The sequence below is a fragment of the Nonomuraea sp. NPDC000554 genome (assembly GCF_040300065.1).
In the GTDB taxonomy this organism is placed as follows: Bacteria; Actinomycetota; Actinomycetes; order Streptosporangiales; family Streptosporangiaceae; genus Nonomuraea.
Window position 1 is genome coordinate 55,817 of record NZ_JBEPDC010000037.1, and the last position, 52,501, is coordinate 108,317.

The window sequence follows — 52,501 nt, forward strand, 5'->3', positions numbered from 1 at the left end:
TCGGCCGCCGCCAGGTCGCCGGCGGTCATCGCGCCGTTCCTGCGCAGGTGCCCCAGGAGCGAGAGCGCGAGCCTTCCCAGGCCCTCCGCCGGGCGCTCGTCCCGCAGCCGCCTGGCCAGCCCCACGGCGGCGCGCCGCAGCGAGGCGGCCGTTTCGTGTAGCTCCTCGTCGTTCACGATTATTACGCTAGCACTTACTAAGTCAACGGTGAACATCGGGACTATGCCCTAAATCTGGTACGCATAGCGTAATGATTGGAGTAGGCTCCAGACGTCCAGCGGTGCGGGGCATCGGGAGGTGCCGATGGGGGTGTCGAGGGAGCTGTCGCGGATGGCGGCCGCCGCGCTCGGGCTCGGCGGGCCGGTCGCGCTGGGGGTCGTCACGGGGCGTCCGGCGCTCGGGATGCTGGCCGCGGTCGGCGCGCTGGCCGCGGCCGGCGTCTCCCCGCCGCCCGGCCTGCGCGCCACCCTGACCCGAAGCGCCTGCACCACGGCGGTGGTGGCCGCCGCCGGGTTCGCGGGCGCCGCCGTCGCCGGGCGCGGCTGGGTCACGGCTCTGGCCGTCGTCCTCCTGGCGGGGGCGGCGGCGGTGGTGGGCGGGCTGAGCCGCCCCGTGGCCGAGCTCACCACCCGGTTCATCACCTTCATGGTCATCATGACCGGCGCGGCCAAGGGCGCCGACCCGATCGCCGTGGCCGTCCTGCTCGCTGAGGGCGCCGCCTGGGGCCTCCTCCTCGCCGCACTCCTGAGCCGGGTGACGAGCCCCGAAGGCGGCTCTGGCGCGGACGACCCCGCCCGGGCGGTCGCGGCCCACGCGGACGACCCAGCTCAGGAGGTCGCGGCTCATGCGAAGGAGCCTGCTCGGGCGGTGGTGGTCCATCCGGAGAAGTCCGTCCGCGCGCCGTCGCCGGGAGCGCTCGTGCGGCGCTGGTGGCGGACGTTACGCACCGCCCGCGGGTGGCGGTACCCCGCCCGGCTGACCGCCTGCCTGGCCGCGGCCCAGGTCATCGGCCTGGTCTGGACGCAGCCGACGGCGTCGTGGATCTCCGTCACCGTGGTGATCGTCGTCAGGCGGCGGTTCGACGGGGCCCCGCGGCGGGCCGTCGAGCGGGCCGCGGGAACCGCAGCCGGAGTGCTGGCGGGGGCGGCCGTGCTGCTGTGGGTGCCGCCGTCGTGGCTGTTCGTGCTGGTCGTGGGCGTGCTGGCCGCGCTGCGCCCGATGCTCAAGGACCGCAACGGCACCCTGTACGCCGCCGTGATGACGCCTCTCGTCCTGCTGCTCATGGACGGTGTGTCGGCCGCGACGATCGGCTACCGGCTCGCCGACACGGCCGTGGGCTGCGCGCTGGCGCTCGGCCTCGGCTACCTGCCCTGGGCGGCGCGCAGCCGCGGAGACAACGTGAGGAGCGCCCGTGCCGTCGTGGAGTGACCACGCGATCCTGTGGCAGGTCTACCCGCTGGGCTTCACCGGGGCACCGGCCGTCGCCCCGCCGCCGGGCGTGTCGGTCCGGCACCGGCTGCGGCAGTTGGAGGGGTGGCTGGACTACGCCGTCGAGCTGGGCTGCTCCGGCCTCCTGCTCGGCCCGATCTTCGCGTCCGAGACGCACGGCTACGACACCGTCGACCACTTCCGCATCGACCCGCGGCTCGGCGACGACGGCGACTTCGACTCCCTCGTGGCCCGGGCGGGCGAGCGCGGGCTGCGCATCGTGCTCGACGGCGTGTTCAACCACGTCGGCAGGTCCTTCGCGGCGGACTCGCGGTGGTTCAGGAAACGTCCGGGCTCGACCGGCTACGACACCTTCGAAGGCCACGACCGGCTGGTGGCGCTGGACCACGCGGAACCGGCCGTGCGCGAGCACGTCGCCGCCGTGCTCGACCACTGGCTCGGACGCGGCGCCGCGGGCTGGCGGCTCGACGCCGCCTACGCCGTCCCGGCCGATTTCTGGCGGGACGTCCTGCCGGGCGTGCGCGCGCGGCACCCGCGGGCGTGGTTCGCCGGCGAGATGATCCACGGCGACTACGCCGGATACGTCACGCGGTCCGGGCTCGACTCGGTCACCCAGTACGAGCTGTGGAAGGCCGTCTGGAGCTCGCTCAACGACCGCAACCTCTTCGAGCTGGCCTGGGCCCTCGACCGGCACAACAGCCTGCTCGACACCTTCGTCCCCCTCACCTTCGTCGGCAACCACGACGTCACCAGGCTCGCCACCCGGCTGCGGGACGAGCGGCACCTCGGCCACGCCCTCGCGGTGCTGCTCACCGTCGGCGGGGTGCCGAGCCTGTACTACGGCGACGAGCAGGCGTTCCGGGGGCTGAAGGAGGAGCGGGAGGGCGGCGACGACGCGATCAGGCCCGCCTTCCCCGCGGCCCCCGGCGAGCTCGCCCCGCACGGCCGGCCGGTCTACCGGCTGCACCAGGACCTCATCGGGCTGCGCAGGCGCCATCCCTGGCTGGTGCGGGCGCGTACGACCGTCGAGCACCTGACGAACAGGGCGGCCGCGATCAGGTCGAGCGCCGACGGCGAAGGCGTCCTCACCCTGCTCAACCTCGACGACCGGGCGTACCGGTTCCCGATCGACACCTCGCGCGTCAGGCTCGCCGCGCCCGAAGGCGGTGCGCAGGACCTCGCGGTCGTCGGGCCGCACGCGTGGAAGATCCTGGTCGAGAAGGACGAGTGACGTATATCACCAAGGATGTCGGGAATATCGGGAAGTAAAGGGACTGTTAGCACGGGCGTGGACGAGGCATACGCGAACGAGCTGAGCGCCCCCGCAGGCGCCCCGTGTTTCCGCATGCGTCGTTTCGGCAGGCGTCAGGGGCGAATGTGCGTCATGGCGTGTAACGCCCGCTAGTCGAGACCCGTCCGCACTCCCTCGGAAGTTCACCGATGATCGCACCCAGTTTCGTGCTGCGCAGGCTGAGCCACCTGCCGTTCCCTCCTGGCACGCGCTGATCCGCACCCGTCCGTTGGTGCTCGTCTCCGCGGCCCTCCAGGTGGCCGCTCTCACTCGTGGGGATTTTTCGTGATTCAGGCTTCAGGCCTGCGCAAGCTGTACGGCAACACCGTCGCCCTCGACGGCGTGGACCTGCACGTGCGCGAGGGCGAGATCTACGGCGTGCTCGGCCAGAGCGGCGCCGGCAAGAGCACGCTCCTGCGCTGCGTCAACCTGCTCGAACGGCCCACGGCGGGCACGGTCACCGTCGCCGGCCAGGACCTGACCGCCCTGCCCGGCAAGGAGCTCAACCGCGCCAGGCAGCGCATCGGCATGATCCACCAGCACTTCGCGCTGCTCTCCTCGCGCACGGTCGCGGGCAACGTGGCGTTCCCGCTGGAGGTCATGGGCGTGCCCAGGGCCGAACGGGAGCGGCGGGTGGCCGAGCTGCTCGACCTCGTCGGGCTCGCCGGACGCGGCAAGGACCATCCGGCCCGCCTGTCCGGCGGGCAGAAGCAGCGCGTCGGCATCGCCAGGGCGCTCGCGGGCAACCCCGCCGTGCTGCTCTCGGACGAGGCCACCTCGGCGCTCGACCCCGCCACCACCGAGTCGATCCTCGCCCTGCTGAAGCGGCTCAACGCCGAGCTGGGCCTGACGATCCTGCTGATCACGCACGAGATGCACGTCGTCAAGCGCGTCTGCGACTCGGTCGCCATCATGGCGGACGGCCGCGTCGAGGAGTCCGGCACCATCGCCGACCTCATCAGGACCCCGGGCTCCCGCCTGACCAGGGAGATCTTCCCCCTTCCCGAGCCCGCGCCGGCGGGCTCGGTCACGCTCACCTTCACGGGCGACCCGCAGCAGCCGGTCGTGTCCGAGGTGGTGCGCACATTCAACGTGGACGTCAGCATCCTGGGCGGCTCGATCGAGGACCTCGCGGGCGGGTCCGTCGGACGCCTGCGTGTCTCCCTGACCGGTGACACCGCCCCCGCGCTGGACCACCTGCGCTCGCGCGGGCTGCTCGTGGAGGAGGCCTCGTGAGGCGTTCGTCCGGAACGAAGGGTGTGGAGGGCTCATGACCTGGGACGAGATGGCGCCGCTGCTGTGGGCGGCCACCGGGGAGACCGCGCAGATGGTCGGCTGGTCGACCCTTTTCACCGTGCTGTTCGGGCTGCCCCTGGGAGTGGCGCTGGTCGTGTTCGACCGGGGCGGGTTGCGGCCCCTTCCGGCGGTCAGGTCCGTGCTGGGCTTCGTCGTCAACGTCGGGCGGTCGCTGCCGTTCATCGTGCTGATGATCGCCATCATCCCGTTCACCCGCCTGCTCGTCGGCGTCTCCATCGGGACGGCCGCCGTGGTCGTGCCGCTCACCGTGGGCGCGGTGCCGTTCTTCGCGCGGCTCGTCGAGACGGCGCTGCGCGAGGTCAGCCGGGACGTGATCCAGGCCGCCCAGGCCATGGGGGCCGGTCGCATGGCCATCGTGCGCAAGGTGCTCCTGCCTGAGGCGCTGCCGGGGCTGGTCGCAGGGCTGACGGTGACCGTCGTCGCGCTCATCGGGTACTCGGCCATGGCGGGGACCATCGGCGGGGGAGGGCTGGGCGACCTGGCCGTCAGGTACGGCTACCAGCGGTTCGAGACCCTGCTCATGATCGTGACCGTCGTGCTGCTCGTCGTGATCGTGCAGCTGATCCAGAGCCTGGGCGACGTGGTCGCTCGGCGTCTATCGCATAAGTAGAGGAAAAATCATGAAAGTTCGCCGCATTGTGGGTGCTGTCGCCCTGTCGTTGTTGCTCGCCGCATGTGGAACGTCGCAGTCCGCTACGACGGAGAAGGCCGAGTCGGCCGACAGCGTGCTGAAGGTGGGCGCCAGCCCCGTGCCGCACGCGGAGATCCTGAACTTCGTCAAGCAGAACCTGGCGCCCGCCGCCGGGCTGAAGCTGGAGGTCGTCGAGTTCACCGACTACGTGCAGCCGAACGTGCAGCTCGACGAGGGCCAGCTCGCCGCCAACTTCTTCCAGCACAAGCCGTACCTGGACGACTTCAACGCCTCCAAGGGCACCAAGCTGAGCTTCGTCACGCCGGTGCACCTGGAGCCGCTCGGCCTGTACTCCAAGAAGCTGACCAGCCTGGCCGCGCTGCCCGGCGGGGCCGCCGTGGCCGTCCCGAACGACGCCACCAACCTGGGCCGGGCGCTCAAGCTGCTCGCCGACAACGGCCTGGTCAAGCTCAAGGACGGCGTCGGCACCACCGCCACCGAGCGGGACGTGACCGACAACCCGAAGAAGCTGGTCTTCAAGCCGGTGGAGGCCGCGCAGCTGCCGCGTACCCTGGACGACGTCGACGCCGCGGTGATCAACGGCAACTACGCCATCCAGGCCGGGCTCAAGCCCGCGTCGCAGGCTCTGGCGCTGGAGAAGACCGAGGGCAACCCGTACGTCAACGGCCTCGTGGTGCGCGCGGGGCACGAGAAGGACGCCAACATCGTCACTCTCGGCAAGCTCCTGCAGGACCAGAAGGTCAAGGACTTCATCCAGCAGAAGTACCAGGGCTCGGTCATCCCCGCGCAGTGACGGCGGGTTCCGCCGCCTGACCCGGTTCGCCGCGGTCCCGTCGAGGGGCCGCGGCTGCGCCGTGCCCGGGAGGATGCTGGCGCGACGCGCGTCCAGCCGAATACTGTTCGGTCATGTATCCGGGAGCCATCGCAGCCGTCACCCCTGACAAGCCCGCTGTGATCATGGCGGGCTCCGGACAGATCATCACCTACCGCCGGCTCGACGAGGAGTCGAACAGGCTCGCCCACCTCTTCCGCGCCGCCGGCCTGCGCCCCGGCGACCACGTCGCGTTCATGCTCGCCAACCACCCGCTCTTCCTGGCCATCGCCTGGGCCGCGCACCGGTCGGGGCTGTACTACACGGCGATCAGCTCCCGCCTGCAGACGGACGAGCTCGCCTACATCGTGGACAACTGCGGCGCCCGGGTCTTCATCTCCAGCGCCGACCTGGCCGAGGTGGCCACGTCCATCGCCGCCGAGACTCCCGGCGTCGAGCTGCGGCTCATGCTGGACGGCACCGCCGAGGGCTTCTCCTCCTACGAGGAGGCGGTGGCCGCCCACCCGGTCACGCCGATCGAGGACGAGGTCCAGGGCGCGGACATGCTCTACTCCTCCGGCACCACCGGCAGGCCCAAGGGTGTCAAGCCCGCCCTGCCGGAGGCCCCGCTCGACGCGCCCGGCACGCTGCTCAGGCTGGTACAGGGCCTATTCGCACCGACGTCCGACAGCGTGTACCTGTCGCCGGCGCCGCTCTACCACGCCGCCCCGCTGCGCTACTGCCTGACCTTCCAGCGGCTGGGCGCGACGGTCGTGGTGATGGAGCGCTTCGACCCGGAACGGTACCTGGAGCTGGTCGAGAGGTACGGCGTGACGCACACGCAACTCGTGCCGACGATGTTCATCAAGCTGCTCAAGCTGCCCGAAGAAACCCGGAAAAAGTATGATCTGTCCTCTCTGCAGTGCGCCGTCCACGCCGCCGCCCCCTGCCCCGTCCCGGTCAAGGAGCAGATGATCGACTGGTGGGGGCCGATCGTCCACGAGTACTACGCGGGCACCGAGGGCAACGGCTTCCTCTACGCGAGCCCGCAGGACTGGCTCCAGCACCGCGGCACCGTCGGCCGCTCGCTGCTCGGCACCGTCCGCATCTGCGACGACGACGGCGCCGAGCTGCCGGTGGGGGAGCGCGGCACGGTCTTCTTCGACAGCCGCGCCCGCTTCGAGTACCACGGCGACCCCGACAAGACCCGCTCCGTCCAGGACCCCCAGGGCAGGGGGTGGACGACGCTGGGCGACATCGGCTACCTCGACGCCGACGGCTTCCTCTACCTGACGGACCGCCGCTCGTACATGATCATCTCTGGCGGGGTCAACATCTACCCGCAGGAGGCCGAGAACGTCCTGTCGATCCACCCCAAGGTCGCGGACGTGGCGGTCTTCGGCATCCCGGACGAGGAGATGGGCGAGCAGGTCAAGGCCGTGGTGCAACCCGCGTCGATGGACGAGGCGGGCCCGGCGCTGGAGGCCGAGCTCATCGCGTACTGCCGCGCCCACCTGGCGCACTACAAGTGCCCCAGGTCCGTGGACTTCCGCGAGGAACTGCCCCGCCACCCCACCGGCAAACTGTACAAACGCCTCCTCAGGGACGAGTACCTGCGGCACGGGTGAGAACCTCGTCACCCACCTTGACCTGCTCCTGAGACCGACGAACTGGGCGGTTATGCGGGAAGAACACCCAGACAGGGGCACTGCCCGGTTTGCTAGGGTGATCTTCGTTCTGTGCCGATGCGCCGAGGAGATCGCATGATGACGGAAAGCACTCCGAACATCCCGCTCGGTGCACCCACCGCCGCGCGCATGTACGACGAAGCGCTGGGCGGCAAGGATCACTTCGAGGTCGACAGGGCGGCCAACGCGAAGCTGTACGAGGTGATCGGCGAAGACCGGGTGCGCTCCACCGCCATGGAGAATCGCCGGTTCCTCGGGCGCGCGGTGCGATACCTGTCGAGGGAGTGCGGCATCCGCCAGTTCCTCGATGTCGGCTCCGGGCTGCCGACCGCCCGTAACACCCACCAGATCGCCAAGGAGGCCGACCCCGGTTCCCGGGTCGTCTACGTCGACATCGATCCGATCGTCGCCGTGCACGGCAGGGCGTTGCTGGCCGACGACTCCACCCGGATCGTCACCGCGGACATGCGCCGGCCCGAGACCATCCTGGACGACGCCGAGGTCAACGAGTTCCTCGACTTCAGCCAGCCGATCGCGGTGCTGTTCGTCGCGGTGTTCCACTTCGTCACCCCGGCCGAGGACCCCGCCAGGATCGTGGCGGCCTTCCGCGAACGGCAGTCCCCGGGTTCGTACGTGGCGATCTCCCACCTGACCACCGATGGGATGTCGGAGAAGGAGCAGGAGGGATGGTATGCCGGGTTCGCCGGTGCGACTGTGCCTCTCGCGCTCAGGAGCGAAAAGGAAATCCGCCGCCTTTTCGATGGCTATGACCTCGTCGAACCCGGCCTGGTGCGCCCCTACGACTGGCACCCGGACGATGACGACTCGCCCCGAACCAACTCCCTGTTCGGCGGCGTCGGCCGAGTCGCGCATCCCTCCTGAATCCCGGAGGCCACGTCGGCCCAGATGCACGAGTGGCCGAGGTAGGCGGGCCTGTCCCTGCCCAGGTGCGGGACCCGGCGGCAGGGGTACCGCGCCCCGGGGGCAGCCCTGCCGCGACGAAACGGCAGCGCAGCATCTGGCTGATTAAACCGTCCTTGACCTGCGTAGTTGCCGTCCGAAGAAAAAAATTTCGGGCCGAAATCACCCAGGAAACCCGTGGACCTGCGGTGATAAGAATCGTGTCAGACGTCTCACGACACGTGGATCAATGGCTTAACCAGCGTTTACAGACCAGTCACCTGTGGACCCCGAGTCCACGCAGGACCGCCCGAACCTGTATGCCGAATAATTAAACCGCCAAAATGCGTCGTCGAGCAGGCGCTGATAGTAGAGGTCGGTCATGTTGCGAGGGTAGTCCTGGGCGGTCGGGGCACGTGTGCATCTAGCGAGTTGACCAGGTTTTGCACCTTGTGGGATCGCTGAGCGTGGGCAGTGAGGTCGGCGCGGAGATCGGCCATCAGTGATAGGCAGCGGGCTGAGGTCACCATGGGCAGCCGTTCCAGCGCAAGATGACCGATCTGCACGGCCTGGTCGAGGTCGCCAGCTCGGACATAGGCAAGGCTGAGATAGACGCCGTGGCGTAGCGCCGACCGGCGGTGATCCTCGGCCTGGCACAGGGCGCGCTCACGCAGCAGCGTTTCCGCCTCATGTATCAGGAGGTTCCGCCGGTGTCCAGGGACGTCGCGCGTGAGCATGACAAGAGCCCGCCCGGCGATGGCGTCCAACTCCGTCGCCGTCACGTAGCTGGCCCACGTCGGCCGTCCATCGGCATTGCTGATCAGCTCAGCGGCGCGGTCACGGGCACGCTCGACGCCTGCGAGATCGCCCGCGCCAGCGTGCGCCAGAGCACTGCGGGCGGCGATCAGCGCCTGGACGGAGGCGGGAGTCTGAGCCGCGGCCTCCGCAGCGGCGGCGGCGAGTTGGAGTGCCTCGCGATGCTTCCCGAGCGTGGTCGCACCTCAACGGCGACCCGGCTCCACTACGCCGGCTGGCCCGGCTGACCCCCAAAACCATCCCGCCGTTCAACCCTCCGTGGCTTGCGGGGCATGTGGCCTTTCGTTGTGGCGACGGCTCCTTCCCCTTCGACCGGCTGGCATCGGCGGCCGAGCGTCAAGCGCAGGCCGAGCGGTACTACGAGCGGGAACGCCCGATGGCGCCCTATCAGCCCACCGATATCTTCCCCACCGAGGCGGTCGCCAGCCAGGAGTGGTGTATCAACTGGCCGACCCCGCGACACAGCCCGCCGCGCCCGCCCGGACAGGCGCTGCCCAACGTACCCATCCTGGTCGTGGCAGGGGACTTCGACGTCAACCGCCCCGCAGAGGTGGCGCGTTCGCTTCGGGTCTTCCCGAACGCTACCGTCATCCGGATTCCGTTCGGGATTCACGCGCAGTCCTTTCTCCCATCGCCGATGGGTGACTGCGTACGCGGCATGCTGCGCACCTTCCTGACCACCAAGCGGGTGGTCGACCAGAAATGCACCGGCGAGAACTACAGCGCCGTCGGCGCATTCCCGCAAGAACTCAGGGACATGGCGCCGCACCCGGCCGGCAAGCTCAGCCCCGGCCAGCGGCGGATCCTCGCGGCCACCTTCGCCACCGCCGCCGACGCCACCGCCCGCCGCAATCCGCACGCCTTCTACTACTTCGGGCGGCCGAACGAGCCGGGGCTGCGCGGCGGCCAGGTTACCTTCGGCCAGGACATCACGCTCGACAGCGTGCGGTTCGTACGCGACCTGCGGGTCAGCGGCCCCATCAAGCTCATCCCAGGCGGCCGCGCCACCGCCACGCTCCGTGCCGAGACCGGCGGGCGCACCTACGAGGTGACGCTGACCTGGACGGCGTTTGGAACTCGCCCGTCCCTGTCCGGCACCTTCGACGGCATCCCCTTCGCCTAGAGACCATATGCCGAGGATCCCCATGAGACGGCCAATGACCTTGGCGCCTGTGAACTCTCACGTGGTGGGCGGGTGGAACGGGACGACGTTGTCAGAGGGCGGAGGGGTGGGCTTTGTTGCCGGCCCCTGCTCTAGGGTGAGGACGGCGCTGGCGAGCGTGAGGTGTGTGACCAGCTGGCGGAGTTCTTCGCTCTCGGCTCTCTGGTTCGCGATCGTCTGTTTGAGTGGTGACGGTTTCGCGGAGCTGTTTCTCGGTTTCCGGGATTTGCTTCGTTTCGGTGCGGACCCGTTCGTAGAATTCGTTCTTCATCAGCGTGCCGTTTGAGGAGAGCCATGCGGTGAACGCCGGCCTCGACGGCGAGAGCGGCGACGGTGAGGCTGCCGTTTGAGACGGTGGCCTTTCCCGCCAGGAGCCGGTCCATGGCCTGGTGGATGCGAGCGCGCTCGTCCTGGTGCTGCTGGGTCATGTCAGGGCCTCGGCGGTCTGGGCGGTGGCGTTGTGGGTGTCGGCGATCTTGCGGAGCCGGTCAGCGTTGGCTCTCAGGCGCCTGCTGAGCGGCCCTGGTGTGCGGGCGGCCAGCTTGTCGATCTCGTCAGCCCGCTCCCGCCTGACGGGCATGGGTGTCGGTGCGGACCGCGTTGCCGCAGCCGGGCCGGCAGTCGTGCTGCCTCGGTGCCGTCGCATCCGGCTCGGGCTCGCAGAGTGCGTTATCCCGCTTGAACGCGCAGATCAGGAACGCGTCGGGGTTGTCATAGAGCACGATGCCGTCCCGGGCGAGGAACGCGGTGGCCTTCTTCGCGAAGGTGCGGGGCACGATGCGACCCGCGAACCGCGGAGTGTGGGCGGCTCCGATGACCGTCACCGCCCCCCCTCGCCCACATCGCCGCCCAGCTGCAGGGCCCCGCGGCCTCCACCGCCCTCGCCCCGGGCCCGCGGCTGGCGGTCGGTCTGCGGCTGGACTGCTCCATCAGTCTCCCTCCCCGCGTGATCGCCGAGGTCGAGACAGCCGCCGCGATCCTGGTCCGGCTCGCCCCGAGCGGCTCACATGGCGGGCCTATCACAGCGCCTTCGTCGACCGGTACGGTCCGGGAGCTGTCGTGCCCGTCCGGGAGCTCCTGGACCCCGACCGAGGTCTCGGATACCCCGCCGGGTTCCGAGGCTCGCTCTTCACCGAAGATCCCGCGCCGACACGCAGAGACGTCACGTTAGCGGCTCTGGCCTACAACGCCACCGTGGACGGGTCTGTCGAGCTGGCCCTCACCGACGACCTCGTGACCGAGCTGGAGACCGGCGGGGGCGCAGCGCCGATCGCCCCGCACACCGAGGTGCGAGCCAGCCTCAACGCCCGCACGCCGGCCGACTTGGACGCCGGAAACTTCACCCTCACCGTGGTAGCCGCGTCGCGGCACGCCGGCACCTCAGTGGGCCGGTTCCTGCATCTCCTCCACGCCCAAGACCGGGACCGGATCACCGACGCCTATCGCCGCCTCCCAACCAGCACGGCCGGCGCACTGGCCGTACAGCTGTCAGCGCCTCCACTGACCGCCCGCACGGACGGCCTGGCCCGAACCCCGGAGGTCCTGCCGGTCCTGTCGCTAGGGAACACCGGCACACGGAAGACTCAGCTGTCGCCCTCGACGACCTGGCGGTCACCGCCGACGCCCGCCGCCTGGTCCTGGTGTCCCTCACGCGCGGGTGCGCGGTGGAGCCGCGGATGCTGAACGCGATCAACCTGCGGCACGTCCACCCCCTGGTGCGGTTCCTATGCGAAGTGTCCACCGCAGCCTCGGCATCCTGTAACACCTTCGTGTGGGGTCGCGTGGCCGACCAGTTCGCGTTCGTTCCGCGCGTCCGCTACGGCCGGACCATCCTCAGCCCCGCGCGGTGGAGCCTCACCGCCACCGAGCTGCCCGCGGCGGCCGTCGCCACCAGGAAATGGATCGAGGGGTTCCATGAGCACCGGCAGGCCCGCCATATCCCGGACGTGGTGCGGTTTGGCGACGATGATGTCCTGATCCGGCTGGACCTCACCCAGAGCGCTCACCTGGCGCTGTTGCGCCGCCATCTGGACCGCGCCGGCACGGCCCGGCTGATCGAAGACACAAGCGACGACGCCTGGATCGCCGGCCGTCCCCATGAGATCGTCATCCTCTCGCCTCCACCACCCCGCCCCGCCCTCTGGCGCGGCCCGTGCGGCGCGAGCGGACCTACCATGGTCCCGGCCACCTGCCCGGAAACTCACCCTGGCTGTACGCGAAACTATTCAGCCACCCAGCACGACAATCCGACCTGCTTACGACCTATCTGCCGGACCTGCTCGCCGACTGGGAGCACGGCGGGCGCGACGACTGGTGGTTCATCCGCTACGACACCCCTACACCGCACCTGCGGCTCCGGCTGCGCCTGCACGATGGCGACTGCTACGGTCCCGCCGCCCAGGCACTCGGACGGTGGGCAACTCAGCCGCGGCATCCGTCACGTCCTGACACACGTGGTGATCCTCCACTGGAATCGTCTCGGCCTCTCCGCAACCACGCAGGCCATCCTCAGCCGCGCGGCGCGCGAGGCCCTGCTACCTTCCGGGAGTTGACCGATGGCTGCCCTGGATCTCACTGGCGGTGGCGACGCGCCTGAGGCCGTACAACGCGAAGAAGCGCCCACTCTCCCGAAGGAGAGTGGGCGCCATCTTTGTAGCGGGGGCGGGATTTGAACCCACGACCTCTGGGTTATGAGCCCAGCGAGCTACCGAACTGCTCCACCCCGCGTTGCAGACGAAAGACTATCGGATCATCAACGTGCTCAAGCCATGATGGTCATGCAGCTGAGCTCTCGGCCGGATTCGAACCGGGAGAAGGTCGTGCGCTCGCCGTCGGGGATGATCCAGGCGAACCACACGTCGCCAGCGCGCTTCCGCTCGTGATCCAGGAACATGCGAACCTCCTCGGCCGTGACGGTCTCGGCGTCGTCCGGAGGCCCCTCGGCCTGGAGGAAGTCGACGAACCGTCGGGCCACCCGCAGGTACAGCGTGCGCGTGGTAGGAGCCTTGTTGGCTAATGCGAGCTCCCACGAGCTGATGAGCGCGGCCAGGAGAGTGCCGCGGGGAACGACCGTTTTGCGCCGGCGGGCTTGGCGGCGCGCGCGGGGGGTGAACGCGACGACGTTGTTTTCGGACATGGCTGGGCCTCCCGGTGCGGGATCGGAGCCGACTCCACTTAAGCGATGGGGAGCCGATTAAACCGTCCTTGACCTGCGTGGTTGCCGTCCGAAGAAAAAATTTTCGGGTCGAGATCACTCGGGAAACCGGCCGTGGACCTGCGGTGATAAGAATCGTGTCAGACGTCTCACGACACGTGGATCAATGGCTTAACCAGCGTTTACACCGCTCTTGGCACCCTTGAGTCATCGGGACTTGAGGAGAAGAGATGAACGCGAACGAGCCTCGCGAGCAGGGTACCGGCGGCTGGAGCCAGTTCGGCGCCACGCCGCCCTCCGCCGGGGGCTTCCCCCGGCGGGACACCGTGGTCATGGAGCAGCCGCCGCCCCCGCCCACCAGCACCAAGAAGCCGAACCTCTCGGTCGGGAAGAAGGCCGTAGCCGGGCTCGCGCTCGCGGCCATGGCGGTCGGCGGCGGCGTCGTGGGGGCCGTCGTCGCCACCTCCTTCCAGCCCGAGCGCGTCGTCAGCGCGCCGAGCCCGGTCTTCAAGCAGGCGTCGAACCAGCTCACGGTCGCCGAGGTCGCCGCGAAGGTGCAGCCCTCGGTCGTGATGATCCAGGGCAACAGCGGCGAGGGGTCGGGGGTGGTCCTCTCCGACGACGGTCTCATCCTCACCAACAACCACGTGGTCGTCGGCGCGGGCCAGGGCGGCGGCCAGATGACGGTCAAGTTCAGCGACGGCAAGACCGCCAAGGCGACGGTCGTCGGCACCGACCCGGCCACCGACCTCGCGGTCATCAGGGCCGACGGCGTCTCGGGGCTGACCAAGATCGCGCTCGGTGACAGCGACCAGCTCAAGGTCGGCGACGCCGTCCTGGCCATCGGCAGCCCGCTCGGCCTCGAGGGGTCCGTCACCGCCGGCATCGTCAGCGCGCTCGACCGCACGGTCAGCGCCGGCGGCGAGCAGCAGCAGCAGGTCCCGCCCGGTTGGGGGCAGCAGCAGCAACAGCAGGAGAGCTCCACCACCACGATCGGCGGCGCCATCCAGACCGACGCCGCGATCAACCCCGGCAACTCGGGTGGCGCGCTGGTGAACGCCGCCGGTCAGCTGGTCGGCATCAACACCGCGATCGCCACGGGCGGCGGCACGGGCAACATCGGCGTCGGCTTCGCGATTCCGGTCAACACCGCCAAGCAGGTCTCCGAGCAGCTCATCAGCAGCGGCAAGGTCAGCCACGCCTTCCTCGGCGTCAGCGTCACCGACGCCACCGGCGACGTCCCCGGAGCGCTGGTGCGCCAGGTCACCGACGGCAGCCCCGCGCAGAAGGCCGGACTCCAGCAGGGAGACCTGATCACCAAGCTCGGTAACGTTGCGGTTGACGGGGGAGATACTGTACTTGGGCAGGTCAGAGGTTTCAAACCGGGCCAACAGGTCAAGCTCACATACGTGAGGGACGGCAAGACCCACGACGTCACCGTCACCCTCCAAGAGAAGAAATAACCCAGGACCCCCTCATGGACGGGTGTGTCGTCGAGATCGCTGCGGACTCGGCGACACACCCCCCATTGTCACGGCCCCGGCGACATGCGCCCATCGTCACGGCCCCGGCGACACGCCCGTATCGTCAGGCGAACCTGCGCCCCTCGTCTCGCCGGTAGGCCCAGCCGGAGGCGAGCGCCGCGACGACGGTCCACGCCGCCAGCATCACCAGCGCCACCGGGCTCGGCGCCTCGCCCGTCGTCGCCGCCCAGACCAGCTCCCCTGCGCCCCTGCTCGGCACGTACGGCGACAGCGTCTGCACGAAGCCGGGCATGAACTGCGCGGGCAGCATCAGCCCGCCGAGGATCGCCAGCGGGAAGAACAGCACCTGTGACACCCCGATGGCCGCCTTCGAGGGCAGCAGGAAGCCCAGGAACAGCCCGATCAGCATGAACGGGACCGACCCGGCGAACAGCGCGAGCAACCCCAGGGCCAGCTTCGGCGGGGTGATGGCCGCCTCGGTGAACAGGCCCGCGATCACCAGCACCGGCACGACCGAGACCAGCATCACCGCCATGGTCGACAGGATCCGCCCCGCGAAGCGGGGGAGCGGCCCCGCGGGCAGCGTGCGCAGGTACGGGTTCCACGGCTGCTCGCGGTCCTGGGCGACCTGGATGCTGAGCCCGATCAGCGCGGCCGACATCGCGCCGACCAGCATCATCGACCCTGTCGAGCGGGTGGCCGCGACGGGGTCGTCGGAGGCGAACGGCACCACGAACGCCAGCATCGAGGCGGCGGGGAAGAACGAACTCGCGATCAGGCCGATCGGCACCCGGATCTGTTCCAGGAGCTGGTAGCGGGTGTGCGCGAGGACCAGGCTAGGCATGCGCGGTCTCCTTCGAGGTGATGGCGAGGAAGGCTTCCTCCAGGGACGTGGGCCTGATCTCCAGGCCGGAGAACGGCGTGCCGCTGCGCACCAGCTCGACGACGAGCCGGTCGGGGTCGGTGGTGACGAGGTGGATCCGGCCGTCCTCGCGTTCGCTGCTGAGCACGCCCGGCAGCTCCGGCAGGTCGCCGGCGGCCAGCGAGACGCGCCGCACGCCTACCATGTCGCGGACGGCCCGCACGGTGTCGTCGGCGAGCACCCGGCCGTGGCCGACCACGACGACCCGCTGCGCGAGCGCCTCGATCTCCTCCAGGTAGTGGCTGGTGAGCAGGACGGTGCCGCCGCCGTCGTGGAAGGAGGTGATGCCGTCCCACAGCGCCCGCCTGGCCTCGACGTCCAGCCCGGTGGTGGGCTCGTCCAGGAAGACCAGCCGCGGCTCGCCCGCGAACGCCAGCGCCACGGCCAGCCGCCGCTTCTGCCCGCCGGACAGCCCGCCGATCTGGCGTCGGACCAGGTCGGCCAGCCCGAAGCGGTCCAGCAGCTCCCCCTTGTCGGTCTTCTTCGGGAAGTGCGCGGAGACGAAGTCGACGATCTCTCCGACCCTGAGCGCCTCGGGCAGGCCCGTCTCCTGCGGCGTCACGCCGATGCCGCGCCGTATCGCGGGGTCCTGGGGAGAGCCGCCGAGCAGCTCGACCGTCCCGCTCGACGCCCTGCGCAGGCCGACGAACAGGTTGATCAGCGTGGACTTGCCCGCGCCGTTGGGGCCGAGCAGGCCCACCAGCTCGCCCGCGCGGATGTCCAGGGAGAGGCGGTCGAGCGCGAGGACGTCGCCGTAGCGGCGGGTGACCTCGACGGCCCTGGCGAGCACGGTCGAGGGATCGGCGGACGCGGTCATGGCGTGCCTCCTGCGGTGTCGAGCAGGGCGCGGATCGCCCTGGTGTAGTCGTCGAAGGCCAGCCGTCCGCGCCTGGTGAGCGCGACGTAGGTGACGGGGGTGCGGCCCTTGTGCGTCTTGGTGATGTGGACGTATCCCGCCTCCTCAAGCTTGCTGAGGTGGACGGAGAGGTTGCCCGCGGTCATGCCGAGCAGGTCCTTCAACGCGGGGAAGGACATCTCGTTGCCCTCGGCCAGGGTGTTGAGCGAGGCCACCACCCGCAGCCTGGCCTGTGCGTGGATCACCGGGTCGAGCTCCGGCAGCTCGGCCGTCACCCGCGCCACCTGAGCCACAGGCTCACCGCGATGAAGCCACCGCCCAGCAGCACGGCGACGAGCAGCGCGTGCCACGCGGGCCCCAGCAGCACCCCGAGCCCGTCGACGGCCACGACCCAGGTGCCGACGAAGAATGTCGGCCAGTCGAGCCAGATCGCCCCTCCGGCCATGTAGAGGACGCCCACCACCAGCAGGGACACCGAGGCCCAGAGCAGCCCGGACTCGTCGGGAGGCAGGAGCGGGGAGAGCCGGATCGCGATGAGGATCATCAGCGCCATCCCGGCGAACCACGCGTATCCGTACATCGCTCCCCGGGCCGTGCTCTGGCCGCGGACCAGGGCGCTGGCCTTGGTGATCCCGTACGCGACCACGGCTCCCGCGACCACCTGCGCCAACATCAGCACGCCCACCGCCTGCATCTGCGTGATCGGCGCGAGCGGCCGGCCGTCGGGCCCGTAGTGCAGGAAGAGCGCGGTGAACCCGAGCAGCCAGGCGACCCCCCACGGCAGGTACTGGGTCAGCGGGTCGCCCTTCAGTCGCCTCACGGTGGCGGCGTGCTGTTCCTCGATGAGCCGCAGCGTCTCCTCGGGGCTGGGGGCCTGCTCGTCGTCTGTCATCGCAACCTCTCTCACCATCAAACTGGTTTGTATTATAAACCATATTGCGCCGCCAACTGGAAGCCCTGATTCCGTCCGGGTAGGGAGGCGGTCGCCGTGTCTCGTCTGCGCGGGTGCGTCCAGGTGCGGCGGCACCTGGCGGGTGCGGGCTTCCCCTGCCCGGCCCCGCTGACCGAGCCCGTGCCGCTCGGTCCGACGTCGGCCGGTGGGGACGAGGGGGTGCCGGCGGCCGGTTGGACCGTCGCCGGAAGGCGCGCGGGTCCTCCGTCAGCTGGAGCGCGAGGCGGAACCCCGGCTGCGGCTCGCCAACGCCTGACCGCCCGCCAGCACCTCCGACTCCCACAGGTCGCGGTAGTAGCCGTCGGCCCGGACGAGCTCGTCATGGTGCCCCCGCTGGACGACCTGCCCGCCCTCCAGCACGATGATCTCGTCCACCTGCTCCAGGCCCTTGAGGCGGTGCGTGACGAGCAGCGTGGTGCGCTCGTGCGTGACGTCGAGCAGGTCGGCCATCAGCGAGTCGGCGGTCTCCTCGTCGAGCGCCTCCGCCGGCTCGTCGAGCAGGAGCACGGGCGGGTCGTAGAGCAGCGCGCGGGCCAGGGCCAGGCGTTGCAGCTGGCCGCCCGAGACGGTCCGGCCGTCCTCGCCCAGGTGGGCGTCCCAGCTGACCCGCTCGACCCACTGGTCGAGCCGCGCGTCGCGGACGGCCCGCAGCAGCCGCGCGTCGTCGGCCTCCGGCCCGGCGAGGCGCAGGTTGTCGCGCAGCGTGGTCTGGAAGACGTAGGGGTCCTGGGTGAGGCCGGTCATCACCGTCCGGACCGCGTCGGAGTCCAGCCGGGTGATGTCCACGCCGTTGACCCTGACCGTGCCCGACTCCGGCTCGACCAGCCGCATCAGCGCGGCGAGCAGGCTGCTCTTGCCCGCTCCGCTCGGGCCCACCAGGGCCACCCGTTTCCCGGGCGTCAGCGTCAGCGAGACGCGGTCGACGGCCGGCGCCGCCTGGTCGGCGGAGTGCCGGACCACCAGGTCCTCGACCTCGACGGTGAAGGGCCCTGAGGGGAGCGGGGCGGGGGGCGCGGGTTCGGTGATCGCGGCGGGCGCGGTGCGGACGTCCCTGAGGCGCCGGAGTGCCGCGGTGATGCCGGCGAGGCGTTCGCCCGCCGCCGCCAGCGGAAGGACCGGCTCGAAGGCGACCAGGGAGGTCAGGGCCAGCACCGCGGTGGCGACCGTGCCGGCGCCGGCCGACTGGGCGAGCAGGACGACGGCCGCCACCGTCAGGCCCTGCACCAGGGTGCCGCCTGCCAGGGCGGCGGCGTGCACCCTGGCCTGGTGGACCTCCAGCGCGGCCAGGGCGGCGTCCGCCTCCCTGGCCTGGGCCAGGGCCTGCTCGCCCGCGCCGTACGCGGACAGGTCGGCCGAGCCGTGCACCAGGTCGGCGACGCGTCCCGCCAGGGCCGCCCGCGCCGGGGCGATCCTGGCCGACCAGCGGCGGGCGGCGGCGGCCGTGCCGGCCGGGAGCAGGACGCCGGCCACCACCAGGCCGGCCAGCAGCACCAGCGCCGCGACCGGCAGCACGACGAGGCCGATCACCACGGCCGCCAGACCGGCCGCCGCGGCGGCCGCGGCGGGGAGCAGACAGCGGACCAGCAGGTCCTGGACGGCGTCGGTGTCGTCGACCATCCGGCTGAGCAGGTCCGCGCCGCCGTGCCTGGGCTGCCGCGGGGGGATGAGCGCCTGGTAGAGGCGTTCCCGGGTGCCCGCCTGGGCGCGCAGGGCGACGTCGTGGCCGGTGAGCCGCTCCGCGTACCGGAAGACGCCCTTGCCGGTGGCGAACGCCCGCGTGGCCACGATCGCCACGCTCAGCGCGGCCAGCGGCGGCTGCTCGGCGGCCCGCGTGATCAGCCAGGCGGCGGCGGCGATCAGCCCCAGCCCTGCCAGGTCGGCGGCGGCTCCCGCGAGCACCGCCCACGCGAGCCGCATCCCCATCCGCCGTGTCACGCGTCCCTCCTCAGCCCGGACCCGCCATCGACTCCACCCCGCCTGACGGCCCCGTCACGCTCCGCGTCGCGTGTGGCAGCGCTCCTCCGAGCGGCGCCATCCGGCTGGACAGGCGGGGGGTCCGTCGCGCCGCGGTCCGCTTCGTGGCGCCCCGGCGTATCGACGGCGTCCGGGATGCCGGCCCGATGGATTCCCGGCGCGTCGCCGTTGGAGGGACGGGTGTCGGAGAGCACCCGGCCCTCGTGGATGCGGATGACGCGGTCGGCGAGGTCGATCATGGCCGGACGGTGGGCGACGATGATCGCCGTGCGGTTTCGCGCGAGGGCCGCCGTCGCCGCGACCACGGCGGCCTCGCTGCGGCCGTCGAGGCGGGCGGTGGGCTCGTCCAGCAGCAGCACCGCGGCTTGGGGGCGGCGGAAGGCGCGGGCGAGGGCGATGCGCTGGCGCTGCCCCGCCGACAGGTTCGTGCCGCGCTCGCCCACGACCGTGTCGTAGCCGTGCGGGAGGGCGTGCACGAACTCGTCCGCCTGGGCGGCCGTGGCCGCCTGGCGCACCTCGTCCAGGGACGATCCGGGCGCGCCGAGGCGGATGTTGTCGGCCACCGACGTCGCGAACAGGTGCGGGCGCTGGGGGACGAAGGCGAGGCGGGCGCGCCAGCTGTCGAGGTCCAGCTCGCGCAGGTCGGTGCCGTCGACGAGGACCGCGCCCTCGGACGGGTCGACGAAGCCGAGGATCAGGTTGAGCAGGGTGCTCTTGCCGCCGCCGCTCTCGCCCACCAGCGCGACCCGCTCGCCGGGCCTGATGGTGAGGGAGACGCCGGTGAGGGCCGGGTCGGCACGGCCGGGGTAGTGGACGGTGACATCCTCCAACCGGATCTCCGGCGCGCCGCTCAACGGGCTCGGGGCGACGTCCGCGCCGTCGACCGGCAGCTCCACGGCGTCAGCCGGAGGCCGTTCGCGGGATCGCCGCGACGCTCGGTCAGGCGAGGGCCGGTCTCCGGAAGGCGCGGGGTCGTCGAGGACGGCGAAGGCGGCGTCGGCCGCCGCCACGCCCTCCATGGAGGCGTGGAACCGGGTGCCCATCATGCGCAGCGGCAGGTACGCCTCCGGCGCCAGCAGCAGCACCAGCAGCGCCGTCGTCAGGTCGAGCGAGCCGCCCAGCAGCCGCAGGCCGATCGGCACCGCCACCAGCGCCAGCGACAGCGACGCGCACAGCTCGAGCACCAGCGACGACAGGAACGCCACCCGCAGCGTCCGCATGGTGGCGGCGCGGTGGGCGTCGGCCACCTGCTGGATGACGGTCGCCTGGTAGCGGGCGCGGCCGAAGGCACGCAGGGTGGGCAGGCCGCGCACGACGTCCAGGAAGTGGCCCCCGAGCCGCGACAGCGCGTGGAACTGCCGCTCGGTGACCGCCTTGGTGGTCATGCCGACCAGCGCCCCGAACACCGGGATCAGCGGCAGCGTCACCAGCACGATGACGGCGCTGCCCAGGTCGGCGGCGAACAGCCGGATCAGCACCGCCAGCGGCACCACCCCGGCCACCGCGATCGACGGCAGGTAGCCGGTCAGGTAGGCGTCGAGGCCGTCGAGGCCGCGTCCGGTGAGCGTGACGAGCTCGCCGGAACGGTGGCCCGCCAGCCTGGCGGGCCCGAGCTCCTGCAGCCGGGACAGCAGGCGGCTCCGCAGAGCCGACTTGACCCCGGTGGCGGTGCGGCCGGCGAAGACCCCCTGAGTCCAGGCGAGCAGCGCGCGCAGCGCCACCACCCCGGCCAGCGCCGCGAGCGCCGCGGCGGTGAACCGCCCTGACAGCACTCCGGCGAGCAGTTCCGCCTGCGCGAGCACGAGCAACCCGGCCAGCACCGCCGCGACCAGCGTGACGGCCAGGTGACGGCGCACCGACTGCTCGGCCCGCATGAGCCGCAGGAGATCTTTATGCACGTGTCCTCAGAAGAACGACAGGATCCGGACGGCGTCCCTGCCCGGCCGGAAGGTGCGCCACACCCATACTTGCGCCACCACCACGATGGGTGCGAACGGCAGCACCATGAGACTGAGCACACTCAGCGTGGCCGGTGGCGCACTGCTGTCCAGAAGGTATCGCATGCTCCCCACGGTCACCCCGACGGCCGGTAGCGCGGCGACGAGCCCCGACACGAGCACCGCCCTGCCCGACCGGGACGCCCCCGCGAACCCCGGTGCCCGCCAGCCGAGGAAGGTCCACCCGTGGTAGGCGAACAGCAGGGTCGTCACCACGCCCAGCATCAGCCCGAGCGGATGCAGCAGTGACGAGCCGAACCCGGTGGCGGCGGCGTACAGCGCGACTCCCCAGCCGAACGAGAGCCCCAGCGAGCCGGCCGCGACCATCAGGTCCCAGAAGCGCCGCCAGGCGGGGCCGTCGATCCTGCGCCGGAACCACAGCCCGGCGTCCCGCACGACCCACGCCAGCAGCATGACCACGACCAGCGGGTACAGCCCGAACAGCACCTCGCCTTCGAGCGCCGGGTAGACGCCGAACAGCGCCCCGGCTACGGCCACCAGCCACACCTCGTTGGCCAGCACGAACGGCGCCATGGCGGCGACCATGTGGTCACGGCCCTGCTGCCCCTTGCCGAGCACCGGCAGCAGCAGGCCGACTCCCAGGTCGAAGCCCTCGAAGGCGAAGTAGCCGGCCAGCAGCACGGCGAACAGCGCGAACCAGATCAGTTCCATCTCAGCGACTCCTAGTAGCTCAGCGCGGGGGAGCGCTGCTCGCCGGCGGCGCGCAGGGCCGGATCGGGCGGGCCGCGGCGGACCACCCTGGCGATCAGGACGTAGTCGACGAGGGCCAGCAGCCCCAGCACGCCCGCGAAGCCCACCAGCGAGAACGTGATCATGCCCGGGGTCAGGCCGGGCGTCATGGCGTCGGCGACGGTCAGCTTCTCCCAGATCATCCACGGCTGGCGGCCGATCTCCCTGGCCAGCCAGCCGAGGATCGCCACCACGAACGGCACCGGCGTCATCGCGACGAGGAGGGGGTGCGTCCACCGCCAGCGCGGTAGGAAGTAGATGAGCGGGAGCATCAGGAAGAGCACGACGAACATGAGCAGGTCGCCTATCAGCATCATGGAGGCGAGCGGCGCGCCCGCGGCGGCGGCGGAGGCGTCCTTGAACTTGCCGTCCTGGAGGCCGCCGAACTGGGCGTAGCCGAAGCCGACCGTCAGGAAGATGCCGAGGGTGGCGAACAGCACGCCCGTGCGCAGCGACTTGGTGAAGAACTGCACCTGGCCGGTACGGCGGCGCAGGTTGTAGGCGCTCGCCCCGACCAGCACCATCGCGCCGGTGAACAGGCCGGCTCCGACCACGTGCGGGAAGGCGAAGACCAGGGTCTTGTTCGTGAACAGCGCTCCGGCGTCGACCAGTTCCAGATGGTCGCCCCTGGCGACGGCGCCCGCCGGGTTCTGCAGGAACGAGTTGGCCGCCATGATGAAGAACGCGCTGGCGTAGGCCGTCAGCGTGACGATCCAGATGCACGCCACGTGCAGCGCCTTCGGCAGCCGCCCCCAGCCGAAGATCCACAGCCCCAGGAACGTGGACTCCAGGAAGAAGGCGACCAGGGTCTCCATGGCGAGCGGCGCGCCGAAGACGTCCCCCGCGTAGTGCGACAGCCCGCTCCATGAGAGCCCGAACTGGAACTCCATCACCAGCCCGGTGACGATGCCCAGCGCGTAGTTGATGACGTAGATCTGCCCCCAGAACCGGGTCATCCCCTCGCGCAGCGGCTTGCCGGACAGCGCCCACTGGGTGTGCATGATCGCCACCAGCGGTGCGAGGCCCAGCGTGAGCACGACGAACAGGAAGTGCAGGCTTCCTGTCACCGCGAACTGCAGGCGGGCCAGGTCGAGTACGTCCATCGCGTCAACTCCGTTACTATGTCTGTCTACATGTAGAGAGCCTACATGTAGACTGGCTACATCGCGAACGGAGACCTAGGATCTGTGGCATGAATCCCGACGCGCTCCGCGGTCACATGGACGCCCTGCTGCTCTCCGTGCTGGAGCGCGAGCCGCTGCACGGCTACGCCATCATCGAGGCGCTGCAGGAGCGGAGCGGGGGCGCGCTCAGCGTGCCGACGGGCACCGTCTATCCGGCCCTGCGCAGGCTGGAGCGCATCGGCCACCTGGTCAGCGAGTGGGCCACGGTCGGAGGCCGCAAGCGGCGCACCTACCGGCTGACCGACTCGGGCAGGAAGCAGCTCGAAGGCGAGCGGTCGGCCTGGCGGGAGTTCGCCAGCGTGATCGGCAGTGTGATGCAGACGGACGTCAGATCGTCCGGGTGACCCTCAGGCAGCGTGCCGCGCCGTAGAGCTGCACCCCCCACAGGGCCGAGGTCACCGCGTTGGCCAGGACCGAGGGCAGGTAGACGGGGACGCTGTCGGGCACCCCCGAGTCGTACGACAGCAGCAGGCTCAGGACGCCCGTCGCCGGCAGCATCGCCCACACCAGGACCCCCAGCGCCCTCGTCACCAGGCGCGGCCTGCGGATCCAGCGGGTGCCCCGGCCGAGCGCGAACAGCGCCAGCCCGCCGAGCAGGCCGGTGGCGAGTTGCAGGGCGTCGAGCAGGCGGGAGACGAACAGGAACCAGCCAGGCTTGTGCGCCCACGCGTTCGCGTCGACCGGGTAGAAACGCCAGATCACCGACCACATGAGCACGGTCATCGGGACGCTGATGAACAGCAGCCGGCCGAGCCGCCTGCCCGCCACCGCGGTCAGCTCCGCCTGGTAGCCGGGTGCGATCTCGGAGATCTCCCCGAACTCCGCCACGGCCCGCCGCTCGGCCTCGGCCCGGTCGAGCCCCTCGGCCTCCAGGGCGTCGGCGGTGTCGGACAGGCTGTCGCGGGCCTCGACGACCAGGTCGCGCTTGGGGCCCGATGGCCCGGCCAGGGCCCGTCCCAGGTCGGACACGAAGTCGTCGATCAACATGACCCCCATTTTACGAACGGCGGCCCGCAGGGGTAAGCCGGGGATTTCCCTGAATTCCTCGCCGGGGTTGATGTGTAGGATTTTTCCTACATATAGTGGCCGGCATGAACATCTCCACTATCGCCACCGTGACCGTGCCCGTCTCCGACCAGGAACGGGCCCTCGCCTTCTACACCGGCGCGCTGGGCTTCGAGCTCCGCACCGACAACCCGTTCCCGATGGGCCGCTGGCTGACCGTCGCCCCGAAGGGCGCCGAGAGCACGCTGCTGCTCGCGTCCTGGTTCCCCGACATGGCGCCGATCGGTGGCATGGTGCTCATCTCGCGCGATCTCGACGAGCTCGCCGCCACCCTGGGCGCGCACGGCGTGGCCGTCGAGGGGCCGAGCGACGAGCCGTGGGGCCGCCAGCTCCTGTTCAACGACCCCTTCGGCAACGGGTACGCGGTCATCCAGGCATGACGGCCGACCACGTGTTCGCCGCGCTGGCCAGCCCCGCCCGCCGCGAGCTGCTGCGCCTGCTGCGCGAGGAGGGCGCGCAGCCCGCCGGGCGGCTGGCCGAGCGCTTCGACATGAGCAGGCCGAGCGTCTCCGAACACCTCAAGGTGCTCAAGGACGCCGGGCTGGTCGCCGAGAGCCGCAGAGGCAGGGAGCGGCACTACCGGTTGGAGGCCGAGCCGCTGATGGAGATCCGCGACTGGCTCACACCGTACGAGCGCTTCTGGAGAGCGAAGCTCGCCGACCTCAGCACGCTGCTCGACGAGATGGAAGACGATGACTGAAGACACCCGCGCGATCAGGGTCGACCAGTACCTCGCGCACCCGCCCGCGAAGGTGTGGCGGGCGATCACCGAGCCGGAGCTGATGGCCCGCTGGCTCATGCCCAACGACTTCAGGCTGGAGGTCGGCCACCGCTTCACCTTCACCACCGAACCCAGGAAGGCGGTCGGCTTCGACGGGATCGTCTCCTGCGAGGTGCTGGAGTTCGAGACGGAGAAGCTGCTGAGGATCAGCTGGACCGACGGCACGGACGCCGACTGGACCGTCACCTGGCGCCTCGAACCCGAGGGCCGGGGCACCAGGCTCTTCCTCGACCACGAGGGCTTCGACCCCGACGACCCGAGACAGCAGCTCTCCCGCAAGATCATGGGCAGCGGCTGGCGCACCTCCCACTTCCGGGCGATCGAACGCGTCGCCGCGGAACTCTGACGGCCGAGCGGGAGGCGCCACCACCGCCGCCTCCCGCTCGGCCCTCGCTCTGCGCAACAGAGCGTCGGCCGGGTGCTGCTGGTTCATCGGTCTTGAAGAGCGGCCAGCGTGCGGGCTGCGGGCATGAGTACGGCGGCCAGGCGTTGGCGGTCGGGCTCGGACAGGCCGCCCAGGTCGTCATCGAGGTCGGAGAGCAGGTCGGTCACCACCTCGGCGGCCAGTTCGGCGGTGTCAGCGGCTGGGCCGAGCTTGCTGCGTGCGGCGTCCACTCGCGGCGGGGTGAGCCGCTCTACTGCGGCAGCCAACAGCCAGGCCGGCACTCCCGTCACTCCGCCGGGCGGCGGCACGAACGGCCGGGCGCCGTTGTAGCGGGCATCCTCGGCGAAGTCGGGATGCTTGACCTTCAGTACCGGCCGCGGTCCCCGTTCCGTTGTCTCCCAGGATCCGGCGGGCTTGAGGACGTAGCCTTCGGCGCGGTTGTCGGGTAGTTCTGGAAGGCCCAGCATGCCGGGCACCATCGTCGGGAAGTCGACTGTAAGCTCGCCCAGCCTCTGCCGACGGCCTTGGCCCACGAGTGGCACGCACTGCAAGCCCACACCGTCCATCAGTTCCGACAGCTCGGCGCGGCTCATCCAGCGTGGTCCCGACGGTGCGGCGACGGCGCCGTCGAACGCCAGCCATACCAGATCAGGGCTGTACCATACGCCGGTCTGCACCGGGCCGATATCCTCGACCGGCGGTACCTGGGGGTGCGGGTAGCCTCCGCCGGCCAGTTCCCCGTACAAGACCACGTCCTGTCCGGCCGCCCGAGCCGCTGCCGCCGCCGCTGTCGCCAGTACCGGCCACAGCCGCGTCACTCCGAAGAATGTCTCAAGCCGATCCTCGTCCAACAGCCCGCGCCGCCCGGCGGCCCGCGCCGTACGGCCATCGCTGACCAGCGCGAGATGCGCACCGTGCACCTTCTCCTCGGCCACCCAGTTCCCGCCGGGTAACGGTCCGTCATCGAACCGCTGCGGGATTTTCGGGTACCACACGGCTCCGACCTCCGCCCCGCGCCCGCACGGCCTGCTGCCCGGCCGCGACGCTCCGGCAGACAGCCTCTCTGACGCCCACCTGAAGATCAACTCATTTTGAGCCCGGCAGGAGACCACGACTGCAACGGCCGTGCGGGATGGTCGACGTTCAGCTCGATGAGCAGCCGCCGGCGTCCGGCTGATTCCGGGCACCGGCCAGTCACCGCCGACCATCCCGCAACCCGCCGATCTCCAGCTTCATCTTCCTGTCCACGAGACCACCGCTGAAGATCACCCAGGTGCGGAATCCGGGGCTAGTGATGGTGGACGGCGGGATTCGGGATGGAGGCTCGGCGTTCCGCGTCCGAGGTGGACGTCCAGAACACCGCCCCGGCCATGAGGGCGGCCAGGAGCGCGAACCAGGCCGCCGCCCGGCCCATCCGCATGCCGTACCCGCACAGCAGCCAGTACGCCGACAGCCACCAGCGGTGCGACGCCTGGCGGCGCATCTCCATGGCGGCGAAGGCGAAGTCGGCGGAGGTGCCGTGGTCGTCCACCTGGCTCTGTAACCCGGCGTACAGCGTCGCGAGCCGGTCGGCGGTGGTCGTGCCGTCGGCGGCGGCGGCCCAGCCGCGCAGCGTGTGCTCGTCGGCCAGCGCCCGCCGGCGGGAGATCCAGCGCAGCATCGGCCAGCGCAGGCTCACCCGCACGCCGCGCGGCGTCAGCGCGAACGTGCAGTCCTGTAACCGGACGCCCCCCGGATGGACCAGCCCGGCGAACCTGCACGACGACAGGTCGAGGCCGGACAGGGCCAGGTCGGCCGCGTCCACCTGGCGCAGCGAGGTCAGCGAGGCCCTGCCCCGGCCTCTGACGGCGGCGGGTCTGCGCAGGACCGCGCCCTCCAGATCGGCGTGCGAGTCGGTCAGCCTGAGCACGGTGGTACCGGCGACCTCCACCCGCCGCAGGTCCACGCGGCAGCCCGTGACCGCCACGTCCAGCGCTCCGTCGGCGCGGGCGCGGGAGGCGGAGAACCTGCCGCTGGCCGACAGGTAGGCGTCGGCGGCGAAGTGCGCGGCGTCGAACCCGGCGCCGCCCGTGACCTTGCGGAACGACAGCGTCCGGCCGAACCTGGCGCCGCGGAAGCTCGCGCCTTCGCCGAGCCTGGCGCCGTCGAAGGTGGCGTACCCGTCGAACCTGGCCCGCTCGCACGACAGCCCGTTCCCGAACGCGGTCTGGCTGAACAGCGCGTCGCGGGACATCACCGCCCTGTCGAGCGAGAGGTGGCCGCGCACCCTGACGCCGTGGAACGACAGCTCGCGGGCGAACCTGGCTCCGGCCATCGACACGTTGCCCTCGAACCGGGCGCCGAAGAAGGACGCGAGCCGGTCGAACCTGGCGCCGTCGAGCGACACGTCGCCCGCGAACGTCACTCCGGCTAACCGGACGTCTCCGGTGAACCTGGCTGCGTCCAGCCTGGCCCGGCCCGGCCTGCCGAGGACCGCCTCGACCACCAGGCCGAGGAGATCGCCGGTCACGGTGGTCCCGCGCAGGTCGAGCAGGCGTCCGGGAACCATCGCGGCCAGCTCGGACGCGAGGTCCTCCGGGGACAGGTGCGCTAAGCAGAGCCCGTACGGAGGCCGAGCGATTCCCGTGCAGGCAGGGGAATGCGAGCAGGTGAGCCAGTCCATACCCTGCTCATACCCGCGTCGGCCCATGTCAAGGTTCGATAATTTAATGCTCTATCCATATTTATCTATAAATATGGATCCTAAAGGACCGGTAAGTGTCCGGCATGCGTGCTTTGCCCGGGGCGTCTTTTGCAGCGCTGTCACACCTCTCGTCCCCGCGCAGGCGACCGGCGTCGGGGCCGTTCGCGCCCCCTCACGGGCGGCGCGAACGGCTCTCATCCGTGGGAACGGTCAGCCGCAGTGCACCTTCGTCAGGTCGCGGTGGGTCTTGCCGATCCACCCCGACACGTTGATGCACTTGTTGCGGGCCGAGGTGTACACCGGGCCCGCGTACTGCGCGAACTGGCCGTAGTCATGGTCGGCCTGGGTGCCGCTCGACACTCCGATGGTCACCGACTTGTAGGTCTTCTTGCCGGCGGTGGAGCCGTAGCCGTAGGCGAGGGCGCAGTTCTTCCCGGTCCCGGAGTTGTAGTACACCTCCAGGGTGCCCGTCCTGGGGCCGGACTTGGGGATGGCGTAGACACCGACCCGGTTGTAACCGCTTCCGCACGGGCCGGCCATAGCGGTAGAGGTCGCGCCCGCCGGGGCGGCGGAGGCCACCAGCCAACCGGAGACCATCACCGCACTGGCCAGGACCGCGAGCTTGCTGCGGGTGTGCATGCAAATCCTTTCGTCGTACGTCACCGTCCCCGCCGAGGTTTGTGGCCCGGCGAGGGCGAGAAATCGTGATCATACGGGCACTGCTCGTGAGGTGCGCGCGCGGGGGTCCCCCGAGATGGATCAAGCTCGGGGGCATGGAATGCGGGAGACGGGTACCTGGTTGACTGGGGTGAAACTTCAGCGACCATTTGAGGAGCCACTTGTGGCGACCATCGAAGTAACCGAGCAGAACTTCAACGACATCGCCGACAAGGGGATCGTCCTGCTTGATTTCTGGGCGACCTGGTGCCCGCCGTGCCGGATGTTCGGGCCGATCTTCGAGAAGGCGTCCGACAAGCACGGCGACATCACCTTCGGCAAGATCGACACGGATGCCCAGCAGAACCTCGCCCAGGGCTTCGAGATCACGTCCATTCCCACGCTGATGGCCATCCGCGACGGCATCGTGGTGTTCGCCCAGCCCGGAGCCATCCCCGAGCCGACCCTCGAGGACCTCATCAAGCAGGTCCGCGCGCTCGACATGGACGCGATCAGGGCCGAGCTCAGCGAAGAGCTGAAGAACGCCGAGATGAACAGCTCCGAGCAGCAGTGACCGCCCAGGCCCGCCCTGATCGGCGGGCCTGACGCCTGTTCAGCCCTTCCTGCCGACTCCGGCGTAGCCGACGGAGGGCTTGCCGCCCTCCGGCCGCGGCCACGAGTCCGGACGCCAGTCCTTCGGGAAGGTCAGGCCGGGCTCGACCAGCTCGTAGCCGTCGAAGAAGCGGCTGATCTGCGCGTGCGTCCTGAGGCTGAGCCCCGCCGTGGCCTGGTTGTAGACCTCCAGCGCCTGCGGCGTCAGCTCCGGCTTGGCGTCGATGGCGTGGCTGATGACCAGATGGCTGCCCGGCGCTCCGGCGTCGCGCAGCCGGGTGACCGACTCGTACGCCTGCTCGTCCGGGAGGAAGTGCAGGACGGCCAGCAGCAGGAAGGCCACCGGACGCTCGAAGTCGACCAGCTCGGCGAGGCCGTCGAGCAGGGCCCCGGCGTCGCGGACGTCAGCCTGGAGGATGTCCACGTTCGACCCCGTGGCCAGCAGCGCCCGCCCGTGGGCGCACACGACCGGGTCGTAGTCCACGTACACGACCCTCGCCTCGGGGGCGATCTCGTGCGTGTTGCCCTGGGTGGGCAGCCCAGCGCCCAGGTCCACGATCTGGCGCACCCCCGCGTCGACCAGGTGGCGCACGGCCCGGCGCAGGAAGGCGCGGTTCTCCAGGGCGGAGTCGCGGGTGTCGGGGAACAGCCGGAGGATCCGCTGGGCCGCCTCCCGGTCGGCCGCGAAGTTGTCCCTGCCGCCCAGGTAGTAGTCGTACATCCTGGCGACGTTCGGCACGCTGGGGTCGACGCCCTCCGGGCTACTTTCCACGACATCTCCCGAAATTTCGGCCTATGTGGGCCTGATCATAGGAGAACCGGGACCGCGTACCCGCCCCAAACGGCGAACGCGGGCACGGCGGTATGCCGCGCCCGCGTTCGCAGGACGTGATCGGGATCAGCCCCGGTACAGCTCCGCCACGCGGAAGGCCAGGTCAAGGGACTGGCCGCGGTTCAGGCGCGGGTCGCAGGCCGTCTCGTAGCGGGTCGCCAGGTCGCCCTCGGCGATCTCGTGTCCGCCGCCGACGCACTCGGTCACGTCGTCGCCGGTGAACTCGATGTGGATGCCGCCCGGGTGGGTGCCGAGCGCGCGGTGCACCTCGAAGAAGCCCGCCACTTCGTCGAGCACGGCGTCGAGCCGCCGCGTCTTGTGGCCGCTCGGCGCCTCGAAGGTGTTGCCGTGCATCGGGTCGCACACCCAGGCGACCTGCGCGCCCGTGGCCGTGACCTCCTTGACCAGCGTCGGCAGCAGCTCGCGGACCTTGGACGCGCCCATCCGGGTGATGAACGTCAGCCGGCCGGGCTCGTTGTCGGGGTTGAGCCGCTCGATCAGCGACAGGGCCGTCTCGGGGCTGGTGGTGGGCCCGAGCTTGACGCCGATCGGGTTGCGGATGCGGGAGAAGAAGTCGACGTGCGCGCCGTCGAGCTGGCGGGTCCGCTCGCCGATCCAGACCATGTGCGCCGACACGTCGTACGGCTGCCCGGTACGCGAGTCGATGCGGGTCAGCGCCCGGTCGTAGTCGAGGATCAGCGCCTCGTGCGAGGAGTAGAACTCGACCGTGTGGAACTCCTCGGGGTCGGCCCCGCAGGCGTGCATGAACGCGAGCGCCTGGTCGATCTCGCGGGCAAGCTGCTCGTAGCGGCGGCCCGCCGGCGACTCGCCCACGAAGTCCTGGTTCCAGGCGTGCACCTGGCGCAGGTCGGCGTAGCCGCCCTTGGCGAACGCCCGCGCGAGGTTCAGCGTCACGGCCGAGGAGTGGTACGCCTTGAGCAGCCGCCACGGGTCGGGCGTGCGGGCCTCGGGGGTGAAGTCGAAGCCGTTGACCATGTCGCCCCGGTAGGCCGGCAGCTCGACGCCGTCGCGGGTCTCGGTGCCCTTGGAGCGCGGCTTGGCGAACTGCCCCGCCACCCGGCCGATCTTCACCACCGGCACCTTGGCCGCGTAGGTGAGCACGATCGCCATCTGCAGCAGCGTCTTGAGCTTGTTGCGGACGTTGTCGGCGGTGGCCCCCGCGAAGGTCTCGGCGCAGTCGCCGCCCTGCAGGACGAAGGCCTCACCCCTGACGACGGCGGCCAGCTGCTCCTTGAGCTGGTCGCATTCGCCGGCGAAGACGAGAGGGGGCAGGCCGCCGAGCTCGGCGACGACCTTGTCGAGCTCGCCGCGGTCGGGCCAGTCAGGCTGCTGGGCCGCGGGGAGGGCTCGCCAGGAATCGAGTTCCGCAGGATTGCTCTGTGCGCTCACGACATATGAGGGTATTCCACTGGCCCGGCACGGCTGACCCTGATGTCCACGTAGTGAGAACGGACTTTCCTCGCACGGGGGCCCGCTATTGCGAGAACGGACATTCGCCCACCGGACCACCCTCTTGCCGGGCCGGACTTTACCCACTCCTGGCCACAAAGTTGCCAGGACACCTCAGGTCGGCTCGCGCGCCGGCGCCGTGACGTGTTCCGGACGGACGCCCAGCCCGATGAAGCGGCGCGTCACCCGGTTGATCAGCGGCACCCGCGCCAGGTCGCGCGGCAGCCGCGGCGTGCCCTGCCTGCTGTCGAGGGCGGGCCCGATCAGCCGGTTCTGGACGAATCGCTGCGCCGCCTGCGTCACCACGGTGGGCGGCATCCGCCGCCGCTGGATCCGGTGCAGCACCTGCTCGGAGACGTGCATGCCCGCCTGGAGCGGACCCGCCAGCAGGTTCGCCGCGGCGACCGCGTCCTGCACGGCCAGGTTGATCCCCACGCCGAACACCGGCGACATGGCGTGCGAGGCGTCCCCGATGGCCAGGAAGCCGGGCCGGTGCCAGCGGCGCAGCCGGTTGAGCACGACCGTCAGCATGCTGACGTCGTCGTAGCTCTCGATCAGCCCGGCCCGGTCCCGCAGGAACGGCAGCAGCCGGGCGACCGGCTCGCGGAGCGCCTCGATGCCCTGGCCCGCCAGGCGGTCGAACCCGCCCTTGGGGATGACGAAGGCGAGCTGCCAGTAGGTCTCCCGGTTGATCGCCACCATGAGGTGCCCGCTCGACAGCCGCAGGAACGGCTGCTCCGGGTCGCCCTCCTGGCGGGGCAGGCGGAACCACAGGACGTCCATCGGCGCGCCGAACTCGCGTGGGACCAGCCGCGCGGCGGCGCGCAGCGTCGAGTCGCGGCCGTCGGCGCCGACGGTCAGCTCCGCCCGCAGCTCGTGCTCTCCCGATCCGTCGCGGTAGCGGACGCCGCGCACCGTGTCGCCTTCGCGGATCAGGCCGGTCGCCTCGGCGCTCATCAGCAGCCGGAAGTTCGGGTGGCGCTGCGCGGTCGAGGTGATGAGCGTGAGGAAGTCCCACTGCGGGACGAAGGCGATGTAGTCGTAGTCGCCCGGCAGGCCGCGCAGGTCCGTCACCCTGACCTCGCCGTCGTCGGTCACGATGCCGAACCCGTGCGCCTTGTGGTGGGGCAGCTTCAGGAACTCGCCGACCAGGCCGATCTCGTCCAGCACCTGCAGGGTGGACGGGTGGATCGTGTCGCCCCTGAAGTCGCGCAGGAAGTCGGCGTGCTTCTCCAGCAGCGTCACCTCGACGCCGGCCCTGGCCAGCAACAGGGCGAGGACCGCGCCTGCCGGGCCGCCGCCCGCGATCACACAACTCATGGCCGCGTCCTCCGTTGAGATCGGCTCACGTTCGGGAAAAGAGCGACTCTCCCTGCCATCCGACATGCCCAAGGAGGCGAAGTACAGACATGGGCGACATACGGGCGTGACGGCACGGGAGTGGAGCGATGGACGACGACCGACCCCACACCCTCTCGGGCGCCTACGCCGTGCACGCGCTCCCGGCGGCCGAGAGGGCGCTGTTCGAGAGGCACCTGGCGTGGTGCGCGTCCTGCGTGTCGGAGGTGCGCGCCCTTCGCGAAGCCGCGGCCAGGCTCGCCGGGGTCGCGGCGGTCCCGCCGCCCGCCGCCCTGCGCGCCCGCGTCCTCACCGCGGCCGCGATCGGGCCTCCGCCCCTCGACAACCCGGCCGGGCGGTCCGCGCAGGCATCCACCGGGACGACGGGGACGAGGGCCGCACCCGGGACTCCCGGCGCGGAAGTCACGCGCGAGGCCGGGCCTGCGTCACCGGGGAAGGCCGGTGAGGCTGTGCCGTCGGCGTCGCGGGGGGAGACCGGTGGGATTGTGGCGCGGGCGTCGCGGTGGAGGGACGGCGAGGTTGTGGCGCGGGCGTCGCGGTGGAGGGACGGCGAGGTTGTGGCGTCGGCGTCCGAGAACGGCGAGAGAGGCGGGACGACGGCGCGGTGGCGGGCCAGGGTGATGGCGGGCGTGGCGGCGGCGTCGGTGGCCGCCGCGGTCGCCTTCGGGGTCGTCGCCTGGGACGCCCGACGCGATCTCCGCGAGCTGCGGGCGCGCGACGGGGAGGTGATGGCCGTGCTGTCCGCTCCCGACGCCCGGACGGTGCGGCGCCCGGTCACCTCGGGCGGCACCGCCACGGTGGTGCTGTCGCGGGCCCGCGGACGCCTGGTCTTCACCCCGTCAGGGCTGCCCCCGCTGCCCCGCGCGAAGGTCTACGAGCTGTGGCTGATGGGCCGCGACGGCGTCCGCCCCGCCGGGCTGCTGGACGGCGCCGGACGGCCGAGCCCGGTGCTCGCCCGCACGGAGAGCGGCGACGAGCGCATCGGCCTCACGGTCGAGCCGTCGGGCGGCTCCGGACACCCGACGACCGCGCCGGTCCTGCTCGCCGACCTGCCCTCAGCCTGATCCGGCCTCTGCCTGATCCGGCCTCTGCCTGATCCGGCCCGAGTCCGGCTCCCCTTCGCCTGACCTTCGGGAAACCGGACGGAGGAAAGTACACGGGGCATGGTGCGCGGGCCCGTTCGGGCGCACGGCGGAACTGGTGCGCGTGGGTTGAGCTTGGCGGTTCAGGTCAGGAGGTGCTCGGTGGCCAGGGCGAGGACCTCGGCGCGGCTGTGTGTGCTGTGGTCGGCGGCCAGTGACTGGTTGGCGATGGCGAGGGAGAAGACGAGCATGCTGCGAGCCTCGGCATCGCCTGGGTCGGGGCAGAAGGAGCTGAACAGCGTGCGGAGGTAGCCCATGCGCCGGTTGTCGACGCGGCGGAGGCGTTCGGCGACCGCTGGGTCCCGGCGGGCCCAGTCGCGGATTGCCAGGTCGACGGGCATCAGCGGAGAGAGGGGGACCACGGTGCCCAGCAGTCGTACTTTGTCCCGGGCGTCTGTGCCTTCGGCCTCGATGCGCGCGATGATCTGGTCGGCGCCTTTCTGCTCCCAGGTGTCCAGCAGCGCCTCCAGGAGCGCTTCCCGGTTCTTGAAGTGCCAGTAGAAGCTGCCTCGGGTGGCTCCGAGCGTCTTGGCCAGCACGTCGACCCGGACGGCGTCCGGGCCACCTGCGGCAAGGGCGCGCAGCCCCTCCTCGATCCAGGTGTCGCGTGGGGTGCGGGCTGTGGCCGCCATCGATTTCTCCTGTCGGTGTGATCTGCGACACGGCATCTTGTCTTCGCCGTCTCGTGACCTCTAGCCTCTATCCATACAGTACACCACTGTATGGATAGTTGAAGGAGAGCACGATGCGACTCCCAAACGCCGCGTACACCGCCCGTCCCTGGCGGATCCACGAGATCGCCCCCGATTTCACGCTCGAGGACGTCTGGGAACTGCCGACACCCGGCGGCCCCGACGACCTGCAGAGACTGGTGCAACAGATGGCCTCTGGCAGCAACGACGAGCACTCCTCCCGGCTGTATGACCTGCTGTTCGAGGTCCGCTGGAAGCTGGGCGGCCTGCTGGGCTGGGACGAGAGTGACCAAGGCGTCGGCGAGCGGGTGCGGTCGCTACGCAATCGGCTGCCGGCGGACCTGCGCGACGGGCCGCGCGGCCCGGACTTTCGCGGGGTGCCGTTCACCGCGGTGTATCTGACGGACACAGAGTTCGTCGCCGAGTCCGCCAACCGGACCGTGCACGCGCTGATGCACCTGGGCTGGGTGCCTGATCAGGCCGGCGGCTATCGAGGCCAGATGGCCACGCTGGTCAAGCCCAACGGCCTGCTCGGCAAGGCCTACCTGGCCGGGATCACGCCGGTTCGCAGGCTGGTGGTGTCCCCGGCACTGACCCGGAAGATCGGCCGCGGCTGGCAGTCGCAGGGCGGCAACCCCACCACTGGCATTCCCACGATAGGAGCGTGATCCACATGATCAAATGGGCTGGCCGCATCCTCGCCGTCATCGGCGGCGGACACCTCACCCTCGGGTTGTGGTTCAGCCGGGCCTCCTTTGGGGACTGGCTGTCGTTGCGGCTGTGGGGCCACTGGCGGGACGACACACCGGCGGTCCATGACTTCTGGGGCAACCCGGCCGGTTTCGGCCTGCCGTTGCTACTCGTCGGCCTGCTCGTGCTATGGATGGACCGACGCGGCCTAACCCCGCCCGCCTTCCTTGCCTGGACGGTGCTGGCCTGGGCCGTCGTGTGCGCCGTCATCGCCGAGCCGACCCCGGCGCCGCTGCTGGTGGCCGCCGCCGTCCTGCTGTTGTGCGGAATCCGTCGCGCCGCCACACCCACCATGCCCGCACCCGAACTCAACGGAGTGTGAGCACCTCGGCGGCCCACATCAACACTGAGCGCGCATCCGCGCACGCACGGAAACGACCAGGCGCGTATTCGGTTGTGATCAAGAGATGGGTACGGGCCGAACCCGCCGATACGCGCCCTAGCGCAGCCGGTCGAGCGCCTCTGACAGGCCCGCGGTGGCGAGGGTGCGGTAGCGGGCGTACTCCGACTCCGGGTACTGCCGCGGCCCGTTCTCGACCAGCAGGATCAGGTACAGGTAGGCCCGGTACAGGTCCAGGCGCGTGCGCGCGGCGGCGGTGAGGTCGAGCGGGGTGACCTCCCGGTACCCGGCCAGCAGCGGATCCTCCTCGCGCAGCTCGCCGAAGATGGTCGGCGTGGCGAACTCGGCCAGCGGGTCGCCCCAGAAGGCCCGCTCGTGGTCGATGATGGCCTGGATGCGCGGCGGCCCCGTCAGGTCGAGGAAGACGTTGCCCTGCCAGACGTCGAAGTGGACCAGATGCGGCGTGGTCACCTCGTCCAGGACGGGCGACGCGGTGGTGACGACCGCCATGATCTCCGCCGCCGGCAGCGGGAGCGGGGTCGGGTAGCGCTCGGTGTCGCCGAGCAGCGCCCCCACCATCGCCAGGTACGCCTCCCGCCAGGTCGAGCCGGTGATCCCGGCGTGCGGGTAGCCGAACACCTCGCCGGTGATCCCGTTCAGCGCGGCCAGGTGGCGGCCCAGCTCGCGGCGGAGGTCGTCCTCGCCGTCTGGGCGCGCCCGGTTCCACGGGACGCCGTCGAGCGCGCCGAGCAGCAGGTAGTCGCCGCCCAGCACCGGGTCGTCGAAGCCCGCGCGCAGCAGGGCCGCCACCGGCACGCCCGCCTCGGCGGCCAGTTCGCAGACCGCGGCCTCCATGCGCAGCAGGTTGCGTTCGTAGCTGAGCTGGTCGAGCTCGGGCGGCGGGGCCAGCTTGAGCACCACCTCGCGCCCGTCGTCGAGGGTGAGCCGCCACACGGCGTTGGCGAAGCCGTCGGTCAGTTCGGTGACCCGTGTGACGCCGAGGCCGAGCGCGCGCCGGGCCAGGGAGTCGAGATCGCCGGGGGATAAGCGGCGTTTCGTCCTGCTGTCCACGGGACCTGATTGTGGAGTCAGACGGCGCTGATCGTCCAGCTCGCCTCGTGCTCGTCGCCCGGCTTGAGCACCACCAGGTCAGTGCCGGAGTTGAACGCGTCGGGCGGGCAGGTCATCGGCTCGACCGCCACCCCTTCGTAGTCGAGCTGGCGGCCGGTGCACACCTGCACCCACGGCAGCACGGCGGGATCCCAGGTGACGCGGACGCCGCCGACCCGCGCCTCGCCCGCCGACAGGCCGGTGAAGGCGTGGTCGAGGACCGTGCCGTCGAGCGGGCGGGCCTCGCGGAAGTCGTACGGCGTGGCCGCCACGTCGGCCAGGCTCTCGGGCAGCAGGGCCGGGCCGGTGAGCAGCACCTTGGACGCGGGCAGGTGCAGCTCGTCGCCGCCGACCAGCCAGGGGTGCGGGCCGCAGCCGTAGGGGGCCGGCCGCTCGCCCGCGTTGCGCGCGGTGACCGTGGTGGTCAGGCCGTGGGAGTCGAGGCGGTGGACGACCTGGAGGCGCAGCGTGAACGGGTAACCGGGCGTGGGCGTGATCGTGTGCGCCAGCCGGACGAACGCGTGCTCGTCCTCGACCGACAGCAGCTCCACGACCTGCCAGTCGACGTCGGCCACCAGCCCGTGCAGGGCGTGGCCGCGCTCCGGCTCGGTCACCGGCAGCTCGTGGCTCTCGCCGCCGAAGGCGTAGCGGGCGCCGCCCACCCGGTTCGGCCAGGGGGCCAGGATCGTGCCCGCGAAGTACGGCACGGGCCCGTCGGCGGGCCAGGAGGTGATCAGGTCGCGCCCGCCGTGCCTGAGCGTTCTGAGCGCGGCGCCGCGCGGACTGACCTGCGCGGTGTAACCGCCACCGGCGAGCTGGGGCACGGGGGGTATCCTTTCGTCATCGTCAAGAGCAGGATATCTCCTGGTCAAGCCGACTCTCGCCGCACCAGATGGGTGTCGAGGACGACCACGGGCTGGTGCAGCTCCTCGCCGTTGATGCGGGCCACCAGCAGGTGCGCCATCTGACGGCCCATCACCTCCGTCGGCTGGTGGACGGTGGTCAGCGGCGGATCGGTGTGCATGGCCGCCTTGGAATCCTCGAAGCCGACGACCGCGACGTCCGCGGGGATGGCCCTGCCCTCGGCCTTGAGCACCCGCATCGCGCCCACCGCCATCAGGTCGGAGGCGGCGAACACCGCGTCGAGCCGCGGATGCTCCGCCAGCAGCTCGCGCATCGCCGACGCGCCGCTCTCCTCGGAGAAGTCGCCGTAGGCCACCAGCTCGCGCAGCCCGCGCGGGAGCAGCGCGTCGCGGTAGCCCGCCAGGCGGTCGACGCCCACGCCCATGTCCTGGGGGCCGGCGATGGTGGCGATCTCGGCGCGGCCGAGGCCCAGCAGGTGCTTGACCGCCTGACGGGCCCCTGCCCGGTTGTCCATGTCCACGTAGCTGTGCGGGGCGGGGCCGACCGGCCTGCCGCCCAGCACGGTCGGCACGCCCATCGCCTCCAGCCGGCCCGGCAGCGGGTCGGCGCCGTGCAGCGACAGCAGCAGCACGCCGTCGACGTGCTGCCCCGTCAGGTAGGTCTCCAGCCGCTCGTGCTCCTCCCGCGACTGCGCCATCGCCAGGATGAGCTGGAGGCCCGTCTCGGACAGCGCCGAGCCGATGCCGCGGATGGTGCCCGCGAAGTACGGCTCGTCGAACACGCGCAGCTCCGACTCCGACACGACCAGCGCCACGGTGTCGGTGCGCCGCGTGACCAGCGCCCGCGCCGCCCGGTTGGGCACGTAGCCCAGCTCCTGGATCGCCTGCTGGACGGCCTCGCGCGCTTTCTCGCTCACGTTCGGCGAGCCGTTGATGACTCTGGACACCGTGCCCCGGCCTACCCCGGCTCGGGCCGCGACTGCCTCAAGAGTCGGTCGGTTCATGACGCCTATTCTGCCGGATGATCTGGGCATACCCGAGCGCGCTGTCCTTGAGCACGCGCTGCTGGGTGTCGAAGTCCACGTGCACCAGACCGAACCGCTTGCCGTACCCCCAGGCCCACTCGAAGTTGTCCATCAGCGACCAGGCGAAGTAGCCCTGGAGCGGCACGCCCGCCTCGATCGCCTGGCCGCAGGCGCGCAGGTGCGCCTCCAGGTAGCCGAGCCGGTCGGCGTCGTGCACCCGGCCGTCCTCCAGCACGTCGTCGAACGCTGAGCCGTTCTCCGAGACGACCATCGCGATCGGCGGGTAGTCGCGCGCCACCCTGGTGAGGATCTCCACCAGGCCGCTCTCGTCGATCTCCCAGCCCATCGCGGTGACCGGGTGGCCGCCGCTGACGAACGACACGTGCCGGCTGCCCACCCACGGCGAGGCCGTGTCCGTCGGCGCGGCGGCGGCGGACGCCCTGCCGCCGGGCGCGCCCGAGACGGTGAAGCGGCTGTAGTAGTTGACCAGCAGCACGTCGATCGGGGCGCTGATGGTCTTCATGTCGCCCGGCTGGATGAACGCGGTGCCCGCCCCCAGGTCCTCCAGGACGTCCTCGGGGTAGCGGCCCGTCAGCAGCGCGTCGAGGAAGAAGCGGTTCTGCAGGCCGTCGATGCGGCGCGCCGCGTCCAGGTCGGCCTCGGCGGACGTGGCGGGCGTGACCGCGTACAGGTTCACGCAGCCGCCGACCCGCCTGGCGTTCATCGCCTGGACGGCCAGCCCGTGCGCCAGGTTCAGGTGGTGCGCCGCCCTGACCGCGTTCGCCGGCTCGCGCCGCCCCGGCGCGTGCTCGCCGGAGGCGTAGCCGAGGAACGCCGCGCACCACGGCTCGTTGACCGTGCTGAACGTGTGGACGTGGTCCTTCAGCGCCTCGTGCACGGCGGCGGCGTAGTCGGCGAACCGGTACGCCGTGTCGCGGTTCGGCCAGCCGCCCCGGTCCTCAAGGGGCTGGGGGAGGTCCCAGTGGTAGAGGGTCAGCCACGGGTCGACGCCGTGGCCGCGCAACTCGTCGGCGAGCCGCCGGTAGAAGTCCAGGCCCTTCTGGTTGATGGCCCCGGCCCCGTCCGGCTGGACGCGCGGCCACGACACCGAGAACCGATAGGCGGTCAGGCCGAGGTCCGCCATGATCGCGACGTCGTCGCGGTACCGGTGGTAGTGGTCGATCGCCACGTCCGCGTGGTGGCCGCCGAGCACGCGGCCCGGCGTCCTGGTGAAGGTGTCCCAGATGGACGCCCCGCGCCCGTCCTCGGCCACCGCGCCCTCGATCTGGTAGGCGGAGGTCGCCGCGCCGAACGAGAAACCGGCAGGGAAGCGCAGCTCGGAGCGGGTCTGCTCCTCCTGTGTCGTCACGCCTTGACCGCACCTTCCATGAGGCCGCCGACGATCTGGCGGCCGAACGCCACGAAGACAGCAATGAGCGGAATGATGGACAGCGCCGTCCCCGCGAAGATCAACGTGTAGTTGGTCGAGTACCGGGCGTTGAGCGAGGTGATCGCGATCTGCACGGTGGGGTTGTCCGGGGTCAGCACGATCAGCGGCCACATGAAGTCGTTCCACAGCAGCATGAACGTGTTGATGCCGAGCACCGCCATGCCCGGGCGCACCGCCGGCAGCACCACGTTCCACCAGATGCGCAGCGTGGCGGCGCCGTCGACCCTGGCCGCCTCCACCAGCTCGTGCGGGACGGCCTGCCGGGTGTACTGGGTCATCAGGAACACGCCGAACCCGTTGAGCAGGAACGGCAGGATGACCGCCTTGAGGGTGCCCGTCCAGCCCAGCGTCACCATCAGCCGGTAGAGCGGCACCACGCCCATCTGCTGCAGCGGCACCGCCATCGTCAGCAGCACGGCCAGCAGCAGCACGTTCCTGCCCCTGAACGACAGGCTGGCGAAGGAGAACCCGGCGAGCGTGGAGATGACCACCACGGAGACCGTCACGACGGTCGCCACGATGACGGAGTTGGTCAGGCCGAGCAGGAAGTGCGCGTCCTCGTTGCGCAGGACGCCGAGGATGTTCTCGCCCAGGTTCCCGCCGGGCAGGAACGGCGGCGGCACCGCCACCGCGTCGGCGTTGGTGCGCGAGGCGATGACGAGCATCCAGTAGAGGGGGAAGGCCGACAGCAGGACGGCCACTCCCAGCATGACCCTGGTGATGAGGGTCGGCGACCATGAGGTCACGTCGTGCCCCCGATCCGGCGCACGAGCAGGAAGTTGATCAGCGCGCCTATGAGGATGAGCAGGAACAGCAGCCAGGCGGCCGCCGCGGCGTAGCCGTAGTCGAACTCCCGGAAGCCCTGCTTGACGATGAACATCGCGACCGTCTGGAACTGGCCCTGCGACCCGCCGTCGACGTTGCCGTTGGAGAAGGTCGTCGGCTCGGAGAACAGCGTGAGCCCGCCGATCGTGGAGTTGAGCACGACGAAGACCATGGTCGGGCGGAGCATCGGCAGGGTGATCTGCCAGAACTGGCGCCGCCGCGACGCGCCGTCGATCGCCGCCGCCTCGTACAGGTCGCGCGGGATCGTCTGCATCCCGGCCAGGAAGATGATCGCGTTGTAGCCGGTCCAGCGCCAGTCGACCATCGTGGCGATGGCGATCCAGGACGGGAACCGCTCGGCCCGCCAGTTGACGTGGTCGACGCCGAACCAGCCGAGGACCCAGTTGACCAGCCCCCAGTCGCGGGCGTAGAGCTGGGTGAACACCACCGCTACCGCGACCACCGAGGTGACCAGCGGTAACAGCACGCTCATCCGGATCGCCAGGCGCAGCTTGAACCGCTTGTTGAGCGCGTTGGCCAGCAGCAGGGCCAGCAGCAGCTGCGGGATGGTGGCCAGCAGGAAGATGCCGACCGTGTTGGCGACGGCGTTCCAGAAGTTCTCGTCGGTCAGCAGCTTGGCGTAGTTGCCCAGGCCGGTCCACTCGACGGTGCCGGCCAGGTCGTAGTCGTAGAGCGAGTACCAGAGCGTGAAGGCCAGCGGGAACAGCCCGAAGGCGGTGAACAGCAGGAAATACGGCGACACCAGGGCGTACGGCATCGCCTTGACGTCCAAGGTGGATCGCCAGGGACGGCCGGGACGGAGGCGGCGATCGCGCCGCTGCGTCCGCGGGAGGGTGTCGAGGCTCATAACAGACCTTTCGCCGGCAGTGGGCCCGGCCCGCCCCCGTGGCGGGCCGGGCGCGGAGATCAGCCCGCGGCCTTGACCGCGTCGTCCACCAGTTGCTGCCAGGCCTTGGCGTAGGCGACGGAGCCGTCGTCCATGCCCTGGATCACCGACTCGATGGCGTTCTTGACCTGGGCGTGCTTGACGCCGAGGAAGACGGGCTGGAGGGTCGCCGCCGACTTGGCGAAGATCTCACCGATGGGCGCCTCGTTGAAGAACGCGTTCTTGGCGCTCTGCACGGCGGAGTCCTGCTGCGCCTTGGTGTTGCTCGGCATGTTGCCGAAGTCGGTGAAGATGCTCGCCTCGGTCTGCGCCTGGGTCAGGTAGTCGGCGACCGCCGCGGCCTCCTTCGGGTGCTTGCTCTGCTTGGGCACCGCGAGCCAGGAGCCGCCCCAGTTGCCGCCCCCGCCGGGCACCGCGGCCACGTCCCACTTGCCCTTGCCGCCGTCGCCGGCGTTGCCGCTGACCACGCCGAGCATCCAGGACGGGCAGCCGACCGTGGCGAACGCGCCCTTCTGGGTGCCCGCCGCCCACTCGTCGGTGAAGTTGCGCAGCTTGGCGGTCAGGCCGAGCCGGCTCATCTTCGTGGCGAAGTCGAAGGCCGTCTTCACTGCCGGGTTCTTGTCGACGATGAGGTTGTTGTCCTTGTCGAAGTAGGAGACGTTGCCGTTCTTGGCCGCCTCCTGGTACAGGACGACCTGGTAGAGGGTGTTGGTTCCGTCGGCGAACCTGGTGTCCTTGACCTTGGCCTGGAACTGCTGGCCGACCTTGATGAAGTCGTCCCAGCCGGTCCACAGGGCGCTGACCTTGTCCCGTTCCGTGGGCAGGCCGGCCTTCTTGAACAGGTCCGTGCGGTAGCACAGGCTCATGCCGCCGATGTCGGTGCCCAGGCCGAACACCTTGCCGTCGGGCGTGACGCCGTTCTCCCACTTCCAGGCGGGGAAGTCGGCCTTGCGGGAGTCCAGGCCGTACTCCTTCAGGTCGGCCCACCACTCGGGGTGCGCCTTGGCCAGGCCCATGCCGCCCTCGTCGATGCCGACCACGTCGCCCGCGCCGTTGCCCGCCTGCAGCCACTGGATCATCTGCGGCCAGTACTGCTGCTCGAACTGGTCGGTGAGGTGCTCTTCCCTGATCTGGACGTCCTTGTGCTCGGCGTTCCACTTGGCGATCGCGTTCTTGTAGCCGAAGTTCGTGCCGCCGCCGAAGGTCTGCACCCTGATCGTGACCGGTTGCGCCGCCGCGGAGGGGGCGGGAGGGCTTCCGCTGGAGCCGCAGGAGGTGACGGCCAGCGCCGTCGCGGCCAGCGCGGAGGCCGCGGTCAGGCCGCCGCGCCGCTTGCTGATCATCATGGGGGGACCCCTCTCGGGTGGATGTGGGAGGTGCGGGGCGGCCCGGTGCTGCCGGCCGCGAGGGGATGTTTTGGGAGCGCTCCCACAAAGGGTGCCCGTGCCGCACGACCTCGTCAATCCGCCGCAACGCAACCGTTACCGATCGTGCGAACCGTCGCGGTTGAATCGGATTTCGCGCCGCAGACGCCCCAAACGGCCATATGGGAGCGCTCCCATTGTTCGTGACGCCTGCCAGGTGGTGGAGAGAGCGCGCTCAGCAGGCGGCGGCGCGCTCCAGGAGAAGCGCGCGCTCACGCTCGTTGCGCGTCAGCGCCGCCGCGCGCTCGAACTCCGCGCGGGCCTCGGCCGTCCTGCCCAGCTTGGCCAGCAGGTCGCCGCGGACGCTCGGCAGCAGGTGGTACCCCTTGAGCGCGGGCTCGGAGACGAGCTGGTCCGCCAGTTCGAGCCCCACGGCCGGGCCGTACGCCATCGCGAGCGCGACCGCCCGGTTCAGCTCGACGACGGGCGACCGGGAGAGCCTGGCCAGCGCCTCGTAGAGCGTGGCGATGCGCCTCCAGTCGGTCTCCTCGGGGGTGAGGGCCCTGGCGTGGCAGGCGGCGATGGCGGCCTGCAGGGCGTACGGGCCGAGCGTGCCGCCGAGCTCTTCGGCCCGTTCCAGCGCGGCCAGGCCGCGGCCGATGAGCAGTCTGTCCCAGCGCGCCCTGTTCTGCTCCAGCAGCAGGATCGGCTCGCCGGACGGCCCGACCCGCGCGCCGGCCCGCGAGGCCTGGATCTCCATCAGCGCGACGAGGCCGTGCACCTCGGGCTCCTTGGGCATCAGCCCGGCCAGCACCCGCCCCAGCCGGAGGGCGTCCTCGCACAGGCCGGGACGCATCCAGTCGTCGCCCGCCGTGGCCGAGTACCCCTCATTGAAGATCAGGTAGATGACCTCCAGGACGGACGACAGCCGCCCCGCCAGTTCCTCTCCCTGTGGCACCTCGAACGGGACCCGCTTGTCGGCCAGGGTCCGCTTGGCCCGGACGATCCGCTGGGCCACCGTCGGCTCGGCGACGAGGAACGCCCGGGCGATCTCGTCGGTGGTCAGCCCTCCGAGCACCCGGAGCGTCATCGCCACCCGGGCCTCGGTCGACAGCACCGGATGGCAGGCCGTGAACACCAGCCGCAGCAGGTCGTCCTCGATCTCGTCGGGGTCGGGCGGCGGCTCCTCGTCCTCCAGTTCCCGCCCGAGCTCGACGAGCTTGCGCTCGAACCGCTCGTTCCGCCGCACCATGTCGACGGCCCGGCGCTTGGCGACGGTCATCAGCCACGCGCCGGGGTTGCGCGGCACGCCCGACGCGGGCCACTGCTCCAGCGCCGCGACCAGCGCGTCCTGGGCGAGTTCCTCGGCGACTCCGACGTCGCGCATCATCCGGGCCAGCCCGGCTATCAGCCGGGCGGCCTCGATCCGCCAGACCGCCTCGATCGCGCGGTGTGTGTCAGAACCCGTCACCCGCATATCAGAGCAGTCCGCGACCGAGCGCCGCAACGGCCGGAGGTCAGAACTCGCGCTTGTCCCTCAGGAGTTCGCGCAGGTCCGCCTCCCGCTGGGCGGCCTCGGGGGTCATCGACTCCTCCGGCAGGTCGGACGGGTCGAACACCTGCCAGACGTCCAGCCCGATGCCGTTGCCGCCGGGCGGGACGGGCAGCCGCAGCGCCCACTCCAGGGCCTCCTCGCGCGACTTCACCTGGATCAGCCAGAAGCCGGCGATGAGCTCCTTGGCCTCGGCGAACGGGCCGTCGATCACGGTGGCCTTGCCGTCGCTGTAGGAGATCTGCGCGCCGTGCGAGCTCGGGTAGAGGCCCTCGGCGGCCAGCAGGACTCCCGCCTTGGCCAGGGCCTCGTTGTACTCGATCATCTTGTCGACGTACTCCTGGCTGGGCAGCACCCCGGCCTCGGTCTGCTCGTTCGCCTTGCCCACGATCATGAACTTCACTTCGCGTCTCCTTCGGTCGAGGGTGCGGCCTCGTAGCAGCGTCGAACGCGCGTGGCGCGCATCGACAGCGGAGTCGAAGTCTTGCCGAGACCTTTCGGTCCGGGCAACCGTGAGAGCCCGCGAAGCGCGCGCCCGAGGGGAGTGGGCGCGCGCTTCGCGGGCAGGGGGATGGGGAGAGTGGGGGGATGGTGGGGGAGGGGGCTCAGGCCGCGTAGTCGGGGTAGCCGTAGCCGACGACCTGAGACGTGGGACGGACCCGCTGCTCGACGACGCCGTTGCCGGTGTTGCCCTCGATGGTGGAGATCGTGCCGTCACCGTTGGCCTTGACGACGAAGCCGACGTGGTTGATGTCGTCCAGGCTCTTGCTGCCGCTCCAGGCGAAGAAGACGACGGCGCCGGGCTTGGGCGCGGTGCCCCAGTGGTCGTTGTGCTTGAACCACTTGGCGTGCTCGACGGTGTAGGCGTCGGAGCCGATGGAGGCGCCGAGGCCCGTCTTGTCGCCGATCCAGGAGACGAACATCGAGCACCAGGCGGCGTTGATGTAGTCGGCCCTGGTGCCGCCGTCGCGCTGGATGGTCTCGGCGGCGCGCGCCGAGGCGGCGTACCACTTCTGGAACTTGGTGCCGCCGCCCATGGCGTTCTCGGAGGTGCCGATCTGCGCCTTGGCGAGGGAGAGCACCTGCGCGGCCGTGACCTTGACCTTGCCGCTCCGCTCGTGGTCGGCCGGGCGCACCTGCGAGTGCTGGTGGGTCAGCGCGGCGGAGGGGGTGGTCTGGGCGTTGGCGGCCGTGGGTGCGGCGATCGCGGCGGCGATGACGGTCGCGCCGAGAGCGGCGCGGGCGTAGCTGAACTTCGGGGCACGAGCAAGTCGGTGCATGGCCATCGTTCGGGGATACTCCTTGCTTCCATGCCGCTTACCGGGTTAGCTGACGGGTTCGGACGTGGAAGCTGTCCTACGGCACTGACGTGCCGATTCACCCCAAGGAACGTGGGTCCCCGGTTCCGCGCGAGGCGGATTCAGCGGTCACAGGGGGTCCTGTGATGTGTCTTGCGATGGGCAGGCGACGAACCGGACAAACCGGACGTTACGCCTCGAATGCCCTAGAAGGTAATACATGGGGCAAGCAGATTACAAGTGCATAAATGCCCAGCTAGGAGAGTTGCCGCCTAGCGTCCGCCAGAAGCCCCATCATGGCAAGGGAATCGTCAAGGGTTATGACTTGGCTCTCAGTGCGTCCCTCTGCTAGCGCCGCCCGCACCTCGCGCAGCTCACCGACGTAGCCGCTCTCGCCCGGCTCCAGGACGTGGACCTCGTCCTCCATCGACGGCCCCGACAGCACCACCCGGCGCGGCGCCCAGAACGGCGCGTCGATCTGCGCCCGCATCCCGGTGCCCACGACGTAGGCCGCGTTCGGATACGACCCCAGTAACGACGCCTCCACCAGCGCCCGCCTGCCGCCCGGATACAACAGCACCCCGCCGACCTCCGCGTCGACGCCCGAAGGCGCCAGCGAGCCCGTCACCTGCAGCTCCGACGGCATCCCCAGCAGCAGCTGGGCCAGCCCGAACGGGTAGATCCCCAGGTCGAGCAGCGCACCCCCGCCCAGCTCGGGCGCCCACAGCCGGTGCGCCCGGTCGTAGGGCAAGACGAACCCGAACGACGCCTGCACCGACCGGATCTCGCCGAACCGGGGGTCGCCGGCGATCCGCTGGATGAGCGGGTTGAACCGCATCCACATCGCTTCCATCAGGAAGACCCCGGCCTCCCGGGCCAGCCGCACCATCCGCTCGGCGTCGGCGACGGTGGCCGCGAGCGGCTTCTCGCACAGCACCGCCTTGCCCGCCGCGATCGCGGCCTCGGCCACCTCCAGGTGCTGGGCGTGCGGCGTGGCCACGTACACGGCGTCGACGGCCGGGTCGGCGCACAGCTCCGCGTACGACCCGTAGGCCGACTCGGCGCCCAGCGTGGACGCCAGCGCCGCCGCCCTGTCGAGGTCACGCGAGCCGACGGCCGCCACCCGCATCCCCGGCTCCGCCGCGATGACCGCGCCCACGGTCCGCGCGATGCCACCGGTGGCGGCGATACCCCAGGCGAGATCTCTCATGGAGAGAGAGCGTAAAGGATCTACCAAGTTGCGGGCCAGCGCTCCGGCCTTCACTTCAGGCCGGAGAGGAGGTCAACCGAGAAAGTTGAAGGTGTCCGGATCCGGCCCGATCCGGAGACGGCGGTTCATCGCGCCGATGGCGGCCATGTCCTCGACGTCCAGGGTGAAGTCGAACACCTGGACGTTCTCCTTGATCCGCGACGGTGTGACCGACTTGGGGATCGCCACATGGCCGAGCTGCACGTGCCAGCGGAGCACGATCTGGGCGGGGGTCTTGCCGTGCTTGCCGGCCAGCACGGCCAGCGCCGGGTCGTCCAGCAGTTCCCTGCCCTGCCCGAGCGGGCTCCACGCCTCGGTCAGGATGCCGTTGGCCTCGTGGAAGTCGCGCAGCTGCCGCTGCTGGAAGTACGGATGCAGCTCGATCTGGTTGAGAGAGGGAGCGATGTCCGTCTCGTCCAGCAGCCGCGTGAGGTGCTGGACGGTGAAGTTGGACACGCCGATCGCCTTGGCCCGGCCGTCACGGTAGATCCTCTCCAGCGCCCGCCAGGCTTCGACGTACTTGTCCTGTTCGGGCACCGGCCAGTGGATGAGGTACAGGTCCACGTAGTCGAGCCCGAGCCGGGACAGGCTCCCCTCGAAGGCGCGCTCGGCCTGGTCGTGGTCGGCGTTCCACAGCTTCGTGGTGATGAACAGCTTCCTGCGCGGGACGCCCGAGTCGCGGACCGCCCTCCCGACGCCCGCCTCGTTGCCGTAGGCCTGCGCGGTGTCGACATGGCGGTAGCCGGCCTGGAACGCGGTCTGCACGGCCTGTTCGGCCTCGTCGTCGGGGACCTGCCAGACCCCGAAGCCGAGCTGCGGGATCTGCACGCCGTCCATGTTGAGCATGAGCGAGTTCATCGAAACTCCTTGAGTATGGTGACTCCCGCCCCGCCTTCGGGCGGGAGAGGAGCGCGGCATGGTGTCGCCTGCTTCCTGTCGAACACGTGCGCGACGCGTTACTGAGCGTAGTGACTTGTGTGTGTGGCGCAATGGGTGACACGTGCGTTCACCATGACCTCCGGGGGAAGCCCGGTCCTTTGGGGCCGGGAGGTATCCGGGCCCGGCAAGGGGTGGCCCGGCGGGGCCGGGACAACCCAGGGCACAAAGCGCACATAACCTCACCTTCTCCCTTTTCGCTTATGGATCTTTCTGTGCTGCGGCAAAATGCGAACATGTGTACGGCGTACAAGGTGCGCGGGTCTACCCCACCCCCGACCAAGCTGCGGTGCTGAACCGCACGTTCGGCTGCGGGCGCCTGGTGTGGAACAGGACGCTGGCGTGGCGGCAGCACCGTTACCGCGCCGACGGGGCCACGACGTCCTACGCGCAGAGCGACCGGTACCTGACCGAGTTGAAACGCGACCCCGAGTTCGGGTTCCTGTTCGATGTTCTCCTGCGTGCCGTTGCAGCAGACGTTGCGGCACCAGTACACGGCGTTCGCGAACTTCTTCGCCGCCCCGGTTCAAGTCCCGGCACGGTAAGCAGTCGGTGACCTACACACGCTCGGCGTTCCGCTGGAAGCACGGGCGGCTGTTCCTGGCCAAGATGGACGCGCCGGTCGCGTTCGTGTGGTCCTGGCCCGAGGTAGACCCTGCCACGCTGAACCCGACGACGGTGACCATCTCCCGCGACCCCGACGGCCGCTGGCACGCCTCCCTCGCCGTCTGACACGACCGACGGCGAAGGTGGGCAGGTCCCGGCCACCGGCTCGGCGGTGGGTGTGGATCTGGGCGTCAAAAACTTCGCGGTCCTGTCCACCGGGCAGCGCATCGCCAACCCCCGTCATTTGGAACGCAAAAAGAAAGTTGCTTGCCCGGAGGTGGTGAGGCTGCGGCGGTCCCGGGCCCGTCTAGGTGAGGGGCGCGCTGCCGGTTCGCGTTCCCGCGCGTCTGATCAGGCGTGCTTCCGGTACTCCCGTGCCGTCCTCTTCGTCGAGGCGGGTGACGCCGTCCTTGGTGAATCCGGCCTTCTCGTAGAACCTCAGGGCGGTGGCGTTGGGGGTGTAGGCGTAGACGCAGATCGGGTCGTGGCCCCGGGTTTCGAGGTCGGTGAGGGCATAGGCGAACAGAGCGCGGCCGAGGCCCGTGCCGATGAGGTCCGGTTCGATGTACAGGCCGTACACCTCTGCGGCGCCGGCCCCGAGGTCGGCGTCGCCGTCCGCCGGTCCGGTGCGGCAGAAACCGGCGACGGTTCCGTCGTGCTCGGCCACCCACAGCCGATGTTCTTGAGGCATGGCCGCCAGGTACTCTGCCCAGTCCGCCGCGTCCTCGGCCGGGTCCAGGGCGTCGAGGAACGCTTCCGGCATGAAGCCGGCGTACGCCGAACGCCAGGCGCGGACCTTGAGACGGCCGATGGCGGGCGCATCGCTCGCCGAGGCATCGCGGATCATGAACGGACCCTACAAGATCCTGAAGCGTGGTGGATGTGCTCCCTCCCGTCAAAGAGCGGAGGAGTCACTGTTCACGTGGCGTTTTTCGCGGCTTAAGTCGGCGGGGCTAGCTTGAAGCGGTCGTGAACGGGCCATCACCCGGCTGGGAGAACAGACTGGGAGACAGAGTGGGCAAGCAGGCGTCGGCCTGGGTGGAATCTCCCCTGCAGATGCTGTGCGCCGTCGAGGCCCACCATGCCGGGCTGCTCGGCCCCGAGACCGCGGTCGTGCCGCGGGCGGGCCTGCGGGCGCTCAGGGCCACCCGCAAGGAGCTGAACCGGCTCGACCTGCCCGACGGGCTGGAACTGACGGAGCCGCGCGAGCAGATGCCGCGCAGCATGCAGGCCGTCGGAGACGCCTTCTCCGGCAAGGTGCAGCTGCGCTGGCTGACCTCCAACCCGGGCCACATCGTCATCGTGGACGACGGGCTGGCCACGCTCCGCCTGCTCGAGCTGCTGGCCGCGGGGCCGTTCCGGCCGCTGCTTCGGGCGCGTGCCGAGCCGGGCCTGCTGCGTACGGCGCTCGGGCTGGCCGCCGCGCTCAGGCTGCGCGCGAGCCGCGTGTCCGTCTTCACCGCGCTGCCCGTGGACGTGGAGCTGGAGGCGGGCGTCCGGAGGGCGGGCGTCGAGCTGGTCCGCCACGGCTTCGACTGGCTGCGCGACCAGCCGCCCAGCAAGCACGGGCCCGTCGAGCGGACGGTCGTGCTCGGCACCGCGCTGGTCAGGAACGGGCTGGTCCACCGCGACCACTACCTGCGCTGGCTGACCGCGCTCGCCGAGCAGGAGCCGCTCGCCTACTACCCGCACCGCCGCGAGGATCCGCAGGACGTCGCGGTGATCCGCGAGCGTCCCGGCATCACCGTGCACGACGCCGGCGCGCCCGCCGAGCTGACCCTGCGCGGGCTCGACCCCGGCCAGCGGGTGCTCAGCCTGCCCTCGACCGCGATCACCTCGCTGCGGGTGCTGCTCAGCCCGCGCGGCGTCGCCGTCGAACCCGTGGACGTTCCCGATGACTGGTGGACCAGCAGGGCGGCTCCCGCGCTGCGCTCTCATTTGACAGGAGTGACCGGGTGAGGGTGCTGGCAGTGGCCGACTCCGACTCGTACCTGAAGTGGGCGGCCTGCCTGCTGGACGACCTGCCGTCCGGCTGCGTGACGGACCTGGTGGTGGTGCGCACGCCGATCGCGCCGTCGCCGGAGCAGATCGCCGCCGCCGTGGGCGGGCGCGCCACGCCGCCCGTGCTGTCGGCCCGGGCCCTGCGCCGGATGGCGGAGCGCGAGCGGCCCGACGTGATCCTCGTCGCCTGCACGGGCCCGGTCGTGGACGTGCTGGTGTCGGAGGTGCTGCACGGCCTGCGCCCGCGCCCGGTGTTCGCGACGGGGCTGCCCGGCATCTCGGTGCCCGCCACCGAGAAGGCGTGGGAGTTCCGCAGTGGCTGCGACCTGTTCGTGGTGCACAGCGAGCGCGAGGTGGCCGAGTTCTCCGCCATCGCCGCGCGGCTGGGCGGGGGAGGGGCGGTCGGGCTGGCCCGGCTGCCGTTCCTGCGTCCGCAGCGCGCCGGCGGGACACGCGCCGCCGGCGGCAACCGGGTGGTGTTCGCCACCCAGGCCAAGGTGCCGAGGGAGCGCGAGCAGCGGGAGCGCGTCCTGCTGTCGCTCGCCGAGCTGGCCGCGCGCCGCCCCGACCTGGACGTGGTGGTCAAGATGCGCGCCCTGGAGGACGAGCAGCAGACGCACCGCGAGCGCCACCACTACCAGCGGCTCTGGCGGGAGCTCGGCGAGCCGGGCAGGCTGTCGTTCGCGGCGGGCTCGATGGCCGAACAGCTCGAACAGGCTGCCGGTTTCGTCACGGTCAGCTCCACGGCGGCGCTGGAGGCCATCGCCCAGGACGTGCCGCTGCTGGTTCTGAGCGACTTCGGCGTGAGCGCCGAGATGATCAACGTGGTGTTCGAGGGCAGCGACGTCCTCGGGACGCTCGACGAGCTGACCCAGGGCGACTTCCGGGCGGCCTCCCCGGCGTGGTGCGCCGCCAACTACTTCCACCCCCGGGAACGCGACGACTGGGCGGGCCTGCTGACCGCGCTGGTCGTCGGCCCGCGCACCCCGGCTCGCTCGCTGCTCGACGGCCCGGCGCACGCCGCCGCCCGCCGCCGGGCCAGGCTGCGCGTCGAGGTGCCGCCCACGGTCCTGCGGGCCGGCTACCGGGCGAAGCGGCGGGTGCGCCGCTACCTCAAAGCGCTCAGCTGACGCCCCCGAAAGCGCCCCGCCTGTGGGGGGCCAGGGACCGGGGCCACACCCCCGCCCC

The 52,501-nt window shown here is 70.7% G+C and carries 55 protein-coding genes, 1 tRNA gene, 2 pseudogenes and 1 riboswitch (1 of these 59 only partly in view); of the genes and pseudogenes, 23 read left to right on the top strand and 35 right to left on the bottom strand.

Annotated elements, in window-relative coordinates:
* Positions 1-176: the beginning of a MarR family winged helix-turn-helix transcriptional regulator gene (locus ABT294_RS44430; RefSeq protein ID WP_350812521.1), read on the bottom strand. Its footprint begins 289 nt before the window's first position; the window shows 176 of its 465 coding nt (coding positions 1-176); the start codon lies at positions 174-176; the stop codon falls past the left edge of the window.
* A 127-nt stretch (positions 177-303) separates the two neighbouring features.
* On the opposite strand from ABT294_RS44430, the gene ABT294_RS44435 reads away from it, so the two are divergent.
* The 7 genes from ABT294_RS44435 (at position 304) to ABT294_RS44465 (ending at position 8,090) form a co-directional block, all read left to right on the top strand.
* Entirely contained in the window at positions 304-1,428 is a 1,125-nt protein-coding gene (locus tag ABT294_RS44435; RefSeq protein ID WP_350812522.1) for an FUSC family protein, read from the top strand.
* Positions 1,412-2,680, top strand: a complete 1,269-nt coding sequence (locus ABT294_RS44440) for an alpha-amylase family protein (protein ID WP_350812523.1) — start codon at positions 1,412-1,414, stop codon at positions 2,678-2,680. The genes ABT294_RS44435 and ABT294_RS44440 overlap by 17 nt, the downstream gene beginning before the upstream one ends.
* Positions 2,681-3,025: 345 nt before the next feature.
* A complete protein-coding gene (locus ABT294_RS44445) occupies positions 3,026-3,976 on the top strand; it encodes a methionine ABC transporter ATP-binding protein (RefSeq protein ID WP_350812524.1) in 951 nt (316 codons plus the stop codon).
* Positions 3,977-4,010: 34 nt separating this feature from the next.
* Complete coding sequence (locus tag ABT294_RS44450) at positions 4,011-4,667, top strand: methionine ABC transporter permease (protein ID WP_350812525.1); 657 nt, start codon at positions 4,011-4,013, stop codon at positions 4,665-4,667.
* Positions 4,668-4,677: 10 nt separating this feature from the next.
* Positions 4,678-5,502 carry a MetQ/NlpA family ABC transporter substrate-binding protein gene (locus ABT294_RS44455; protein ID WP_350812526.1) on the top strand — a complete coding sequence of 275 codons (825 nt, stop codon included), beginning with the start codon at positions 4,678-4,680 and terminating at the stop codon, positions 5,500-5,502.
* Between the two features lie 113 nt (positions 5,503-5,615).
* On the top strand, positions 5,616-7,148 hold the full coding sequence (locus tag ABT294_RS44460) for an AMP-binding protein (protein ID WP_350812527.1): 1,533 nt from the start codon (positions 5,616-5,618) through the stop codon (positions 7,146-7,148).
* Positions 7,149-7,283: 135 nt separating this feature from the next.
* On the top strand, positions 7,284-8,090 hold the full coding sequence (locus tag ABT294_RS44465) for an SAM-dependent methyltransferase (protein WP_350812528.1): 807 nt from the start codon (positions 7,284-7,286) through the stop codon (positions 8,088-8,090).
* Between the two features lie 398 nt (positions 8,091-8,488).
* Here ABT294_RS44465 and ABT294_RS50945 read toward each other — a convergent pair.
* Positions 8,489-9,046: pseudogene (locus ABT294_RS50945) on the bottom strand (hypothetical protein); the annotation flags it as partial.
* Between the two features lie 152 nt (positions 9,047-9,198).
* Here ABT294_RS50945 and ABT294_RS44475 point away from each other — a divergent pair.
* Positions 9,199-10,047, top strand: a complete 849-nt coding sequence (locus tag ABT294_RS44475; protein WP_350812530.1) for an alpha/beta hydrolase — start codon at positions 9,199-9,201, stop codon at positions 10,045-10,047.
* Positions 10,048-10,510: 463 nt separating this feature from the next.
* Here the strand turns inward: ABT294_RS44475 and ABT294_RS44480 are convergent, their stop codons facing one another.
* Complete coding sequence (locus ABT294_RS44480; protein ID WP_350812531.1) at positions 10,511-10,666, bottom strand: hypothetical protein; 156 nt, start codon at positions 10,664-10,666, stop codon at positions 10,511-10,513.
* On the bottom strand, positions 10,641-10,910 hold the full coding sequence (locus ABT294_RS44485; protein WP_350812532.1) for a hypothetical protein: 270 nt from the start codon (positions 10,908-10,910) through the stop codon (positions 10,641-10,643). The genes ABT294_RS44480 and ABT294_RS44485 overlap by 26 nt, the downstream gene beginning before the upstream one ends.
* Here ABT294_RS44485 and ABT294_RS44490 point away from each other — a divergent pair.
* Both ABT294_RS44490 and ABT294_RS44495 read left to right on the top strand, forming a co-directional pair.
* A pseudogene (locus ABT294_RS44490) lies at positions 10,900-12,044 on the top strand (lantibiotic dehydratase family protein); the annotation flags it as partial. The gene ABT294_RS44485 and the pseudogene ABT294_RS44490 sit on opposite strands and share 11 nt — an antisense overlap.
* Positions 12,045-12,238: 194 nt before the next feature.
* Positions 12,239-12,682: a thiopeptide-type bacteriocin biosynthesis protein gene (locus ABT294_RS44495; RefSeq protein ID WP_350812579.1), complete on the top strand. Its 444-nt coding sequence runs from the start codon at positions 12,239-12,241 to the stop codon at positions 12,680-12,682.
* Positions 12,683-12,739: 57 nt separating this feature from the next.
* Here the strand turns inward: ABT294_RS44495 and ABT294_RS44500 are convergent.
* Positions 12,740-12,813 (bottom strand) — tRNA-Met (locus ABT294_RS44500).
* 34 nt (positions 12,814-12,847) lie between these two features.
* Positions 12,848-13,222, bottom strand: coding sequence for a site-specific integrase (locus ABT294_RS44505; protein ID WP_350812533.1), 375 nt, complete (start codon positions 13,220-13,222; stop codon positions 12,848-12,850).
* A 248-nt stretch (positions 13,223-13,470) separates the two neighbouring features.
* On the opposite strand from ABT294_RS44505, the gene ABT294_RS44510 reads away from it, so the two are divergent.
* Positions 13,471-14,703, top strand: a complete 1,233-nt coding sequence (locus tag ABT294_RS44510; RefSeq protein ID WP_350812534.1) for a S1C family serine protease — start codon at positions 13,471-13,473, stop codon at positions 14,701-14,703.
* Between the two features lie 124 nt (positions 14,704-14,827).
* Here ABT294_RS44510 and ABT294_RS44515 read toward each other — a convergent pair whose 3' ends face one another.
* The 8 genes from ABT294_RS44515 to ABT294_RS44550 all read right to left on the bottom strand — a co-directional run bounded on the left by ABT294_RS44515 (position 14,828) and on the right by ABT294_RS44550 (position 23,278).
* A complete protein-coding gene (locus ABT294_RS44515; protein ID WP_350812535.1) occupies positions 14,828-15,568 on the bottom strand; it encodes an ABC transporter permease in 741 nt (246 codons plus the stop codon).
* A complete protein-coding gene (locus ABT294_RS44520) occupies positions 15,561-16,463 on the bottom strand; it encodes an ABC transporter ATP-binding protein (protein WP_350812536.1) in 903 nt (300 codons plus the stop codon). The genes ABT294_RS44515 and ABT294_RS44520 overlap by 8 nt, the downstream gene beginning before the upstream one ends.
* Positions 16,460-16,777 carry a transcriptional regulator gene (locus tag ABT294_RS44525; protein WP_350812537.1) on the bottom strand — a complete coding sequence of 106 codons (318 nt, stop codon included), beginning with the start codon at positions 16,775-16,777 and terminating at the stop codon, positions 16,460-16,462. Before ABT294_RS44525 ends, ABT294_RS44520 begins: the two co-directional genes overlap by 4 nt.
* Positions 16,774-17,394: a hypothetical protein gene (locus ABT294_RS44530; protein WP_350812538.1), complete on the bottom strand. Its 621-nt coding sequence runs from the start codon at positions 17,392-17,394 to the stop codon at positions 16,774-16,776. Before ABT294_RS44530 ends, ABT294_RS44525 begins: the two co-directional genes overlap by 4 nt.
* 267 nt (positions 17,395-17,661) lie before the next feature.
* The gene (gene cydC / locus ABT294_RS44535) at positions 17,662-19,389 is read right to left on the bottom strand and encodes a thiol reductant ABC exporter subunit CydC (RefSeq protein ID WP_350812539.1); all 1,728 of its coding nucleotides are present in this window, start codon (positions 19,387-19,389) and stop codon (positions 17,662-17,664) included.
* Positions 19,386-21,326: a thiol reductant ABC exporter subunit CydD gene (gene cydD, locus ABT294_RS44540; RefSeq protein ID WP_350812540.1), complete on the bottom strand. Its 1,941-nt coding sequence runs from the start codon at positions 21,324-21,326 to the stop codon at positions 19,386-19,388. Before cydD ends, cydC begins: the two co-directional genes overlap by 4 nt.
* Before the next feature lie 6 nt (positions 21,327-21,332).
* On the bottom strand, positions 21,333-22,097 hold the full coding sequence (locus ABT294_RS44545) for a cytochrome d ubiquinol oxidase subunit II (protein ID WP_350812541.1): 765 nt from the start codon (positions 22,095-22,097) through the stop codon (positions 21,333-21,335).
* 11 nt (positions 22,098-22,108) lie between these two features.
* Positions 22,109-23,278, bottom strand: a complete 1,170-nt coding sequence (locus ABT294_RS44550) for a cytochrome ubiquinol oxidase subunit I (protein WP_350812542.1) — start codon at positions 23,276-23,278, stop codon at positions 22,109-22,111.
* 89 nt (positions 23,279-23,367) lie between these two features.
* Between ABT294_RS44550 and ABT294_RS44555 the strand changes: the two genes are divergently transcribed.
* Positions 23,368-23,703, top strand: a complete 336-nt coding sequence (locus ABT294_RS44555) for a PadR family transcriptional regulator (RefSeq protein WP_350812543.1) — start codon at positions 23,368-23,370, stop codon at positions 23,701-23,703.
* On the opposite strand, the gene ABT294_RS44560 is transcribed toward ABT294_RS44555, so the two are convergent.
* Positions 23,687-24,346, bottom strand: coding sequence for a permease prefix domain 1-containing protein (locus tag ABT294_RS44560; RefSeq protein WP_350812544.1), 660 nt, complete (start codon positions 24,344-24,346; stop codon positions 23,687-23,689). The two genes, ABT294_RS44555 and ABT294_RS44560, sit on opposite strands and share 17 nt — an antisense overlap.
* 104 nt (positions 24,347-24,450) lie before the next feature.
* Here ABT294_RS44560 and ABT294_RS44565 point away from each other — a divergent pair, with 104 nt between their 5' ends.
* The 3 genes from ABT294_RS44565 to ABT294_RS44575 are packed head-to-tail and all read left to right on the top strand — an operon-like array spanning position 24,451 to position 25,551.
* A complete protein-coding gene (locus ABT294_RS44565) occupies positions 24,451-24,804 on the top strand; it encodes a VOC family protein (RefSeq protein ID WP_350812545.1) in 354 nt (117 codons plus the stop codon).
* Complete coding sequence (locus ABT294_RS44570; RefSeq protein WP_350812546.1) at positions 24,801-25,124, top strand: ArsR/SmtB family transcription factor; 324 nt, start codon at positions 24,801-24,803, stop codon at positions 25,122-25,124. Before ABT294_RS44565 ends, ABT294_RS44570 begins: the two co-directional genes overlap by 4 nt.
* On the top strand, positions 25,117-25,551 hold the full coding sequence (locus tag ABT294_RS44575) for an SRPBCC family protein (protein WP_350812547.1): 435 nt from the start codon (positions 25,117-25,119) through the stop codon (positions 25,549-25,551). Before ABT294_RS44570 ends, ABT294_RS44575 begins: the two co-directional genes overlap by 8 nt.
* An 83-nt stretch (positions 25,552-25,634) precedes the next feature.
* Here the strand turns inward: ABT294_RS44575 and ABT294_RS44580 are convergent, their stop codons facing one another.
* The 3 genes from ABT294_RS44580 to ABT294_RS44590 form a co-directional block, all read right to left on the bottom strand.
* Positions 25,635-26,585: an RNA ligase family protein gene (locus ABT294_RS44580; protein ID WP_350812548.1), complete on the bottom strand. Its 951-nt coding sequence runs from the start codon at positions 26,583-26,585 to the stop codon at positions 25,635-25,637.
* A gap of 293 nt (positions 26,586-26,878) precedes the next feature.
* Complete coding sequence (locus ABT294_RS44585) at positions 26,879-28,252, bottom strand: pentapeptide repeat-containing protein (RefSeq protein ID WP_350812549.1); 1,374 nt, start codon at positions 28,250-28,252, stop codon at positions 26,879-26,881.
* A 231-nt stretch (positions 28,253-28,483) separates the two neighbouring features.
* Complete coding sequence (locus ABT294_RS44590) at positions 28,484-28,912, bottom strand: hypothetical protein (protein ID WP_350812550.1); 429 nt, start codon at positions 28,910-28,912, stop codon at positions 28,484-28,486.
* Positions 28,913-29,114: 202 nt separating this feature from the next.
* Here ABT294_RS44590 and trxA point away from each other — a divergent pair, with 202 nt between their 5' ends.
* Complete coding sequence (trxA, locus tag ABT294_RS44595) at positions 29,115-29,504, top strand: thioredoxin (RefSeq protein WP_350812551.1); 390 nt, start codon at positions 29,115-29,117, stop codon at positions 29,502-29,504.
* Between the two features lie 39 nt (positions 29,505-29,543).
* Here trxA and ABT294_RS44600 read toward each other — a convergent pair whose 3' ends face one another.
* The 3 genes from ABT294_RS44600 to ABT294_RS44610 all read right to left on the bottom strand — a co-directional run bounded on the left by ABT294_RS44600 (position 29,544) and on the right by ABT294_RS44610 (position 33,164).
* A complete protein-coding gene (locus ABT294_RS44600; RefSeq protein WP_350812552.1) occupies positions 29,544-30,314 on the bottom strand; it encodes an SAM-dependent methyltransferase in 771 nt (256 codons plus the stop codon).
* 126 nt (positions 30,315-30,440) lie between these two features.
* Positions 30,441-31,784 carry a class II 3-deoxy-7-phosphoheptulonate synthase gene (locus tag ABT294_RS44605; RefSeq protein WP_350812553.1) on the bottom strand — a complete coding sequence of 448 codons (1,344 nt, stop codon included), beginning with the start codon at positions 31,782-31,784 and terminating at the stop codon, positions 30,441-30,443.
* Positions 31,785-31,958: 174 nt separating this feature from the next.
* On the bottom strand, positions 31,959-33,164 hold the full coding sequence (locus tag ABT294_RS44610) for an FAD-dependent oxidoreductase (protein WP_350812554.1): 1,206 nt from the start codon (positions 33,162-33,164) through the stop codon (positions 31,959-31,961).
* Between the two features lie 128 nt (positions 33,165-33,292).
* On the opposite strand from ABT294_RS44610, the gene ABT294_RS44615 reads away from it, so the two are divergent.
* Positions 33,293-34,267 carry an anti-sigma factor gene (locus ABT294_RS44615; RefSeq protein ID WP_350812555.1) on the top strand — a complete coding sequence of 325 codons (975 nt, stop codon included), beginning with the start codon at positions 33,293-33,295 and terminating at the stop codon, positions 34,265-34,267.
* 161 nt (positions 34,268-34,428) lie between these two features.
* Here the strand turns inward: ABT294_RS44615 and ABT294_RS44620 are convergent, their stop codons facing one another.
* Positions 34,429-34,977 carry a TetR/AcrR family transcriptional regulator gene (locus tag ABT294_RS44620; RefSeq protein WP_350812556.1) on the bottom strand — a complete coding sequence of 183 codons (549 nt, stop codon included), beginning with the start codon at positions 34,975-34,977 and terminating at the stop codon, positions 34,429-34,431.
* 113 nt (positions 34,978-35,090) lie between these two features.
* On the opposite strand from ABT294_RS44620, the gene ABT294_RS44625 reads away from it, so the two are divergent.
* Positions 35,091-35,705, top strand: a complete 615-nt coding sequence (locus ABT294_RS44625; RefSeq protein ID WP_350812557.1) for a DUF2867 domain-containing protein — start codon at positions 35,091-35,093, stop codon at positions 35,703-35,705.
* A gap of 5 nt (positions 35,706-35,710) precedes the next feature.
* Positions 35,711-36,109, top strand: a complete 399-nt coding sequence (locus ABT294_RS44630) for a DUF6463 family protein (RefSeq protein WP_350812558.1) — start codon at positions 35,711-35,713, stop codon at positions 36,107-36,109.
* Between the two features lie 117 nt (positions 36,110-36,226).
* Here the strand turns inward: ABT294_RS44630 and ABT294_RS44635 are convergent, their stop codons facing one another.
* From ABT294_RS44635 to ABT294_RS44690, 12 genes are all read right to left on the bottom strand, one after another.
* A complete protein-coding gene (locus ABT294_RS44635; RefSeq protein ID WP_350812559.1) occupies positions 36,227-37,198 on the bottom strand; it encodes a phosphotransferase family protein in 972 nt (323 codons plus the stop codon).
* A gap of 17 nt (positions 37,199-37,215) precedes the next feature.
* Positions 37,216-38,061 carry an aldose 1-epimerase family protein gene (locus ABT294_RS44640; protein ID WP_350812560.1) on the bottom strand — a complete coding sequence of 282 codons (846 nt, stop codon included), beginning with the start codon at positions 38,059-38,061 and terminating at the stop codon, positions 37,216-37,218.
* A 44-nt stretch (positions 38,062-38,105) separates the two neighbouring features.
* A complete protein-coding gene (locus tag ABT294_RS44645) occupies positions 38,106-39,104 on the bottom strand; it encodes a LacI family DNA-binding transcriptional regulator (protein ID WP_350812561.1) in 999 nt (332 codons plus the stop codon).
* A complete protein-coding gene (locus tag ABT294_RS44650; RefSeq protein WP_350812562.1) occupies positions 39,085-40,494 on the bottom strand; it encodes a GH1 family beta-glucosidase in 1,410 nt (469 codons plus the stop codon). The genes ABT294_RS44645 and ABT294_RS44650 overlap by 20 nt, the downstream gene beginning before the upstream one ends.
* Entirely contained in the window at positions 40,491-41,321 is an 831-nt protein-coding gene (locus ABT294_RS44655) for a carbohydrate ABC transporter permease (protein WP_350812563.1), read from the bottom strand. Before ABT294_RS44655 ends, ABT294_RS44650 begins: the two co-directional genes overlap by 4 nt.
* Positions 41,318-42,268, bottom strand: coding sequence for a carbohydrate ABC transporter permease (locus tag ABT294_RS44660; RefSeq protein WP_350812564.1), 951 nt, complete (start codon positions 42,266-42,268; stop codon positions 41,318-41,320). Before ABT294_RS44660 ends, ABT294_RS44655 begins: the two co-directional genes overlap by 4 nt.
* 59 nt (positions 42,269-42,327) lie before the next feature.
* Positions 42,328-43,653, bottom strand: a complete 1,326-nt coding sequence (locus ABT294_RS44665; protein ID WP_350812565.1) for an extracellular solute-binding protein — start codon at positions 43,651-43,653, stop codon at positions 42,328-42,330.
* Between the two features lie 253 nt (positions 43,654-43,906).
* Positions 43,907-45,148: an RNA polymerase sigma factor gene (locus ABT294_RS44670; RefSeq protein WP_502912222.1), complete on the bottom strand. Its 1,242-nt coding sequence runs from the start codon at positions 45,146-45,148 to the stop codon at positions 43,907-43,909.
* A 40-nt stretch (positions 45,149-45,188) separates the two neighbouring features.
* Positions 45,189-45,617, bottom strand: coding sequence for a YciI family protein (locus tag ABT294_RS44675; RefSeq protein WP_350812580.1), 429 nt, complete (start codon positions 45,615-45,617; stop codon positions 45,189-45,191).
* 211 nt (positions 45,618-45,828) lie between these two features.
* Entirely contained in the window at positions 45,829-46,509 is a 681-nt protein-coding gene (locus ABT294_RS44680) for a CHAP domain-containing protein (RefSeq protein WP_350812567.1), read from the bottom strand.
* Positions 46,510-46,522: 13 nt separating this feature from the next.
* A riboswitch (cyclic di-AMP (ydaO/yuaA leader) is annotated at positions 46,523-46,659 on the bottom strand.
* A 118-nt stretch (positions 46,660-46,777) separates the two neighbouring features.
* A complete protein-coding gene (locus ABT294_RS44685) occupies positions 46,778-47,731 on the bottom strand; it encodes a Gfo/Idh/MocA family protein (RefSeq protein ID WP_350812568.1) in 954 nt (317 codons plus the stop codon).
* Between the two features lie 72 nt (positions 47,732-47,803).
* Positions 47,804-48,628, bottom strand: a complete 825-nt coding sequence (locus ABT294_RS44690) for an aldo/keto reductase (protein WP_350812569.1) — start codon at positions 48,626-48,628, stop codon at positions 47,804-47,806.
* 316 nt (positions 48,629-48,944) lie between these two features.
* Here ABT294_RS44690 and ABT294_RS44695 point away from each other — a divergent pair, with 316 nt between their 5' ends.
* Together ABT294_RS44695 and ABT294_RS44700 are read left to right on the top strand one after the other, a co-directional pair.
* A complete protein-coding gene (locus ABT294_RS44695; RefSeq protein ID WP_350812570.1) occupies positions 48,945-49,262 on the top strand; it encodes a helix-turn-helix domain-containing protein in 318 nt (105 codons plus the stop codon).
* The gene (locus ABT294_RS44700; protein ID WP_350812571.1) at positions 49,259-49,438 is read left to right on the top strand and encodes a hypothetical protein; all 180 of its coding nucleotides are present in this window, start codon (positions 49,259-49,261) and stop codon (positions 49,436-49,438) included. Before ABT294_RS44695 ends, ABT294_RS44700 begins: the two co-directional genes overlap by 4 nt.
* Positions 49,439-49,619: 181 nt before the next feature.
* Here the strand turns inward: ABT294_RS44700 and ABT294_RS44705 are convergent, their stop codons facing one another.
* Positions 49,620-50,159, bottom strand: a complete 540-nt coding sequence (locus ABT294_RS44705) for a GNAT family N-acetyltransferase (RefSeq protein ID WP_350812572.1) — start codon at positions 50,157-50,159, stop codon at positions 49,620-49,622.
* Between the two features lie 167 nt (positions 50,160-50,326).
* Here ABT294_RS44705 and ABT294_RS44710 point away from each other — a divergent pair, with 167 nt between their 5' ends.
* Positions 50,327-51,271, top strand: coding sequence for a hypothetical protein (locus ABT294_RS44710; protein ID WP_350812573.1), 945 nt, complete (start codon positions 50,327-50,329; stop codon positions 51,269-51,271).
* Positions 51,268-52,443: a DUF6716 putative glycosyltransferase gene (locus tag ABT294_RS44715; protein WP_350812574.1), complete on the top strand. Its 1,176-nt coding sequence runs from the start codon at positions 51,268-51,270 to the stop codon at positions 52,441-52,443. The genes ABT294_RS44710 and ABT294_RS44715 overlap by 4 nt, the downstream gene beginning before the upstream one ends.
* Positions 52,444-52,501: the final 58 nt, after the last annotated feature.

What these genes read in the sequence shown, in the direction of transcription:
- ABT294_RS44435 (WP_350812522.1), top strand. Translation starts at nt 304, where the DNA reads ATGGGGGTGTCGAGGGAGCTGTCGCGGATGGCGGCCGCCGCGCTCGGG.
- ABT294_RS44450 (WP_350812525.1), top strand. Translation starts at nt 4,011, where the DNA reads ATGACCTGGGACGAGATGGCGCCGCTGCTGTGGGCGGCCACCGGGGAG.
- ABT294_RS44455 (WP_350812526.1), top strand. Translation starts at nt 4,678, where the DNA reads ATGAAAGTTCGCCGCATTGTGGGTGCTGTCGCCCTGTCGTTGTTGCTC.
- ABT294_RS44460 (WP_350812527.1), top strand. Translation starts at nt 5,616, where the DNA reads ATGTATCCGGGAGCCATCGCAGCCGTCACCCCTGACAAGCCCGCTGTG.
- ABT294_RS44465 (WP_350812528.1), top strand. Translation starts at nt 7,284, where the DNA reads ATGATGACGGAAAGCACTCCGAACATCCCGCTCGGTGCACCCACCGCC.
- ABT294_RS44480 (WP_350812531.1), bottom strand. Translation starts at nt 10,666, where the DNA reads ATGCCCGTCAGGCGGGAGCGGGCTGACGAGATCGACAAGCTGGCCGCC.
- ABT294_RS44505 (WP_350812533.1), bottom strand. Translation starts at nt 13,222, where the DNA reads ATGTCCGAAAACAACGTCGTCGCGTTCACCCCCCGCGCGCGCCGCCAA.
- ABT294_RS44510 (WP_350812534.1), top strand. Translation starts at nt 13,471, where the DNA reads ATGAACGCGAACGAGCCTCGCGAGCAGGGTACCGGCGGCTGGAGCCAG.
- ABT294_RS44515 (WP_350812535.1), bottom strand. Translation starts at nt 15,568, where the DNA reads ATGCCTAGCCTGGTCCTCGCGCACACCCGCTACCAGCTCCTGGAACAG.
- ABT294_RS44520 (WP_350812536.1), bottom strand. Translation starts at nt 16,463, where the DNA reads ATGACCGCGTCCGCCGATCCCTCGACCGTGCTCGCCAGGGCCGTCGAG.
- ABT294_RS44530 (WP_350812538.1), bottom strand. Translation starts at nt 17,394, where the DNA reads ATGACAGACGACGAGCAGGCCCCCAGCCCCGAGGAGACGCTGCGGCTC.
- ABT294_RS44545 (WP_350812541.1), bottom strand. Translation starts at nt 22,097, where the DNA reads ATGGAACTGATCTGGTTCGCGCTGTTCGCCGTGCTGCTGGCCGGCTAC.
- ABT294_RS44550 (WP_350812542.1), bottom strand. Translation starts at nt 23,278, where the DNA reads ATGGACGTACTCGACCTGGCCCGCCTGCAGTTCGCGGTGACAGGAAGC.
- ABT294_RS44555 (WP_350812543.1), top strand. Translation starts at nt 23,368, where the DNA reads ATGAATCCCGACGCGCTCCGCGGTCACATGGACGCCCTGCTGCTCTCC.
- ABT294_RS44560 (WP_350812544.1), bottom strand. Translation starts at nt 24,346, where the DNA reads ATGTTGATCGACGACTTCGTGTCCGACCTGGGACGGGCCCTGGCCGGG.
- ABT294_RS44565 (WP_350812545.1), top strand. Translation starts at nt 24,451, where the DNA reads ATGAACATCTCCACTATCGCCACCGTGACCGTGCCCGTCTCCGACCAG.
- ABT294_RS44570 (WP_350812546.1), top strand. Translation starts at nt 24,801, where the DNA reads ATGACGGCCGACCACGTGTTCGCCGCGCTGGCCAGCCCCGCCCGCCGC.
- ABT294_RS44575 (WP_350812547.1), top strand. Translation starts at nt 25,117, where the DNA reads ATGACTGAAGACACCCGCGCGATCAGGGTCGACCAGTACCTCGCGCAC.
- ABT294_RS44585 (WP_350812549.1), bottom strand. Translation starts at nt 28,252, where the DNA reads ATGGACTGGCTCACCTGCTCGCATTCCCCTGCCTGCACGGGAATCGCT.
- ABT294_RS44590 (WP_350812550.1), bottom strand. Translation starts at nt 28,912, where the DNA reads ATGCACACCCGCAGCAAGCTCGCGGTCCTGGCCAGTGCGGTGATGGTC.
- ABT294_RS44610 (WP_350812554.1), bottom strand. Translation starts at nt 33,164, where the DNA reads ATGAGTTGTGTGATCGCGGGCGGCGGCCCGGCAGGCGCGGTCCTCGCC.
- ABT294_RS44615 (WP_350812555.1), top strand. Translation starts at nt 33,293, where the DNA reads ATGGACGACGACCGACCCCACACCCTCTCGGGCGCCTACGCCGTGCAC.
- ABT294_RS44620 (WP_350812556.1), bottom strand. Translation starts at nt 34,977, where the DNA reads ATGGCGGCCACAGCCCGCACCCCACGCGACACCTGGATCGAGGAGGGG.
- ABT294_RS44625 (WP_350812557.1), top strand. Translation starts at nt 35,091, where the DNA reads ATGCGACTCCCAAACGCCGCGTACACCGCCCGTCCCTGGCGGATCCAC.
- ABT294_RS44630 (WP_350812558.1), top strand. Translation starts at nt 35,711, where the DNA reads ATGATCAAATGGGCTGGCCGCATCCTCGCCGTCATCGGCGGCGGACAC.
- ABT294_RS44645 (WP_350812561.1), bottom strand. Translation starts at nt 39,104, where the DNA reads ATGAACCGACCGACTCTTGAGGCAGTCGCGGCCCGAGCCGGGGTAGGC.
- ABT294_RS44660 (WP_350812564.1), bottom strand. Translation starts at nt 42,268, where the DNA reads ATGAGCCTCGACACCCTCCCGCGGACGCAGCGGCGCGATCGCCGCCTC.
- ABT294_RS44665 (WP_350812565.1), bottom strand. Translation starts at nt 43,653, where the DNA reads ATGATGATCAGCAAGCGGCGCGGCGGCCTGACCGCGGCCTCCGCGCTG.
- ABT294_RS44670 (WP_502912222.1), bottom strand. Translation starts at nt 45,148, where the DNA reads ATGCGGGTGACGGGTTCTGACACACACCGCGCGATCGAGGCGGTCTGG.
- ABT294_RS44675 (WP_350812580.1), bottom strand. Translation starts at nt 45,617, where the DNA reads ATGATCGTGGGCAAGGCGAACGAGCAGACCGAGGCCGGGGTGCTGCCC.
- ABT294_RS44680 (WP_350812567.1), bottom strand. Translation starts at nt 46,509, where the DNA reads ATGGCCATGCACCGACTTGCTCGTGCCCCGAAGTTCAGCTACGCCCGC.
- ABT294_RS44685 (WP_350812568.1), bottom strand. Translation starts at nt 47,731, where the DNA reads ATGAGAGATCTCGCCTGGGGTATCGCCGCCACCGGTGGCATCGCGCGG.
- ABT294_RS44690 (WP_350812569.1), bottom strand. Translation starts at nt 48,628, where the DNA reads ATGAACTCGCTCATGCTCAACATGGACGGCGTGCAGATCCCGCAGCTC.
- ABT294_RS44705 (WP_350812572.1), bottom strand. Translation starts at nt 50,159, where the DNA reads ATGATCCGCGATGCCTCGGCGAGCGATGCGCCCGCCATCGGCCGTCTC.